At 62.7% G+C, this 53,561-nt stretch carries 45 protein-coding genes; 19 read left to right on the forward strand and 26 right to left on the reverse strand.

Going from position 1 to position 53,561, the window contains the following annotated elements; translation table 11 throughout:
• Positions 1–111: 111 nt before the first annotated feature.
• A complete protein-coding gene (locus tag ACFE70_RS15460; RefSeq protein WP_375418670.1) occupies positions 112–1,530 on the reverse strand; it encodes a DUF5723 family protein in 1,419 nt (472 codons plus the stop codon).
• Between the two features lie 310 nt (positions 1,531–1,840).
• Here ACFE70_RS15460 and meaB point away from each other — a divergent pair, with 310 nt between their 5' ends.
• On the forward strand, positions 1,841–2,818 hold the full coding sequence (gene meaB, locus ACFE70_RS15465; protein WP_375418671.1) for a methylmalonyl Co-A mutase-associated GTPase MeaB: 978 nt from the start codon (positions 1,841–1,843) through the stop codon (positions 2,816–2,818).
• A gap of 58 nt (positions 2,819–2,876) precedes the next feature.
• The gene (locus ACFE70_RS15470; protein WP_375418672.1) at positions 2,877–3,848 is read left to right on the forward strand and encodes a ketopantoate reductase family protein; all 972 of its coding nucleotides are present in this window, start codon (positions 2,877–2,879) and stop codon (positions 3,846–3,848) included.
• Here the strand turns inward: ACFE70_RS15470 and ACFE70_RS15475 are convergent.
• From ACFE70_RS15475 to folB, 8 genes are all read right to left on the reverse strand, one after another.
• The gene (locus ACFE70_RS15475) at positions 3,845–6,514 is read right to left on the reverse strand and encodes a DUF5916 domain-containing protein (RefSeq protein ID WP_375418673.1); all 2,670 of its coding nucleotides are present in this window, start codon (positions 6,512–6,514) and stop codon (positions 3,845–3,847) included. The genes ACFE70_RS15470 and ACFE70_RS15475 overlap by 4 nt on opposite strands.
• A 251-nt stretch (positions 6,515–6,765) precedes the next feature.
• The gene (locus ACFE70_RS15480; RefSeq protein WP_375418674.1) at positions 6,766–7,494 is read right to left on the reverse strand and encodes a hypothetical protein; all 729 of its coding nucleotides are present in this window, start codon (positions 7,492–7,494) and stop codon (positions 6,766–6,768) included.
• Positions 7,495–7,604: 110 nt separating this feature from the next.
• Positions 7,605–8,396: a DUF4097 domain-containing protein gene (locus ACFE70_RS15485; RefSeq protein WP_375418675.1), complete on the reverse strand. Its 792-nt coding sequence runs from the start codon at positions 8,394–8,396 to the stop codon at positions 7,605–7,607.
• A gap of 15 nt (positions 8,397–8,411) precedes the next feature.
• Positions 8,412–9,344 carry a HEAT repeat domain-containing protein gene (locus ACFE70_RS15490; RefSeq protein ID WP_375418676.1) on the reverse strand — a complete coding sequence of 311 codons (933 nt, stop codon included), beginning with the start codon at positions 9,342–9,344 and terminating at the stop codon, positions 8,412–8,414.
• A gap of 163 nt (positions 9,345–9,507) precedes the next feature.
• The gene (locus ACFE70_RS15495) at positions 9,508–10,062 is read right to left on the reverse strand and encodes an RNA polymerase sigma factor (protein WP_375418677.1); all 555 of its coding nucleotides are present in this window, start codon (positions 10,060–10,062) and stop codon (positions 9,508–9,510) included.
• Between the two features lie 237 nt (positions 10,063–10,299).
• Complete coding sequence (locus ACFE70_RS15500) at positions 10,300–12,972, reverse strand: M56 family metallopeptidase (RefSeq protein WP_375418678.1); 2,673 nt, start codon at positions 12,970–12,972, stop codon at positions 10,300–10,302.
• A complete protein-coding gene (locus ACFE70_RS15505) occupies positions 12,959–13,414 on the reverse strand; it encodes a BlaI/MecI/CopY family transcriptional regulator (RefSeq protein ID WP_375418679.1) in 456 nt (151 codons plus the stop codon). Before ACFE70_RS15505 ends, ACFE70_RS15500 begins: the two co-directional genes overlap by 14 nt.
• Before the next feature lie 169 nt (positions 13,415–13,583).
• On the reverse strand, positions 13,584–13,949 hold the full coding sequence (folB, locus tag ACFE70_RS15510) for a dihydroneopterin aldolase (RefSeq protein WP_375418680.1): 366 nt from the start codon (positions 13,947–13,949) through the stop codon (positions 13,584–13,586).
• A 151-nt stretch (positions 13,950–14,100) separates the two neighbouring features.
• Between folB and ACFE70_RS15515 the strand changes: the two genes are divergently transcribed.
• Positions 14,101–15,027, forward strand: a complete 927-nt coding sequence (locus tag ACFE70_RS15515; protein WP_375418681.1) for an alpha/beta fold hydrolase — start codon at positions 14,101–14,103, stop codon at positions 15,025–15,027.
• Positions 15,028–15,157: 130 nt separating this feature from the next.
• On the opposite strand, the gene ACFE70_RS15520 is transcribed toward ACFE70_RS15515, so the two are convergent.
• Together ACFE70_RS15520 and ACFE70_RS15525 are read right to left on the reverse strand one after the other, a co-directional pair.
• The gene (locus ACFE70_RS15520) at positions 15,158–16,225 is read right to left on the reverse strand and encodes a DivIVA domain-containing protein (RefSeq protein ID WP_375418682.1); all 1,068 of its coding nucleotides are present in this window, start codon (positions 16,223–16,225) and stop codon (positions 15,158–15,160) included.
• Between the two features lie 128 nt (positions 16,226–16,353).
• The gene (locus ACFE70_RS15525) at positions 16,354–17,292 is read right to left on the reverse strand and encodes a WD40 repeat domain-containing protein (RefSeq protein WP_375418683.1); all 939 of its coding nucleotides are present in this window, start codon (positions 17,290–17,292) and stop codon (positions 16,354–16,356) included.
• Between the two features lie 119 nt (positions 17,293–17,411).
• On the opposite strand from ACFE70_RS15525, the gene ACFE70_RS15530 reads away from it, so the two are divergent.
• Complete coding sequence (locus ACFE70_RS15530) at positions 17,412–18,128, forward strand: 4'-phosphopantetheinyl transferase family protein (protein WP_375418684.1); 717 nt, start codon at positions 17,412–17,414, stop codon at positions 18,126–18,128.
• Positions 18,125–18,712 (forward strand): redoxin domain-containing protein, encoded by a 588-nt coding sequence (locus ACFE70_RS15535; protein ID WP_375418685.1) that lies wholly within the window; start codon positions 18,125–18,127, stop codon positions 18,710–18,712. The genes ACFE70_RS15530 and ACFE70_RS15535 overlap by 4 nt, the downstream gene beginning before the upstream one ends.
• 205 nt (positions 18,713–18,917) lie before the next feature.
• On the opposite strand, the gene ACFE70_RS15540 is transcribed toward ACFE70_RS15535, so the two are convergent.
• The 3 genes from ACFE70_RS15540 to ACFE70_RS15550 form a co-directional block, all read right to left on the reverse strand.
• The gene (locus ACFE70_RS15540; protein WP_375418686.1) at positions 18,918–19,787 is read right to left on the reverse strand and encodes a transglutaminase-like domain-containing protein; all 870 of its coding nucleotides are present in this window, start codon (positions 19,785–19,787) and stop codon (positions 18,918–18,920) included.
• 82 nt (positions 19,788–19,869) lie between these two features.
• Complete coding sequence (gene poxB / locus ACFE70_RS15545; RefSeq protein ID WP_375418687.1) at positions 19,870–21,597, reverse strand: ubiquinone-dependent pyruvate dehydrogenase; 1,728 nt, start codon at positions 21,595–21,597, stop codon at positions 19,870–19,872.
• Between the two features lie 158 nt (positions 21,598–21,755).
• Positions 21,756–22,568, reverse strand: coding sequence for an endonuclease domain-containing protein (locus ACFE70_RS15550; protein WP_375418688.1), 813 nt, complete (start codon positions 22,566–22,568; stop codon positions 21,756–21,758).
• A 266-nt stretch (positions 22,569–22,834) separates the two neighbouring features.
• Here ACFE70_RS15550 and ACFE70_RS15555 point away from each other — a divergent pair, with 266 nt between their 5' ends.
• The 4 genes from ACFE70_RS15555 to ACFE70_RS15570 are packed head-to-tail and all read left to right on the forward strand — an operon-like array spanning position 22,835 to position 29,457.
• Positions 22,835–24,298, forward strand: a complete 1,464-nt coding sequence (locus ACFE70_RS15555; protein ID WP_375418689.1) for a DUF3375 family protein — start codon at positions 22,835–22,837, stop codon at positions 24,296–24,298.
• A 42-nt stretch (positions 24,299–24,340) separates the two neighbouring features.
• On the forward strand, positions 24,341–24,934 hold the full coding sequence (locus ACFE70_RS15560; RefSeq protein WP_375418690.1) for a DUF4194 domain-containing protein: 594 nt from the start codon (positions 24,341–24,343) through the stop codon (positions 24,932–24,934).
• On the forward strand, positions 24,918–28,346 hold the full coding sequence (locus ACFE70_RS15565) for an ATP-binding protein (protein WP_375418691.1): 3,429 nt from the start codon (positions 24,918–24,920) through the stop codon (positions 28,344–28,346). The genes ACFE70_RS15560 and ACFE70_RS15565 overlap by 17 nt, the downstream gene beginning before the upstream one ends.
• Positions 28,339–29,457, forward strand: a complete 1,119-nt coding sequence (locus ACFE70_RS15570; RefSeq protein WP_375418692.1) for a Wadjet anti-phage system protein JetD domain-containing protein — start codon at positions 28,339–28,341, stop codon at positions 29,455–29,457. Before ACFE70_RS15565 ends, ACFE70_RS15570 begins: the two co-directional genes overlap by 8 nt.
• A gap of 174 nt (positions 29,458–29,631) precedes the next feature.
• On the opposite strand, the gene ACFE70_RS15575 is transcribed toward ACFE70_RS15570, so the two are convergent.
• The 8 genes from ACFE70_RS15575 to ACFE70_RS15610 form a co-directional block, all read right to left on the reverse strand.
• A complete protein-coding gene (locus tag ACFE70_RS15575) occupies positions 29,632–30,354 on the reverse strand; it encodes a hypothetical protein (RefSeq protein WP_375418693.1) in 723 nt (240 codons plus the stop codon).
• Positions 30,338–30,757 (reverse strand): GntR family transcriptional regulator, encoded by a 420-nt coding sequence (locus tag ACFE70_RS15580; RefSeq protein ID WP_375418694.1) that lies wholly within the window; start codon positions 30,755–30,757, stop codon positions 30,338–30,340. The genes ACFE70_RS15575 and ACFE70_RS15580 overlap by 17 nt, the downstream gene beginning before the upstream one ends.
• Positions 30,758–30,852: 95 nt before the next feature.
• Positions 30,853–31,650: a hypothetical protein gene (locus ACFE70_RS15585; protein ID WP_375418695.1), complete on the reverse strand. Its 798-nt coding sequence runs from the start codon at positions 31,648–31,650 to the stop codon at positions 30,853–30,855.
• Positions 31,625–32,488, reverse strand: a complete 864-nt coding sequence (locus ACFE70_RS15590) for an ATP-binding cassette domain-containing protein (RefSeq protein WP_375418696.1) — start codon at positions 32,486–32,488, stop codon at positions 31,625–31,627. The genes ACFE70_RS15585 and ACFE70_RS15590 overlap by 26 nt, the downstream gene beginning before the upstream one ends.
• 137 nt (positions 32,489–32,625) lie before the next feature.
• Positions 32,626–35,214, reverse strand: coding sequence for a PA14 domain-containing protein (locus tag ACFE70_RS15595; RefSeq protein ID WP_375418697.1), 2,589 nt, complete (start codon positions 35,212–35,214; stop codon positions 32,626–32,628).
• Positions 35,215–35,310: 96 nt separating this feature from the next.
• Entirely contained in the window at positions 35,311–37,164 is a 1,854-nt protein-coding gene (locus ACFE70_RS15600) for a DUF1800 family protein (RefSeq protein WP_375418698.1), read from the reverse strand.
• Positions 37,165–37,807: 643 nt separating this feature from the next.
• Positions 37,808–37,990: a hypothetical protein gene (locus tag ACFE70_RS15605; RefSeq protein ID WP_375418699.1), complete on the reverse strand. Its 183-nt coding sequence runs from the start codon at positions 37,988–37,990 to the stop codon at positions 37,808–37,810.
• 163 nt (positions 37,991–38,153) lie between these two features.
• Positions 38,154–38,555 carry an AAA family ATPase gene (locus tag ACFE70_RS15610; RefSeq protein ID WP_375418700.1) on the reverse strand — a complete coding sequence of 134 codons (402 nt, stop codon included), beginning with the start codon at positions 38,553–38,555 and terminating at the stop codon, positions 38,154–38,156.
• Between the two features lie 230 nt (positions 38,556–38,785).
• Between ACFE70_RS15610 and ACFE70_RS15615 the strand changes: the two genes are divergently transcribed.
• Both ACFE70_RS15615 and ACFE70_RS15620 read left to right on the forward strand, forming a co-directional pair.
• On the forward strand, positions 38,786–39,088 hold the full coding sequence (locus ACFE70_RS15615) for a hypothetical protein (RefSeq protein WP_375418701.1): 303 nt from the start codon (positions 38,786–38,788) through the stop codon (positions 39,086–39,088).
• The gene (locus tag ACFE70_RS15620) at positions 39,075–39,590 is read left to right on the forward strand and encodes a hypothetical protein (protein WP_375418702.1); all 516 of its coding nucleotides are present in this window, start codon (positions 39,075–39,077) and stop codon (positions 39,588–39,590) included. Before ACFE70_RS15615 ends, ACFE70_RS15620 begins: the two co-directional genes overlap by 14 nt.
• A 26-nt stretch (positions 39,591–39,616) precedes the next feature.
• Here ACFE70_RS15620 and ACFE70_RS15625 read toward each other — a convergent pair whose 3' ends face one another.
• Both ACFE70_RS15625 and ACFE70_RS15630 read right to left on the reverse strand, forming a co-directional pair.
• Positions 39,617–39,814: a hypothetical protein gene (locus tag ACFE70_RS15625; protein ID WP_375418703.1), complete on the reverse strand. Its 198-nt coding sequence runs from the start codon at positions 39,812–39,814 to the stop codon at positions 39,617–39,619.
• Between the two features lie 647 nt (positions 39,815–40,461).
• Positions 40,462–42,108 carry an acyl-CoA carboxylase subunit beta gene (locus ACFE70_RS15630; protein ID WP_375418704.1) on the reverse strand — a complete coding sequence of 549 codons (1,647 nt, stop codon included), beginning with the start codon at positions 42,106–42,108 and terminating at the stop codon, positions 40,462–40,464.
• Between the two features lie 215 nt (positions 42,109–42,323).
• On the opposite strand from ACFE70_RS15630, the gene ACFE70_RS15635 reads away from it, so the two are divergent.
• A complete protein-coding gene (locus ACFE70_RS15635; RefSeq protein WP_375418705.1) occupies positions 42,324–43,040 on the forward strand; it encodes a hypothetical protein in 717 nt (238 codons plus the stop codon).
• A 114-nt stretch (positions 43,041–43,154) separates the two neighbouring features.
• Here the strand turns inward: ACFE70_RS15635 and ACFE70_RS15640 are convergent, their stop codons facing one another.
• Together ACFE70_RS15640 and ACFE70_RS15645 are read right to left on the reverse strand one after the other, a co-directional pair.
• Positions 43,155–44,273 (reverse strand): MlaD family protein, encoded by a 1,119-nt coding sequence (locus tag ACFE70_RS15640; RefSeq protein ID WP_375418706.1) that lies wholly within the window; start codon positions 44,271–44,273, stop codon positions 43,155–43,157.
• 40 nt (positions 44,274–44,313) lie between these two features.
• Positions 44,314–45,195, reverse strand: a complete 882-nt coding sequence (locus ACFE70_RS15645) for an N-acetylmuramoyl-L-alanine amidase (protein ID WP_375418707.1) — start codon at positions 45,193–45,195, stop codon at positions 44,314–44,316.
• A 96-nt stretch (positions 45,196–45,291) separates the two neighbouring features.
• On the opposite strand from ACFE70_RS15645, the gene ACFE70_RS15650 reads away from it, so the two are divergent.
• From ACFE70_RS15650 to trmD, 7 genes are all read left to right on the forward strand, one after another.
• Positions 45,292–48,306 (forward strand): putative LPS assembly protein LptD, encoded by a 3,015-nt coding sequence (locus ACFE70_RS15650; RefSeq protein WP_375418708.1) that lies wholly within the window; start codon positions 45,292–45,294, stop codon positions 48,304–48,306.
• A gap of 141 nt (positions 48,307–48,447) precedes the next feature.
• The gene (gene panB / locus ACFE70_RS15655; protein ID WP_375418709.1) at positions 48,448–49,263 is read left to right on the forward strand and encodes a 3-methyl-2-oxobutanoate hydroxymethyltransferase; all 816 of its coding nucleotides are present in this window, start codon (positions 48,448–48,450) and stop codon (positions 49,261–49,263) included.
• Between the two features lie 106 nt (positions 49,264–49,369).
• Entirely contained in the window at positions 49,370–50,077 is a 708-nt protein-coding gene (locus ACFE70_RS15660; protein WP_375418710.1) for an RluA family pseudouridine synthase, read from the forward strand.
• A gap of 296 nt (positions 50,078–50,373) precedes the next feature.
• Positions 50,374–51,153, forward strand: coding sequence for an acyl-CoA desaturase (locus ACFE70_RS15665; protein ID WP_375418711.1), 780 nt, complete (start codon positions 50,374–50,376; stop codon positions 51,151–51,153).
• 184 nt (positions 51,154–51,337) lie between these two features.
• Positions 51,338–51,907 carry a 30S ribosomal protein S16 gene (locus tag ACFE70_RS15670; RefSeq protein WP_375418712.1) on the forward strand — a complete coding sequence of 190 codons (570 nt, stop codon included), beginning with the start codon at positions 51,338–51,340 and terminating at the stop codon, positions 51,905–51,907.
• Between the two features lie 153 nt (positions 51,908–52,060).
• Positions 52,061–52,645 carry a ribosome maturation factor RimM gene (gene rimM / locus ACFE70_RS15675; RefSeq protein WP_375418713.1) on the forward strand — a complete coding sequence of 195 codons (585 nt, stop codon included), beginning with the start codon at positions 52,061–52,063 and terminating at the stop codon, positions 52,643–52,645.
• Positions 52,646–52,718: 73 nt separating this feature from the next.
• Positions 52,719–53,420: a tRNA (guanosine(37)-N1)-methyltransferase TrmD gene (gene trmD / locus ACFE70_RS15680; protein WP_375418714.1), complete on the forward strand. Its 702-nt coding sequence runs from the start codon at positions 52,719–52,721 to the stop codon at positions 53,418–53,420.
• The last annotated feature ends 141 nt before the right edge of the window (positions 53,421–53,561 follow it).

The following is a 53,561-nucleotide window of genomic DNA, read 5'->3' on the forward strand; positions in this document are numbered from 1 at the left end:
TTCTCTGCGCCCGCCTCTGGACGCTGTATCTCAATTGAGAACACCCCCTAGGGCTGTACGCGAGATGCTTCGCTGCGCTCTGCATGACCGGGTTTTATCAAGCCTAGTGGTTTACAGCCTGCCAATCTTAAACCGCAGAAACCCGAACGCCACCGACGCATACGGCGACTTCTCGCTGAAATAGCCGGTCACGTCGCGGGTGCTCACGCCGGCCTCGTACACGGGCGTGACTAAGGTGAGGCCCAGGGGCAGGCTGGCGCCGTAGCCGGCACCACCGCTCACGCCGGAACTCAGCCGCAGCCAGCGCACGGGCTTGTAATCCAGGCCCGCGCCCACGAAAGTTGATTCCAGATTGCCGGCCTCGTCGTTGAGCGGCGCCGTCACGTCGAGGCCAACTTCGAAAACGTCGCTCACCCGCACCCCAGTGCCCAGGCGCAGCTTGGTGGGCAGCCGCACCCGGCGCTCCGAGCCCGGCTCGTAGGTGAAGAGGCCGCCGTCTTTGTTGGCGAAAAGCTCGCGCAGCTGCTCCTCCACGTCGTAGTCGCTCATGCCCGCCGTGGCCAGGCGCTGCAAAGGCTGGTCGTTGGCCGTGAGCAGGTTGCCATCCCAGCGCATCCGGCCCAAATCGGTGACCGACACGCCCAGGCGCACGAATCGGCCAATTTCGGCGGCCAGCCCCAGGTCGAAACCGTGGCCGTGGCCTACGGTCTGGAAGTTGCCGCCGTCGCGACGGTTGAAACCACCGCTGCTGGCCGCCGCGCCGTAGTCCACATCAAATACCGGCGCCAGCGCCGAGTAGCCTTGAAACTCGCCGTCGCGCACCCGCACGTCGGCCACGCCCAGGCCCTGAATGTAGCGGTAGCCTACCCCCACCGACAGGTTAAAAGTCTGAAAATCAATAATCCGGTTGCCATAAGCCACGTTAAATTCGTTCGTCAAAGCCAGCTGCATCACGCTGCCATCCAGCACCGCTGACAGGACTGGCGGCGGCGCGCTACCGCCCAGGTATTGCCCCGTCACGGGGTCGTAGTACTGCCGGATAATGGCCGCCTCGCGCCCGTTGATGAGAATGTCGGCCGCGTTCTGGTTCAGGGACAAGTGGCCGGCCAGCCGCTGCCGGTTGCCCACGGCTAGCCCGCCTAGCCCGGCCGGCAGCCGCACCGAGAGGGCCAGCGTGGTCAAATCGGCGTTTAGGTTCAGGGCGTTGTCGCCGCTGAAGCCGCCGAGCAGCTCCACTTTGGCGGCCGGCGTCAGCGGCTCGTCGTTGTTGATAATGCGCTTGAACAGCGACTTGCTCAGCGACTGCGACGCCGCGCCAATGCCAAACTCGCCCACCGTGAAGGCCACCCGCGACTCGCTGGCCCGGCCCAGGTTGGCGGGGTTGATGCCCAAGGCCTGGTAGTCGAGCGCGAAGGTGTTGACCACGCCGCCCCGGCCGGTGGCGGTGAAGTTGCTCAGCTCGTTTTGGGCACGAGCGGCAATGGGCAGACCCAGCAGGGTTGCCAGCAGCAGGGGGGGTAGGGATTTCATGGGATTGTGAAATTGCAGAGAGGCAACAATTCAGAAAGGCTGTCACTCAGAGAAGCAATCATCCAGAACGTCATGCTGAGCTTGCGAAGCATCTCGCCAGGGAAAGTAATCCAATCGTTGGCAAAGCTGATTACTGCCGCGAGCGAGATGCTTCGCAAGCTCAGCATGACGTTCTATTTATGGGGTTTGGCTGACGTTCGGCTTAGCCACCTTTTAGCGCGCTGCCTGACCGCTTGCGTATTTCCGTAAGAAATTTAAGCCGCTAACGGCTCGCAGCCCGCTGGCCTCACAAATCCCTACCCCCCTGCCCGTGCCCCAACGCTTCCCCGCCGACCACTACGCCCAGGGCCTGCTGGCCGGCAACCGCGTCCTGCTGAGCCAGGCCATTACGCTGGTAGAGAGCACCTTGCCCACCGACCAGGCGCTGGCGCAAGACGTGCTGGCGCGGGTGCTACCCGCCACCGGCGGGGCGCTGCGCGTGGGCATCACGGGCGTGCCGGGGGTAGGAAAAAGTACATTTATTGAGGCGCTGGGCCTGTTTTTGGTCGAGAAGCTGGGCCAGAAGCTGGCCGTGCTGGCCGTGGACCCCAGCTCGCCGCGCAGCGGCGGCAGCATCCTGGGCGACAAAACCCGGATGCCGCAGCTCGCGGCCCACGCGCGGGCCTTCATCCGCCCTTCGCCGGCCGGCAGTAGCCTCGGCGGCGTGGCGCGCGCCACCCGCGAAGCCTTGCTGCTCTGCGAGGCGGCTGGCCACGACGTCATTTTCGTCGAAACCGTGGGCGTGGGCCAGAGCGAGACCACCGTGCACGGCCTGGTCGATTTTTTCCTTTTACTGATGCTGGCCGGCGCCGGCGACGAGCTGCAGGGCCTCAAGCGCGGCATCATGGAAATGGCCGACGCCCTGCTCATCACCAAAGCCGATGGCGCTAACGCGATGCCCGCCGCCCGCGCCCGCCAGGAGTACCAGAACGCGCTGCATCTGTTTCCGCCCGCCGCCTCGGGCTGGGCTGTGCCGGTGCGCACCTGCTCGGCCCTGAGCGGCACTGGCCTTGACGAAGTGTGGGAAATGCTGGAAGAATACCGGCAGCAAACGCAGCAGAATGGCTTTTTCAAGCGCCGCCGCCAGCAGCAGCAGCTTCAGTGGCTGCACCAGAGCATCCGCCAAGCATTGGAAGCCCGGTTTTATGAATCGAAAGCGGTGCGGGCGCGGCTGCCGGACCTGGAGGCGCGGGTGGCGGCCGGGCAGCTCACACCGGCCGCGGCGGCACAGGCGCTGCTAGATTCATAGCTCGAAACGCCGTTTCGCCGGCCGCTTTACTCATAAAACTTTAGCTCGAAAAACGACAATGCCTCAGCTAGCTATAGTCGGACTTGGGGGGGTAGGCGGCTATTTTGGCTTTAAGCTGGCCCAGAAATACGCTGGCTCTGCCGCGGCCAGCATCACCTTTGTGGCCCGTGGAGAAACTCACGCCCTGGTCCAGGCCAACGGGCTGACCCTGCTCTCGCCTGAGCACCCCGTTAGCGTAACCCACCCAGCTAAGCTTGTGGAAACGGTTTCGGAGCTGGAAGACGCGCAGATAGTAATTATCTGCGTTAAAGAATACGACCTGGAAAGCGTTTGTACGCAGCTAAAAACAAAGATTCAAGACCACATTGTTATCCTACCCCTGATGAATGGGGTGGATATATATGACCGAATCAGGCGGATTATTCCGAATGGCATTGTGCTGCCGGCCTGCGTTTACGTGGCCTCTCATATCAAGGAGAAAGCGGTGGTGGAACACCAAGGCAATCCGGGCCGAATCATCGTTGGCAACGACCCGCAACGGCCGGATTACACCCCCCACGAACTGGTCAGCCTGCTGGCGGACGCCGAAATTTCAGTAGAATATCAGGCGGATGCCTCGCCGGCCATCTGGACGAAATACATCTTCATTGCCAGCTTTGGCCTGGTTTCCGCCCGGTATAATAAATCAATCGGCCAGGTCCACGACGAGCCGCTGCTGCACGAGCGAGCCCAGCTTATTATGCGGGAGATAGCCGCCATCGCCCGCAGAAAAGGAGTTGCGCTCCCGGCCAACATCATCGAGCAGACCTTCCAGAAAGCGGCGTCCTTCCCGTTTCACACGCCCACTTCCTTGCAGCTTGATGTGCAATCAGGCAAGACGAATACCGAGTTGGAGCTGTTTGCGGGTGCTATTCTGAACTATGGCAAAAACGTAGGGGTGCCGGTGGAGGAAACCCGTAAGATTTATAGTGAAATAAGAGAGTTGCCGGCTGCTAGCTTGCGCCAGGCGCGCAAGCCTGCCCGCCCCTAATTCCCTACCCCCCGCTTGGGTCGCAAAGTCAGGTAATCCAGGTAATACAGCACCTTGATGGACAAGTTGTTATTGTGCAGCGTGTTGATGGTGCCGTTCAGGTTGCTGAAGTAAAGCGGCGTGGCTTCTTCGCCCTGCAAGAAGGACTGCGCGGCATCCTTCCACACCACGCTCACCTGCGAGCCGGGCGCAAACCACCAGCTGAACACGGCGTCGATGTTGAAGGCGTTGTAGGTGTTGTCGCGGTTGCGCTGATACTCGACGGGCGTTTCCTGGCCATCGGGCGCGAGGCGGCTGAAGTCGCGGTAGTGCACGTTGCTCACGTAATGCCGGCCCCGGATGGTGAACGACATGCGGTTGGTGAAGGTGTAGGCCGCGCTGAGCGTGTTAGTGACGGTATTGATGCGGCGCCGGCCCAGCAGCGCGTCGCCGTCGCGCTCGCCGTAGCGCTCGCCGTCCAGGTCGCGGTAGCCGAAAGCGGTCAGCAGCCGCATGTCTTCGGCCAGCACCTTGCCGTCGCCGTCGTGGAAGGAGAGGCCATCGTTGACGTAGCCAATGTTGTTGCGGCTGCTGCTGTAGCTGACCTCGTAGCGGAAGTTGAGCTGATTGTTGACGCGCCAGCGCGGACTCAGGGCCAGCTCGTAGAGGCGGCGGCCGGTGCGGCCAGTGGCCTTGTCGTCGGCCACGGCCCGCACCCAGGCGCTCACGTCCAGGGCCAGGGGCTTGCGGTAGTCGGTGCTGAGGTAGGGGCCGCCGCCCCACGAGGGCGGGATGCGCACGAAGTAGCGGCCCAGCGGCCGGCGGCGCGGCTCGAAAAAGTCGTGGCGGGCCGCGAGCGGGCCGTTCATGCCGAAGCCGAAGCTGATAAATTTCTTGGTGGCCGCGTTCAGGTTAAAGAACAGGCCGTTGTCGGCGTAGCGCGCGGGCTTGTAGAGGTAGCTGTTGTAGTAGCCGCCGTTGACGCTGAGGCGGTTGAGCTTCCAGAACGGCTTGTAGATGCCGTAGCCCAGGTTCACGGATTGGCTGATATTGTTGTTGGAAAACAGCAGCCCCAAATCGTTGGGGTCGTAGGTGTCCGACTCGATGCCGTGGTCCACGCTCCAGGTAAAGTTGCCCGAAATCTTGCCGTAGCTGAGGAAGTACTTGTAGCCGTCGCGGTTGCTGATGTCCGCATCCGAGCCAAACGCCTGGCCCCGCCGCCGCGAGTAAAAGCCGCGCACGTCGAGGGCGTACTTGTTCTTTTTGTCGGCCAGGCGCAGCAGGCCGCCGGTCACGTTGGCATCGTAGGTGCTGCCCTGGCGCAGCACGTTGGTGTTGATAAGCGAGATGTAGGAGTTGTTTTTCAGGCTCTGGTCGAGCACGAAGATGTTGTAGTTGGTGCGCGGCTGGGTCAGAATTTGACGCTTCTCGCCACTGCCCTCGTTGCGCACGACGGCGAAAATGTCGTTGCTGATGGCGTTGAAGACGCCCACGCCCAGGCCCTTGCTGGTGCGGCCCGATACTTTGGTGGCGTTGAGCAGGCGCGTCACGCCGGGGTTTTCGACCAGCTTCTCGTTTTCGTTCAGGCTCACCTGGTCATAGCCCATCGGCTGGCCCCCTACCCGCCGCGAATAAAACAGGTCACCTTTGTTGAACAGCTCGGTGCCTTCGGTGAAGAACTGGCGGTTCTCGTTGAATTTCACTTCAAACGGCGAGAGGTTGAGCACCTGATTGTCGCTCTGCACCTGCCCGAAATCGGGCACCAGGGTCGCGTCGAGCGTAAAGCTCTCGTTGATGCCCCACTTGATGTCGGCGCCGCCGTTGAAGCTGGTGCTGGTCGTGCTGCGGTCCTGGGCTTCCTGGGTGGGGCCGTGGTTGAGGTAGGCCGAGACGTAGGGCGTGAGCGAGAGGCGCAGCGGCGGCTTGATGCCGCGGATGCCGGTCAGCTCGCCCCACTGGTTCACGAAGCCGTCCACGGTCGGGACGACCGGGTTCCAGAAAAATACCTGGCGGGTGCTGCGCCGCTGCCGCCCGAAGTTCAGCCCCCAAAGCTGCTCCTCGACGCTGCTGAAGCGGATGGCGGAGTACGGAATTCGCAGCTCCGCCAGCCAGTCGGTGCCGCGCAGGGCCGTGCGCGAGTCCCAGACCGCGTTCCAGTTGCCATCCTCGCCGCCGGCCGGCGAGTAGCGCGCATCGACCTGCACGCCGCCCGGCGTCACGATGAAGCTGTAACCGTTGAGCTTGTCGTGGTAGGTATCGAAAAACACCCCGAACCAGTCGGAGTTGCCGATGTCGTCGCGCTGGCTCAGCTCGCGCAAAATCGAGTCCTGGGCCACGTCGTGCAGGTGCGCGCCGATGTAGATGGCCGCATCGTCGTAGAGCACGCGCACCTCGGTGCGATGCTTTTCCACCTGGCCGGGCCGCGGCTCCTGCTCCACAAAGGGCTCGGTGACGGGCGCCGACTGCCACACGGCCTCATCGAGCAGCCCGTCGAGCTTAGGTGCCTCACCCTGAATGCGCACAGCCTGGAGCTGGCGCCGCACCACCGGTCCGGCCGCGGCAGGGGGGGTAGGGCCGGCTGCGACGGGAGCTGGCGTCGGCGTCTGAGCGTGCAGCGGACTGCCGCCCAGCCAACCACTGAGCCAACTCAGCAGCAGCCATACACGAAGGGTAGCGATACGGGCCATACAGCAGAAAAGGGAGGGGTAGGAAAATGGTAGCGGCTGCAAGGATGCAGTTATGGGCCGGCACGTTGTCCGGCCGGCTGGTTTTTTAGTCCTGAGCTAAAAAGAACGTCATGCTGAGCCCCGCGAAGCATCTCGCGTGCAGCAGTAATCAAGCTGAAACAACGATTGAATTAGTTACCCACGCGAGATGCTTCGCGGGGCTCAGCATGACGTTCTTTTTAATTTGATTACCTTACTACTCTTAAACTTTCTCAGGGCTGCTGGCGGAAATACACGTTGCCGCTAATGCTCTCCAGCCGCACGGCCGGGCCGCCGCCCCCGCGCCAGGTGCCGCGCACCTCGTAGCCCACGATGGGCCGCTCGCGGCGGTTGAGCAAGGCCACGGCCGGGTCGGCGTACACCTCGCCGCTGATGGTTTTCAGGGCCAGGTCGGCTTGCTGGGCGGGTGGCCAGCTCAGGTCCACGTCGCCGCTGATGGACTTGGCCTGAATGGCGCCGCGCAACCCCATCAGGCTGATGCTGCCGCTGATGGTGCTGATGCGCAGCTCGGTGCCGGGCGGCACGGCCACCTCATAATCAATGGCCACGCAGATGCCGTGGCGGCGCTGGCCGGCGGCACGGCCGTCGTCGTTGGTCCAGCTCTCGCCCCAATAGCTGCCCTGGCCGTCGGGGCAGTCGCCGGGCGGGGTAGTGCGCAGCTTCTCCCGGTCGATATCGGCCTTCACCAGCAGCTCGTCGCCCGTGCGGCTGACGTCGAGCACGAAGGCCTCGTTGAGCTTGTTCTGATTGATGCTGACCGTAGCCTTAAAGCTCATTGCGCCCGGCTGGCCGGCCCGCACCCGAATGTGGTCGGCGGGGCGCAGGTTCAGGAACACGCGCTGGCCGGCGGCCAGCTTTTCCTGGCGCTCAATGACTTGCTGGGCCGCGAGGGGGTAGGCGGCGAGGAGAACGAGGAGAAAGTGAAGGAAGAGGCGTTTCATGGCGGTGAGGGGGGTAGGGTGCGGGGCTCGCCCCCGCCCGGCGTTTGGGCGATGAATTTGAAAATGCTAACTAAGCGGCGCGCACGACGGGCGGGGACAAGCCCCGCGCCCTACTTCGCCTTGCGCACGAAAATGTCGCCGCTGACGCTCTTGAGGGCGAAGGAAGTGCCGCCGCCGTTGGTGCGGCCGTCCACGGTCTGGCCGCCGCCCACGCGGCGCAAATCATCGTCGTCCTGCCGGCCCAGGCTCAGGTCGAAGTCGGTGTAGATTTCGCCCGACACCGTGCGCATCGAGAAGCTGGCTTTGGTGGCGGCGGGCAGGGTCACGTCCACGTCGCCGCTCACCGTCGAGATGGCGCTGGCCTCGGTGGGCGCGTTCTGGAATTTGACGATGATGTCGCCGCTGATGGTGTGGGCCACTACCGGCCCGCTCACGTTGAGCAGGCGCATGTCGCCCGACTTGAGGCTGACTTCCAGCCGCCCGGCCACGTCGCGCACAGTCACGTCGCCCGAGCCCAGCCAGCTGGCCTGGTTGAAAACGACGGCCGTCTGGCGCGGCACCCGCACGGTGTAGCGGGCCTCATTGCGCGAGGCCCGCACCACGCGCAGGGTGTTGTCGCTTTCCTGGCTCACGTTCAGCCCGAGGCGGGTGTTGTCCTGGGCCGAGCTGTAGACCGGGCGCAGGCCCTGGGCCTGGGCCGGCGGCGCCTCGTAGCCGCCCGTGCCCTGAATGAGCAGCTCGTCGCCGTCGTAGCCTTCCACCGTCACGTCGCTGCCAGCCATATCGAGCACGACTTTGCGATTTTGACGGGAAGCGAACTTGGTTTTAAAATCCTGGGCCTGAAGGGCGGGAGAGGCGGCCAGCAGCAGGGCGGCCAGCGGCAGCAACAAGAAGTTTTTCATAACAAGCTAAGGGAATTAAATCAGCTGACCGACCCCGTTGGCGGCTTGCTGGCGCACGGCCGGCAGCGCGCCGGGCTGCTGCGAAAGCTGCTCCAACTGCGGCAGGGCGCGCTTTTCGCGCAGGGCCACCAGCATCTCAATCAGGGTTATCTGGACGTTAGGGTCAGTTTGCAGGGGTAGGGCCTCGACCAGCGCCGGGCCCACGCGCGGGTCGGCGCGCAGCCGGAACAGGGCCTCGCAGGCGGCCAGGCGCACGTTGGGGTTGGGGTCGGCGTCGAGCGTGTGAATCAGGGCCTGCACGGCCGGGTCGCCGGGCGCCAGCTGGGCCGGCACTTCGTTCACCAGCCGCAGGCGGTCGGTGGCCGTGGCCGGGCGGATGGCCGCCGCCGTGAGCTGCGAAGCCAGCTGCGCCGTGGCCGGCGCCGGCGCGGCGGCCAGCGGCGCAGTAGCGGGCGGCCCGTTCCAGCGCAGCAGCAAACCCAGCGCCGCGCCCACCGCCACCAGCCCCACGCTGGCCGCAATGCGCAGCCACTGCTGCGTGAGTTGGCGCGAAGTGTCGGCGGCCGTTTCAGGGGCCGCGGTTTCGGCCGGGACCAGCGGCTGGCCGCCTTTGGCCCCGCGTAGGGGGGTAGGGAATGAACGAGCCGCGTCGGCTGCCAGCCCATTGAGCTGACCGTTGGCGGCCAGGGCGGCTTTTTCGCGGGCCAGCATCGCCAGGAAGTTTTCGCGCAGGGCCAGCGGCGGCACCTCGGCGGGCAGCGCGTCGAGGCCGTGCAGCAGGGTGCGCAGCTGGGTTAGCTCAGCCTGGCAGGCTGGGCAGGCGGCCAGGTGCGCCGCTACCCGCGCCGCTTCAGCGGGCAGCAGGGTGCCGTCGGCGTACTCGGCCAGGCAGGGCTGGGAGGCCGCGCAATCGGGGTTAAAAGAATGATTTTCAGCGGGGGTAGTCATAGCGGATAAGTACGGTTGTGCTGGGGTAATACATGCACTATTGTCATGCTGAGCCCCGCGATGCATCTTGGCTGCGTAGGAGTCCGAATCGTTCAATTATTCTAATTAGTGACGGGCAAGATGCTTCGCGGGGCTCAGCATGACGTTCTTTTCTTACATTATTTCATTGGAAATACAACTGCCTTAACGCTTCCAGCGCCCGGCAGGCCTTGACCCTGGCGGCGCCGGCCGAGCAGCCCAGCAGCGCCCCGATTTCCTGGTAGTCGAAGCCCTGGAAGCGGTGCAAAACCAGGATTTCGCGCTGGGCTTCGGGCAGCAGGCTCAGGGCTTCGTGCAGGCCCTGGGTTTGGTCGTGGGCGGCGCGCTGGGCCTGGGCGGCGCGGCCGTGGGCGGCGGTGCGCTCCACGGTGTCGAGGTCCTGGGCCGGCGGGCGCTGGCGCTGCCAGTGGTCGGCGTGCACGTGCCGGGCCAGCTGATAGACCCAGGCCCGAAACGGCTGGCCGGGCTGGTAGCTGGCCCGGTATTTCAGCACGCGCTCAAACACGTTCTGGGTCAGGTCCTGAGCCACTTCGCGGCTGCCGGCGCTGCCTTGCAGGCGGCACAGAAACCCGAACAGCGGCCCGTGGTAGCGCTCGAACAAGGGCGTGAGCTGGTCCAGCTCGTCGGCCCGCACCCGGCTCATGAGGTCCTCATCACTTGGTTGAACGTCCGCGGTCATCAGGCGGGGAAAGGTGAAGGGTGATGAGGAAGTCGGTGGTGCAGCGAGTACTGCGAGCCGGGCGGTTCGTTACAGCGCTCCTCGAAATTATTTTTCTAACCCACCGGCCAGAGCAGCAAAACGGGCCGGCTACACCAGTGGCAACCGGCCCGCTTGAGCCGCTTTATTTAAAACGGAGGGGGTAGGAAATAGCACCGCCGGGCAAGGCTGAACCCTCACGCGGCCACCTGTTTCCGCTCAGTCGTCGCTCACCACGATGTTGATGTTTTGCCCCGACCGGCCGCTCAACCCCAGCAGGGGGCGGTATTTGGCGGCCAGCGCGGGCGGCTGCTGGCGGCCATTCACGATGAGCACTCCAGCATTCCAGCTCAGCGAAAAGCTTTGGGCATCGGGCTCAATCACGCCGTCGCGGCGCAGCTCGGCCCGAATGCGGTCCGTATTCAGCCGGGCCGGCGCGGGCGGCATCGGCGGCATCGGTGGCATCGGTGGTGTTGCCGGCATAGGCGGCGTGGGCGGCATTGCTGGCATCGGCGGCATCGGCGGCATCGGCGGCACCTGGTCCCGCAGATTTCGGTTGCGGCTGGTGCGGCTCCCGCTATCATTGCTGATGCTCGTATTGCTTGCGCCATTGCGCATGATGTTGTACGAGCTGGTGGCCGTTAGCGCCCGGCCGCTCTGGGCCTCGTAGAGGCGGACGTACTTGTCATGAACGGCGGCGGACTGCCGGCGCCCATTGACGGTCATCTCCTTCTTGCTGAGGCTAAACTGAAAGTTTTCCGGGTCGCTGACAAGGCCGTCGCGGCGCATTTCGGCGACCAGTAAATCGCCTGGTCCGGCGTTTTGGGCGGGGCGGGCTGTCAGGCCGTCCGTCAACTCCTGGCCAATTTCATTCTTAATCAGGTTTCGCCGCGCGTCGCGCTGCGCCTGCTGCAAGTCGCGCCGAATTTGCTGGCGCTCCACGGACAGCTCCTGAAGTCGCCGCTGGAGCAGCCGTCGCTGGTCGGCAGCAGCAGTGCCATTTTTATCGGTTAGCTTTTTCAACTGCGCCCGTGTGGCGGCTTCCTCCCGCAACAGCCTGATGCGGAGCAAATCAAGCTCATCAGCGACAGCAGCGGCGCTGGCCTGGGCGCGCCCATCGGCTTCGGCCACCGCGGCGGCCTGCGCCGCCAGCGAAGTCTGGGCCGTTGCCAGGGCGTCGCTGGATAAGCTTTCGGCGTCGACGCTGCTCACGGTATCGCCGGCCAGGGCTTGCTGGGCTATGCGCAGCGCCATTTCTCCCATGCGAAGGGAGCGAGCCTCGCCGGTGGCATCGGTTGGCGCGGCGGGCGGCGTGGTGCTGGCAACCGGCCGATGGACCGGGCTGTTCTGCCGGGCCAGGGCGGCGCGGTAGGCGGGCAACGCGGCGGCGGGCACTTTCTGGCCATCGGCATACACTTCGCGGACGTTGCCGGCCTCGTCCTGCACCACCACGGTCAGGCCCCGGATGTCGGTCAGGCGGGTGCGGCCCGCTTTGCGGAGCAGGCGGGCATTTTCGGCGGCACTCACGAATACAGTATCACCGGCCGAAGGGGAGTAGGCGGCAGCTTCCGCCGGCAGTTGGCCGCTGAGGTCAGCAGCCGTTTCGGGGTCAGCAGCCGGCAGGGCCGTTTGGTCAGGCTCGATTTCCGTTTGGCTGACTTCAGGCCGTGAGGCGGCAGCTGCGTTAGCCGCTGGCCCGCCAAGCAAGCGCACCGGCGAGGCATTGAGCGAGGCCACCGTGCCCAGCCCCAGCACCACGCTGCCCGCCAGCACCACGCAGGCGGCCCCTACCCCCTCCAGAAACGTGGGCACTTCGGCACGGGGCCGCACCAGTCGCCGCACCCGCCCCAGCAGCGAGCCCGCCGGGCCGGCCGCCGCCAGCGCCAGCTGCGGCGCGGTGCGCTCCGGGGCCAGACTCAGGGCCGCCAGGGTGGCCAGGGCGCGGGCCAGCACCACGGGGTCGCCGCACAGCTCGGTGGCCAGGTCGTCGCAGCAGTTTTCGCGCTCGGTGCGCAGGCTGGCCGAGAGAAACCACACGGCCGGGTGGTAGAAAAACAGGATTTCGGCCACCGATTGCAGCAAATTCAGCAGGTAGTCGTGGCGGCGCACGTGGGCCAGCTCATGCGCCAGAATGGCTTCCAGCTCCTGATTGGAGAGGCCAGTAGCGGCACTCAGCGGCAGCAAGACCACGGGCCGCAGCCAGCCCACCACCAGCGGGCCCGGCACCAGGGCCGAGGCCAGCAGCCGTACCCGCCGCGTCAGGCCGGCGCGGGCAGCCAGCGCGTCAAGGCGGGCCTGCCAGCTCGCGGGCAGCGCCGCCACGCGGTAGCTTTTCAGGCGCTGCACGTAGGCCAGGCTGCCCAGAAAGCGCAGCGTCATGGCCAGCATCCCCAGGAGCCAGGCCAGCACCAGCAGGGGCAGATGTTGCTCGAAATAAGCGCGGCCGGCCGCCAGCCAGTTCCCTACCCCCCCCGCTGCCGCCGACAAGCCTCGCACCGCCGGCGCGGCGGGTTGCGCCCCGGCCGGCTCCGGCCTACTAGCCGTTTCGGCGCCGCGCGCTGCAACTGAAGCGGCGGTTGTAGTTGCCGTAGCGTCGTAGGCGGCGGTAGTCTCGTCAAATGCCCCGGTCGGCCGTTCAACGGCCGCCGGGCCGGCCGTGGCGGCCTGGTAGTAGTAGCCGAACGTGCCGCCGGCCAGTGCCAGCAGCAGCCCCAGCGCCGCCGCCGAGACGCGGTAGCGCACGGCCGCCGCGTGGCGGTGCAGCAGCATGAGCAGCAGCGAGGCGCCTAGGGCCAGCACCGCGCCCTGCCAGAGCGAGTGCAGCAAGGTCCAGCCCAGCGCCCGCACGAGGGCAGGCGACGCAAATTCCACGAGTTGATTAGGCGCGCTCATTGTCGGAGGGGGGGGTAGGGGTGGAAGAATTGGAAGCGTTTTTAGCGGCCAGCGGGCGGTGCTGGTCCTGCTCGATTTCGGTGAGCAAAGTCCGAATCTGGGCCAGCTCCTCGCGCGAGGTGGGGCGGCCCCCCAGCGCCTGCAAGACCAGCTTCAGGGCTGAGCCGCCGAAGGCCGAATCGACGAACTTATCCAGCAGCAGGCCCTGGGTTTCGCGCTCGCGCACGGCCGCCGCGAACACGTGGGTGCGGCTGGTGTCGTCGCGGCTCACCAAGCCTTTTTCGTGCATGAGCTGCAGGAGCTTGAGCGTGGTGGTGTAGCCCACCTCGCGCCGCTGGCTGAGCTGCTCGTTGATGAAGCGGACCGTGCTGGCGCCGTGCTGCCAGAGCACGTGCAGGATTTCCAACTCCGATTCCGTAGGTTTGGGCAAGGGCTTGGGCATGAGGAGGATGGCGGAAAGTTCAGTACGAAATATTTCGTAAGACAAAGATGCTACGAAGTTGTTCGTAGACAAAAATTATCAGTACGAAATTATTCGTATTACGAGACAATAGGCTGAAGGTCAGGCAAAATATTTTTCTGGCGGCATTCCCTACCCCCTCTTTCTTCAGCTATCCCTTCCGGCCCTTGCGGCTGAGCGTGACCCGCGCCCGCTGACAGATGCCGCCGAGCGGCGGGTTAAATTTCGAGACGTTGATTTTCACCTTCCGCACGTGCGGAAACTCAGCCATGATGCGGTCGAGCACCCGGTGCGCCACGTGCTCCAGCAGGCGGGCCGGGGCGCGCATCTCTTCGGCCACGAGGCGGTAGAGCACCTCATAGTTCACGGTCTGCTGGAGCTTGTCGGAGGCGCCGGCAGCCAGCAGGTTGGTTTTGATGTATAAATCGACGCCGTACTTATTGCCCATTTTCTGCTCCTCATCATAGTAGCCGTGAAAGGCAAAAAATTCGAGGCCTTCGAGCGCTATCTGGTCCATGAGCGGGGCGGGTTGCGTAAGGGGCGAAGGTAGCCGGAAGTAGCGTGGACTCTGCGAGTCCGCGCGGGCGCCGCCTAGCTGCTCCACGCGCGGACTCGCAGAGTCCACGCTACATTCCCTACCCCCTCCTATTCCCCAACTTCCTCAAAACGTGGAATTAAACTACCTCCGCCGCGGCACCGGCCCGCCCCTGCTGCTCGTCCACGGCATCGGCGGCAGCGCCCATTCCTGGGACCCGATTATCGACGCGCTGGCTGCCGGGCGCGACGTGTACGCCGTCGATTTGCCCGGCCACGGCCAGTCGCCTGCCCTGAGCGGCCCCCAAACCATCGGCGCGTTTGCCGACGCGCTGACCAGCTTTCTGACCGAGCAGGACTTGCTGGGCACCGACGCCGTGGGCAGCTCGATGGGCGCCCGGCTGGTGCTGGAGCTGGCCCGGCGCGGCGGCGTGCTCGGCGCGGTGGTATCGCTCGACCCCGGCGGGTTCTGGCAGGGCTGGGAAGTGCCGTTTTTCTACCATTCGGTGCGGCTTTCGGTCAAGCTGGTGCGGGCGCTGGAGCCGGCGCTGCCCGTGCTGGCCGGCTCGGCGGTGGGGCGCACGGCGCTGCTGCCGCAGTTTTCGGCCCGGCCCTGGGCCGTTGCTTCGCCGGTGGCCATCGGCGAGCTGAAGACGCTGGCCAACACGCCCGTGCTGAACGAGCTGCTCGATAACCTCGCCCACGGCGAGGTGCAGCAGGGCGCCCCCCAAGGCAGCATCACCGCGCCGCTGGTTATTGGCTGGGGCCGGCAAGACCGCGTGTGCCTGCCCCGTCAGGCCGAGCGGGCGCGGGCGAAATTTCCTGATGCGCGCCTGTACTGGTTTGAAAACTGCGGCCACTTCCCGCAGTGGGACCAGCCCGCCGAGGCCACGCGCCTGATTCTGGCCGCCCTCAGCCGCCACGATTTCGCCGACGCGGCCATCGCGCAACGCGCCGCGCCAATCCCTACCCCCTCTTCCTCCCCGAAGGCCGTAATTGCGGCCGCTGCGGTGGCACTGCTGGCCGGCGGCCTTTGGCTACTGGCGAGGCGAAAAAGGTGATGGCAGCCGGCTCAGCAAATTGCTCGAAAGCTAAAAAGGCCCGCGGATAGCGGGCCTTTTTAGGTGAATACAGGAAGGTGAAGAAGCCGGCAAAGAAGCGCTGGCTGCCCGGGTCCGTGGTTGAATCCGGTTAAATCTCGTCAAAAAATGACCCGCCGCTGGCCGGTACCGCCGCTGCCTTCTCCATACCGGGGTGGGTCATGGGCGAGGGCTGCTGAATCTCGGGGTGGCTGGGGCCGATGGGGGGGTAGTCGGGCGCCATCGGCTCGACGCTCGGGCCGCTGGGCGAGGGCACCTGCGAGGGGGCGGGCTGGTCGATGCGCGGGGCAGGGCTAACGCCGGGGTTTTCGGCCGGCGCCCCTGGCCGCTCGATGTCGGGGCCGGGCGTTTGGGCGGGCGCGCCGGGGTCGGGGGCGAAGGGCTCGTAGGGGTCGGGCTGCTGGCCGGGCTTGGGGTTGTAGAAGCCGGGCTGGGCCGCTGGGGCCAGCCGCCCGGCGGGTTCGGCCCCGGCGAGGGGGGTAGGGAAAGTGGCGGCAGCGGCGCCGGCCACGGCAGCGGCGGGCGAGACAGCGGAAATAGGGGAGACTTGCATGGGCGGTTCGGGTTCGGGGGCCGCTTCCTGCGGCCGCTCCACCTTTACGCTCGCGGCCTTGGAAAGGATGGCGGCGGCGCTGGCTTTGGTGCGGGCCTGAGCTTTTTCGGCTTTTTCGAGGGCACCGCTGGCCAGGTGGTGCAGGTCGTGCACGAGGCCGTCGAGCTGGCTTTCCAGACGCTGGCTTTCCTGGGCCAGGCTGCTGACTTCGCGCTGCATGTCGGCCACGGTTTTTTCGGCCTGCTGGTAGGCGTCGTCCACCACCTTGCGGGCCGTCTGGCGGGCCTCGTCCAGCAGTTGCCCGGCCTGCAGCTGGGCCTCGCGCACCCGCAGGTCGGCGTCGCGCTGGGCCTGCTCGGTCATGGACTGGCTCGTGTCCTCGGCCGTTTTGAGGGTGCGGTAGAGGCTGGACTCGACTTCGCGCATCTTTTGCACGTCGTTTTGGGCGTGCTCCAGCTTGAGGCGCAGCTCGCGGTTTTCGTCGCCCAGCCGCTCCCACTGCTGCGAAATCAGGTTCAGGAAAGCCTGCACCTCGTCTCTGTCGATGCCCCGGAAGGTTTTCTGCTCAAACGTTTTCTGCCGGATATCGAGGGCGGTGATTTTCATAAAGTCAGTTAGCAGTGAACAGTTAGCAGTGAACAGTTAGCAGTGAGCAATTACCGACAAACACCTGACAGCAGAACAGTATAAAACAAGGACTGAGCCAGCACAACAACATTGCTCACTATTCACTGCTAACTGTTCACTGTTAATTGCCAAACGCCCAGGCTGCGGTCGTCGCTGCACGAAACTAGCCGGTTTTCGGGCCCCGGCCAAACCAGGCGGTTCACCGACGTGCCGTGGCCGGCGGCGCGGGCCCGGTCCAGCACCCGCAACAGCGTTAGCGAAGCGGCGGCCCAGAGCTTGATGCTTTTGTCGAGCGAGCACGAAGCTAGGTAGCGGCCATCAGGGCTGAAGGCCAGGTGGTTGACGGTGTAGAGGTGCGGAATAATGTCGGCGGTGAGGGCATAGCCGGCGGCCACGTCGTAGCGGCGCAGGTGAGCATCGCGGCCACTGGCGAGCAGGGTTTGGCCGGTGGGGTCGTAGGCCAGGGTGAAAACCGAGTTCGTGGCCTCGGTGAGGCTGGTTTTCAGGTGTAAGGAATCCAAGTCCAGGATGCGCACCAGCCCGTCGGAGGCGCCCACGGCCAACTCGCCGCGCGCCTCGTGCAGGGCCAGCGTGCGCAAGGATTTCGGGCTGACGCGCACGAGCTTTTCGAGCCGGAAGTCGTCGGCCCGCAGTACGGCCAGCGTGCCGTCGCCGAGCGCGGCATACAGACGCTGCCGGCTTTCGGAATACAGCAGCTCGAAGATGGCTACCGGGGGCAGGGCCGTGGCGTAGGCCAGCTTTTTCGCGCTTAACTCTATGGCCTGCACACCCTGAAAGTTGTGGCCCAGCACGAGCAGGTCGCGGCCGGCCAAGTGGCGCAGCGCATACACCGAGTTTTCGACTTTAGCCACCAGCTCGCCGTCTTTTTCCGGCCGCGCCGCGTCCCAGGCCACGACCAGGCCATCGGCGCCGGACGAGAACACCGCGTCGGCGCCGGCCGCGCCGGTCAGGGCGTACACGGCGTCGCGGTGCCCGGTCAGGGCCGCTATTTTATGCACTGCGGGGCGAAGAATCTCGGAAGCCATAGCGCCGGCGAAGGTAGAGTAGCGCGGACTTTAATAGTCCGCGAGTCGGGTCGTTCGGGCGCGGACTACAACCTTAAGGTCAGCGTAGCTAAAGTCGGCACCAGTCTACCTTCGCCCTCATGCCGCTGCACTCCATCCAGCTTTTGCCTTCCGGAGCCTGTCTGGGCCTCTGGCACCTGCAAGAAGCGCCCGCCGACCTCTGGCCGCAGCTGCCCAACCCGGTGCCTTACCGCCCGCTGCTGCCCGCCACCACCGACCTCACCCGGCAGGCGCAGTGGCTGGCCGGCCGGGTGCTGGTGCACGAGCTGCTGGCCGGGCTCCAGGCAGCGGGCGCCGCCGCATTCCCTACCCCCCTCTGGCTGACCAATGACCCCAACGGCCGGCCGCAGCTGGTGGGCTGGCCCCAGGCGGCCGTATCGCTGTCGCACTCCGGCGCGTGGGTGGCCGCGCTACTGGCCCCCGGCGGGCGGGTGGGCATTGATGTGGAGCTAGTGCGCGATAAGGCCCGGCGCCTAGCCGGGCGGTTTTTGTCGGACGCCGAGCTGGTAGCCGCGCAGAAAAGCGCCGACCCGGCCGTTTTCAGCCTGCTCTGGAGCGTCAAGGAAACGCTCTACAAACTGGCCGGTCAGCGGGGCCTTATCTTTCGGGAAGACATTCTAATTGACCTTTCCTACCCCCATTTTCCGGCGCTAACCACCGGCGAACTTCCTGCTACCCTGTGCCAAGCGAACGACCAAACGCGGCACCGGGTTTGCTATGCGGAGCCGGCGCCCGGCTACGTGCTCACCTACTGCTACGAACTGAATTTCTCAGCCCCTACCCCCCTATCCCTGTGAACACAAGCTCTACTTTCCTTCGCCGCTCTGCGCTGCTGGCTGCTTGCACCTTGCTGCTGGGTGTGGCTGTCCCGGCCCGCGCCCAAAGCGGCACTTCCGTCACGGATTTCACCCTGAAAACGGCCGCCAACGCCGCCGTGGCCCTCAAGAGCTACGCCGGCAGCAAGGCCGTGGTGGTGGTGTTCGTTAATCCGGCCTGCCCTTTCACCCGTCTCTACCAGGGCCGGCTGGCGGCGCTAAGCGGCAGCTATGGCAGCCGGGGCGTGCAGTTTCTGTTCATCAACGTGCCCATCAACCTCGACGCCAGCGCGTCGGCCGACGGTCCCATCGACCTGCCTACCCTCACCGACGACAGCCAGCAGGCCAGCGGCCAGCTTGGCGTGAGCAAAACCACCGAAGCCGTGGTGCTCGTGCCCGAAGGCGGCCGGTTCGTGGTGCGCTACCAGGGCGCCATCGATGACAATCCGCAAGTGGCGGGCAGCGTGCAGCAGCGCTACTTGCAGCAGGCCCTCGATAATGTGCTGGCCGGGCGCCCCACCGGCATTGAGGGCAAGCGCGCGGCGGGCTGCCTGATTAAGCGGTAAGCCGGCCGGTCAGCCCCAGCGGAGCGGCATGTTGGTAGAAAAACAACGCAAAAACAACCAGAGCCCCAGCGGGGCGACACCTGACGTCCGCAAACGTGGGTGTCGCCCCGCTGGGGCTCTAATCATTTCTATAATCGGGCTGCTATCAACGTGCCGCCCCGCTGGGGCCCACCAGCCGGCTCTCAAACCATTGTAGACTGCGTTCTTACTCCTCGTTTTCCTCGGCCGGGGCGGGCTTACTCGCCTCCAGAATCTCCAGCAGCGTAGCGATTTCGGTGGCTTTGGCGGGCTCCTGTAGCTTCTCGAAGCTGAACTGCAAATTCCGCAGGGTGCGGCGCACAATGTCGATGTGCGAGCAGGGCTCGAAGAATACTTCATTGGGCGTCAGGTTGAGCTGGCTGACGTAGTGCTCAATATCGGTGCGCGAGAGCACGAGCCCGCGGTTGTAGCAGTTGATGTAGAACGGCTCCAGGCCTGGCACCGTGGGCCGGAAGGTGAGCACGAACAGGTTGGGCAGGTTCACGCCGTAGACCGGCAGGTAGAGGCGCTGGGCCACGAGCAGGTAGATGACGCAGAGCGTGAGCGGGTTGCCGCGCTTGGTTTCGAGCACTCGCTCCAGCATGGAGTTGGCTGGCGAGTGGAAGTTCTGGGTGTTGGCGGCCAGCTTGTGGGTGCGAAACAGAACGTAATTGAGCACCTGCACCTGGTCGGCGGGGTGCATGGCCGGGCGCATGGCGGTCCAGGCCTCGAAGCGCAGCTGCTCGATGGCGCGGTTCAGGGCTTGCAGGTCAGCATCGGGATACTGGTAGCTGTTAATCAGCCACATGCCTTCGAGCAAATCCTGCCCGCCGCCGTCGCGCCACACGCGCAGGCGCTGCTGCAAGCCCTCGAACTGCAAGTGATGAATCAAGTCTTCCAGCCGCTGCTGCTGCTGCGGGTCGAGGCTTTCTTCCCAGGATTCTTCTAAAAACGGAATGATGCTCTCGCCGAGGTTCTGAATTTCGTCCTGCACGTGGGGCGCGATTTCCGGGTCGTCGAGCAGCGAGATGAGGGCTTTGATTTCTTTGTTGGTCATTGCGGGCGAAGGGCGGAAAGGCAAAGAAACCGCCGCCGCGCGGTTTTTTGGCGCGGCGGCGGCAGTTTTTGCAACATGCCAATCAATGAAACAAGTTCGTCTTAGCCAGCTCGACCAGCTCGGTGCCGCGCCCGTTCATCACGGCTTTCAGCGCATATAGGCTAAAGCCCAGCGCCTGCCCGGCCTCGATGTGGGGCGGCATACTCAGCTCCTGCCGCTTCACGATGGCATCAATCACGACCGGCCCGTCGTAGGCCAGGGCCTCGGCGATGGTGCCGGCGAGTTGGCCGGGGTCGCTCACGCTCAGGCCCTTGACGCCGGCGGCTTCGGCCAGGGCGGCGAAGTCGGGGTTGTCGAGCCCGGTGCCGTATTCGAGGGTGCCGGCGGCCAACATCTCCAGCTCCACGAAGCCGTAGGCGCTGTTGTTGAAAATGACGACCTTGACATTGGGCTTCAGCTGGCGCAGGGTCAGCAGCTCGCTCAGCAGCATAGCAAAGCCGCCGTCGCCGCACATCGCAATCACCTGCCGGTCGGGGTAGGCCAGCTGCGCGCCGATGCCCTGCGAAAGCGCATTGGCCATGCTGCCGTGCCAGAACGAGCCGAGCAGGCGCCGCTGCCCGTTCATCTTCAAATAGCGGGCGGCCCAGATGGTGGGCGTGCCCACATCGCAGGTGAAGATGGCGTCTTCGGCGGCCAGCTCGTTGAGCAGGCGCGCCACGTGCTGCGGGTGCAGGCTGGTGTCGCCGGGCTCGCCGGTCGCCAGTTCAGCCAGGGTTTCATCGTCGTCGCGGTGCCGCGCCAGCGCCTCGTCGAGGTGGGCGCGGTCGGTGCGCGGTGTGAGGTGGGGCAGCAGCAGTTGCAGTGTGGCGGCCACGTCGCCGGCCAGGCCCACTTCGACGCGGGTGCGGCGGCCGATAACTTCGGGCCGGATGTCAACCTGCACCACGCGGGCGTCTTCGGGATAGAACTGCCGGTAGGGCAGGTCGGCGCCCAGCATCAGGATGGCATCGGCATCCATCATGGCGTGGTAGGCGGCGGGCAGGCCCAGCAGGCCGGTCAGGCCTACATCGTAGGGGTTATTAGGCTCCACGACATCCTTGCCGCGCAACGCGTGCACGACCGGCGCGTGCAGCGCCGCCGCCACGGCCAGCAGCTCGGCGTGGGCATTGGCGCAGCCGATACCGGCCAGGATGGTCACCTTCCTGGACTCGTTGAGCAGGCGGGCGGCGTCGATGACGTCCTTCTCGGCCGGGCGCAGCGTGCCGGGCCGGCGCAGAGTGGGTAGGCGCGGCTCCGGTGCCTCGGCCTTGAGGTTCGAGATGTCGCCCGGCAGCACAATAACGGCCACGCCCTGCTGCCCCAGCGCCGCCTGAATGGCGCCCTCCACGATGCGCACGGCCTGGTCGGGCGTCGAAATCAGCTCGCAGTAGTGGCTGCACTCGCGGAAGATGCGCTCCGGGTGCGTCTCCTGAAAGTAGCCGGTGCCAATCTCGATGCTCGGAATCTGCGCCGCGATGGCCAGCACCGGCACCCGCGAGCGGTGGCAATCAAACAAGCCATTGAGCAGGTGGGTGTTGCCCGGCCCGCACGAGCCGGCGCATACCGCCAGGTCGCCCGTTAGCTGGGCTTCAGCGCCGGCCGCGAAGGCGCCCGCCTCTTCGTGGCGCACCTGCACGAACTCGATGCCCTCGCGGCGGCGGATGGCGTCAGTAATGCCGTTGAGCGAATCGCCCACGAGGCCGAAAACGCGGCGCACACCGGCCGCTTGCAGGGTATCAACGATGATGTCGGAAACAGATTTTTGGGCCATGATAAAGGTTTTTACTTTGCATACGCAGAACCGGCCCGGCGCGCTGCGGTTGAGCTGGCGCAGATTCAGAGTTAAAAGTGAAGAGTTAAAAGGACCGCCTGCCTTTTAACTCTTCACTTTTAACTTTTAACTAACTCTTAATCCCAGTTCCCTACCCCCTACAATTCAAACAACGGCAGCTGCGGCCCCGCCGTCACGTAGCGCACCACGTTCTCCCTGGCGTAATGCAGGCCGCCGAGCCGGTCAATCTTTTGCTTGACCAGGCTCATGGTTTGCGGCAACTCTTCGGTGATGTTGCGGGTCGTGAAGCGCAGCACGTCCCAGTTAGCGCCGGCCGCAATGTCGTTGTTGCGGGCCTTGTCGTAGCGTACGGCTTCAGGCGGCATATGGTAGGTGTCGCCGTCGCACTCGACGTCGATGTTGCCCTTAGCGCAAATAAAGGCGAAGTCGCAGAAGTAGTTGCGGCCGTTGGCGGGCAGCAGGTATTGCCGCTCGGCGGGCAGGTTCTGGCGCTTCAGCTCCCGCCAGAGCACGTCTTCCAGCGGGCTGTCGTGGAACAAGTCATTGATTTCATCGGCTTCGCTCAGCTTGGCCCAGGTCGTGGGCACGAACAGCAGCCGCCGGCCCCGGTAGCTGACCACGGGCCGCGCCAGTTCCTGCAAGGGCCCGAAGCTGATTTTGTAGTACGTCTGCTCCGAGCGGCTGCTGGCCGTCTCCTGCGGGAACAGCTCACGCCGACTCACCACGGCCACGTCCGTGATGCGGGCGTAGTAGCGCACGCTGTAGCGCAGTTCTTTGAAGGCGCTGGGAAAATAAAACGCGATGATTTGCGCCTGCCGCTCTCGTAAATTCACCGGCAGGCGGGTGCTGGTCGGGATGCGGTACCAGTGCTGGGTCTGGGCCAGCAGGAAATCGGCCGGCTCCTTGACCAGCACGACTAGCACATCGGAGACGGGGTAGGACGCGGGCATAGGCAGGCAAACTTACGGCGGGGCAGGCGCCGACAAGTCAGCTGCTAACACTTCAGGAGAATGCTAAGCTTATTTAAAAAATAAATTATTGTTGTGTTTGCACGGTACAATTATTTACTTTACTCGCTTGAATTTCCTACCCCCCTCACTGACGCAAATGCTGGCAGGAGCGAACTGAAAATCCGCATACCCTGGAGACAAGTTGCTGCCCGCCATAGCCAGTCAATAAATTACTCTAAATCACTGAGCAGTAATACAGCTATAGCATGTCCTACCCCCTCTACCGCAGTCTGTTCAGTGCCGACCGGGCGCCGGCAGCCGTCCGGGTATTGCGCAGCCGCAGCGCCCCGTTGGTGCTGTGCTTTTTGCAGGAGATGTTTAAAGCGGGAAGTTATACTCCGGTGCTGGCGAATGACAAGCTCACCAGCCAGCTTGCTGACTTCCTGGAAACGCAGGGCTTGACTGGCCAGGAAGAGGAAGGCGACCTTTCGGGGCTGGGCATCTCTTTTGAGGACCAAGCCCCGAGACTACTGAAGCATTGGGTGCGCGAGGGCTACCTGACGCTCTACACCGATGAGCAGGGTACCGACCAGCACACGCTCACGCCCGAGCTGGAAAGTGTGCTGGATTGGGTGCATTCGCTGCTACAAAAGCCGTCCTTCGTGGGCACGGAATCGCGGTTTCTGGACATTTTGCACAAGCTGCGTGAGCTAGTGCAGAACTCGGCCGATGACTGGCAGGCCAAGCTGGCCGAGCTGGAAAAGCAGCGCAGCGCGCTGAACAGCCAGATTCGGGAGCTGAAGCTAACCCGGACCGTGCGCAGCTACGACGACTATGAAATTGAGGAGCGCTACCAGAACGTGAGCGGCGTGGCCCGGAGCCTGCTGCGCGATTTCCGGGAAGTTGAGGGCAACTTTCGCGATATCACCCAACGTATCTACCAGCAGCAATCGGAAGCGGGCCGCACCAAAGGCAACCTGCTGAGCCTAGCCCTCGATGCGCTCGACGAGCTGCGCCTGACGGCGCAGGGCCGCAGCTTCGAGGCATTTTATCGGCACCTGAACGACCCGCCGCAAAAAGCCGAGCTGGATGCCCTTATTCAACAAGTGTTTGAGTTGCTGACCGAGCGCGGCCTGGAAACCGGCGATGGGTTTCTGCGCAAAATTCGGTTTTACCTGCACGGCGAGGGCCGGAAGGTGAACGATTCGTTCTACGCGCTGGCCCGGAAGCTGGAAAAAATTCTGTCCGAGAAAAACCTGCGCGAGCGGCGCAAGTCGCTGACGCTCATCCATGAGATTCGGGCGCTGGCTTTTGAGGTGATGGACAACCCACCCCAGGACGCGGCTTTTCTGGAATTGGAAGGCCGGGCGGACTACCTGACCACGGAAATTCAGGTTGAGCTAAAGGAGCGCGAAAGTGCCATCGTGCCGCGCCTGCTGGCCGTCGCGCAGCCCGAAGAAGCCGACCTGAGCCTGTTGGTCAACCCTCACGTTGTGGATAAAGCCCAACTGACCGCTAATATTAACACGCTGCTACGCGGCCAGAGCCAGGTGACGCTGCGGCAGGTCGTGGCGGCTTACGCCCTCAAGCAGGGCGTTGCGGAACTGCTGGGCTATGGCACCATCGCGGCCAACTCGCCCAAGCACCTTGTTAACCGGGAGCACAACGAGTATTTCGACCTCGGCGATGGGCGCCTGTGCGAATTTCCGGAATTAATTTTTTGCCGCTAACACTACAGCTAACTCGCAGCTCTATTGCTAACTCCTACCCCCATGTTCAGGCCCAAACCCTACGCCTCAGTCCTTGTCCGATTGCTGCAAAGCCCCGCCCTTTACCAAGACGACGACCGCCAGCACTGGCAGCAGCTGGAGGAGCACGAGGCCGCCATCCGGGCCCACTTCGCGGAGCTGGGCGTGGCACTCGACCTGAACCGCGCCGACGGCTACGCCCGCCTCACGCAGCCCGAGCCGGCCGAGGACGACCACTCTCCCCCTCTGCGCCTGCTGCGCAAGCTACCCCTCAGCTACGAGCAGAGCCTGCTGGGCGTAGTGCTGCGCGAATGGCTGGAAGAGCACGAAAGCAGCGCCCACGCGGCCAGCCCGCGGCTGTATGCGACCCGCGAGCAGCTCCGGGAGCGGGTTGAGCTGTTTTTTCGGCAGCCCCACAACCACAAGGCGCTGCTGGGCAAGCTCGACGGGCTGATTGAGCGCCTGACCGAGCACGGTCTGCTCAAGATTACTCGCAAAGACGACCTCAACCCCGACCAGACGCGCTACGAGGTCAAGCCGCTGCTCAAGGCCAAAATCAGCCTCGAAAAATTAGAGGAGTTTAAAGAAAAGCTGCGCCGCCATGCTGAGTCTGTTTGATGCCGCCGTCCCGGCGGGCTACCGGCTCAAGGCCCTGGAAGTGTTCAACTGGGGCACGTTTCACGAGGGCAGCGCGGGCAAGGACATCTGGCGCCTGGTGCCCGACGGGCAGAATACGCTGCTGACCGGCAGCAACGGCTCGGGCAAAACCACGCTCGTCGATGGCCTGCTCGCCTTGCTCGTTAATCCGACGAAGCGGTTTTTCAACCAGTCGTCGGGGGCCGAAAGCCGGACGGGGCGCGGCGAGGAATCCTACGTGGAAGGCCACTACAGCCGCACGCAGGACGAGGAAAAGCAGAACACCAAACCCGAAAAGCTGCGTCCCGACAAAGCGCAGACGTACTCGATTTTGCTCGGCGTATTTACTAATTCCCAATCCCTACCCCTTACCCTGGTGCAGGTGCGCTGGTTTAGCGGGTCGGGGTTGCAGCGCCGGTTTCTGGTCGCGAAGGCCGAGCTGAACATCGCCGAGCACATTCGTTTCGGCACCAACACGCAGTGGGTGAACAGCTTGAAGCAGCAGTTCGCCAAGGGCGTGGTCGAAGACTTTCCCACGTTCGCGCAGTATGCGGCCTGCTTCCAGCGGCTGTTTGGGATGCGCGACAAGGCGCTGACGCTGTTCAATCAGACCGTGGGCATGAAGGTCATCGGCGACCTCGACGCCTTCATTCGGACCAATATGCTGGAAGAGAGCACGGCCGAGGAGGAGTTTGCGAAGCTGATGGGCAACTACCAGACGCTGCTGGTCTCGTACCGGGCGCTGGAAAAAGCCAAAACGCAGCTTGCCCTGCTCCAGCCCGTGTACGACCTCAGCCATGAGTACGCGGCCATCCAACGCTCCTTAAGCCAGACCCGTGAGCACCAACGGCTCCTCGAACCGTGGTTTGCCCGGCAGCAAGTGCAACTCTGGACCGATGAGACCGGCCGCCTGGACCGGGAGCTGGACCGGCTAAGCGGCCTGCTGAGTCAGCAGGAGGAAGAACTGGCTACGGCCGACGAGCAGCGCGTCCGCCTGACCGGGCAGATTGAAAATGATGCAATTGGCCGGGAAATCAAGGAATTGGAGCGCGCCACCCGCGACCTGGAAAAGAGCAAATCGGCCAAGGAGCAGGACTTGAAACGGTATAATCACCTGGCCCGGCAGCTGGAGCTGGTAGCCGACCCCGACGCGGGTGTTTTCGAGGCCAACATCACCCACGCCCTGACGGCCCAGCGAGCAGTTGGGCAACTCAAGCAGCAGCTTGATGAGCAGAAATACGCGGCCCGCACAGAGCGCGACGCTAAAAAAGCGTCTTTCGACCAGCTAGCAGCCGAAGTGGCGCAGCTACAGAGTGGCACGGGCAAGGTGACGGGCCGGGTTGCCGATATCCGGCAGGAGATTCTGGCGGTGGTAGGGGCTACTGAAACGGATATCCCGTTCGTGGCCGAAGTAATGCAGGTGAGAGCCGAGGAAAAGGCGGTGTGGAACACCGCGCTTGAAAAGCTCCTGCACAGCTTTGGGCAGGACTTGCTGGTGCCCGAACATCTGCACGCGGCCGTGCGGGCTTATGTGCATAACGAGCGCGACCTGCGCGGCAAAATCGTGTTTCACAGGGTAGAGCGTAAAACGACTCGCCCGATTTTCTCGGATGCGCGCCTGGTAGCGGCCAAGCTAGATTTCAATCCGAAGAGTCCCTACGCCGATTGGCTGGAAAGCTTCGTAGCCAGGCACTACAATTACGTCTGCACTGATGATATGGCCGCCTTCGAGCGGGCGGAAAAAGCATTGCTGCCCTCGGGCCTGAAGCGTAGCAAAACCCGCCACGAGCGCGACGACACGCCTGCGCACCGCCACATTCTGGGCTGGGACAACCGCGAGCTGCTGCGCCAGTGTCAGCGCCGTGGCTTGGAGCTGGACGGGGCCATCAAGAAGGCGGAGAGCAGCTTGCACCGCCTCACGGAAGAGTTGAAGAAGGCTGAATCACGCGAAAAGGCAGTAGCTTCTTTCTTGGAATTCAAACAGTTCCCTAAGCTGGACTGGCAATCTGACGCGCACAAAATAAGCCAGCTAATCAAACAGAAGGACGAGCTGGAAAATGAGAATGCGTCGCTTAAAACCTTGAAAGAGCAATTAGCAGTTCTCAAACACAACATCAGCCAACTGACCAAAGCTAAAGAGGGCACCCGCGACGACTTTAAGGACACCGAGAAAAACCTTAAAGCACTAGCAATTGAGAAACAAGGGCAGCAAGAGTTGCTCAAGAGCTTTGCTGCGACCGACCTGGCCAACGAGTCGGCTGGCTTGGCGGCGCTGGTAGCGCCGCTGCGCGACACGCTGACCTACGCGCAGTTTTTCATGCAGAAGCAGCAGCTGGAAAAAACGGTGCACCAGCAGCTGGCCGACTTCAACCACGACCGGGAAGCGCGGGAAAAAGCCATCCGCGAAGCTATGCGCAGCTTTTTGATGCCGGGGCAGGAAGTGCTGGGCAAGTTCGCGGACTGGGGCAGCGACGCCGGCGACCTGCGCAATGAAATCGACCAGCTACGCGAGTACACGGACCGCTACGAACAAATCAGGAACGAGCAGCTGGCGGAGGTGGAAACCCGGTTCCGCGCCGAGTTCAACCGGGGCGTAACCAAGGCGCTGACCGACTACTGCCACTCGCTGGAGGTGCAGCACGAGACGATTTGCGACACAATAGCGGAGATAAACAAGTCGCTAAAAGACATCGACTTTAACTTAAATCCCGACACGTATATTGAGCTGGTGCGCACCGACTCGCGCAAGGCGCTCATTCGGGAATTTAGGGAAACCAAGCTCGACAGCTGGAAGCCGGACCTCACCCAGCTGGCGCTGGCCGCCGACCCCAGGGAGGCGGAGATGGCGCATTTTGTGAGCCACATTCAGCCCTTCATCACCGAGCTGCAAGCCAAGGAAAATGAGAAGTGGCGGCAGGAAGTAACCGACGTCCGCAACTGGTCGACTTTCCGGGCCCGCGAGTATTACCGCGCCGATAAAACCCTGAAGCAGGTGTACGAGAGTTCGGGCAGTCTGTCGGGTGGTGAAGGAGCGCAGCTGGCGTACACGGTGCTGGGCGCGGCCATTGCCCATCAGTTTGGCATCGGCCGGCGCGACGCGCAGTCGCCGCGCTCGTTTCGGTTTATTGTGATTGACGAGGCGTTTAGCAAGCTCGACGAGGATAAATCGAAGTACTTGCTGCAACTCTGCCGCAACCTGGGGCTACAGCTGATGGTCGTCACGCCGCTCACCTCGCTGCACCTGCTGGAAAAGGACGTGGAGGTAATTCACTGGGTCACCAAAGGCAAGCCCGACCAGCGCAAATCGGTCGTGACAGACATTACTATCCAGCGCTATCAGGAGCGGAAAGAAGTGCTGCTGGCGGAGGCCGAGGCCGAGGCTGAACATGATTAGCCTCGCTGAACTGCAAGCCAAAGCCCGGCGCCGCTACCCCGACGTGCTGCGGGCGCAGCTAGCGGGCGCAGTGGTTTTTCCGTTGCCGATACGGGCCAACAAATCCCTGGACCGCAACCAGGGCATGGACCACATTCTAGCCCAACAGGCCGAGCTAATAGCCTATTCGTGCAATAAAACCGGACGGGGCTATCTGCTTTCCTTTAAACCGAACGCCAAAACCAGGCAGAGCGAAATCAGCCGAATTGCGTTTGAGGCGCAGGCCGATTATTTAGAATTTATTGGCAAAACCGAGGAATTTGCTCAGTTTGCGGGCCACGCCAACCGGACGGCGGCCGTTTTGCCGGAGTTGTTGCCGCTGCTGCGGGAGCTGCCCAGGCTACTGCTGGAACACGCCAGCGTCTGGCCCGACCTGCTGACGGTTTGCGTTCATTTTAAGCAGCATCCTCAGCCCAACCAGTACGTGCGCAACCTGCCGCTCGCGCTGCCGACCAAGTTTATTGAGCGCCATCAGGGCGTGCTGCGGGTGCTGCTCGACCGGCTGATTCCGGCTCATGTGCGAGCTGGCGAGGAGAATTTCTTCCGGCGGTTTCACTTGCATCTGGAGGAGCCCAGCATCAAAATCCGGTTTTTAGACCTCGCGCTGCGGCTGCACCCGGCCGTGTCGCAGTGCAGCGTTTGGGTGAGCGAGTTTGAGCAGCTACAACCAGCGGGGAGCCGCGTTTACATCATCGAGAATCTGACCACGTTTTTGTCGTTTCCACTAGTCGAAGACAGCCTGGCCATCTGGGGCGGCGGCTTCGCGGTGAGCTTACTGGCGGGGGCCGAATGGCTGCATCAGAAGCAGCTGTTCTATTGGGGTGATATTGACGTGCACGGCTTCCAGATTCTAAACCAAATCCGCACGCATTTCCCCGCCACCCAATCTCTACTGATGGACCACGCTACTTTCTCCGCTTATCATCAGGGTGAGCAAGGCGGCAGTTTCACAGCGCACGAGCTTTCCGACCTTACCGATGAAGAGCTTGCTCTTTACCAGTCGATACTGCAAACCAACGCCCGTTTGGAACAGGAAAAACTACCCGCGCAGCATGTAGCAGCTGCCATTTAGCAAACTATCCTGCGTTAAACGATTGTCATAAGCCCTATTCTTATTAACGTTCATCCCTACTCCCTACTCCTGCTGCGAGGGCAGCAGCTCGGCCGGCGCCCCCGGCGGCGGACGAACATCGTTCGTCAACCAACTGGCCCTGACAAGCTCTCCCAAAGCGAAACCGCCTACCCCCTACCGCGGGCTCAATCCGCCCAGCGCGGAGCCGGAAAAGCTGACCTTGGTGCTGTCACCAAACACGTAGTGGGGCCGCTCGATGCGGGTTTCCTGCTCCAGCACGCTGCAGGCCTGCATCATCAAGTCGGCCGCCTGAATGCGGTTATCACTCCCAATCAGCAGCACCGGGTGGCTGCCGGGGCTGGCACCCGCCCCGGCGCGCAGGTAGCCGAGCTGGTTGCCGGCCAGCTCGATGCGCGTGGCGTGGTCCTGGCGCAGCGTGAGGCTGTCCTGGCGGAAGCCCTGCACCCGCACGCTGCCGCCGCGGTTTTCGCGGTCCGTAAGCAGCTTGCCTTCCACCAAATACCGCGCGCTGGCACTCAGCTGCCGAAGCTGCGGACAGGTGATGGTGAGCACGTCGCCGCCGCCCAGGTACTGGCGCCCTTCCGGGAAAGCCAGCGTCACGCGCAGGCGGCGGCCCTGCTGGCTTACTTGCACAAACTCGGCGGCCTGGTCGCTAAGGCGCACGCTGTAGGGGCCGGCCACAATTCTCACCTTCAGGGCGCTGGCGGACAGCACGCTTACTTCAGTGAAGCCGCTGAATTTCAGCGTCGTGGTGTTGCGCAGCGGGTCTTTATAAGTGCCGCGGGCGTACTCGGCGCGCAGGCTCAGATTAAAGGCCGCGAGGGCGCCGAGCAGCAGCGCCAGGGCCGCCGTCAGGAATTTAGTGCTGGTTTTCATGGCCGTTGACGTTGGGGCTGGGGAGGGGGGTAGGGAATGGGGGCTCGGCCCGAAAGTGGGCGTAGCGCAACTGAATCTCTTCCAGATTGATGTCGAGCAGAAAGATGGTTTTGAAAAACTCGGGCAGCTCCTGCTCCAGGAAGCGGGCGCGGCGCAGCTGCTGCACCTGCCGCCCGGCATCGGGCGCCACGAAGAAGCCGATGCCGCGCTTGTTGTAGACGATGCCCTGGTTTTGCAGGTGCTCGTAGGTGCGCATCACCGTGTTGGGGTTCACTTGCAGCTCGCCGGCCAGCTCCCGCACCGAGGGAATTTTTGCGTCCGGCGGCCAGAGCCGGCGCAGAATGTTGTCGCTCACGTAGCCCGCGATTTGCAGGTAAATGGCTTCGTTTTCTCGAAATTCCATGTGGATTAAGTAGTACGACTCAAGTAGTAAGTAGCAGAACAAGGCACTTCCATAAGGGCTGGTCTTGCTACTTGCTATTCCCGTCCTGATACCTTTTACAGCTGCTTTTCCGTGACCCGGAAGTAGGCCGCCAGCCACAGCAGCCCGGCTAGCGCCAGCGGCAGCAGGGCCAGCCAGGCAGCTTGCGTTTCGGGCAGCGTGAGGGTGTAAAAAGCCTCTCCTTCCTTCAAGCCAGCGCCGGTGAAGGGCGGCGTGAAGCGCACATCTCCTCCCAGCAAGCCCTTCAACACCTGAAAGTTGAGCAGCGACAGCACTGCCAATCCCAGGAAAACGGCAAACCCGGTTTTGATAAAGTGCGCTTTCTCGAAGTAAACGGCACCCCACAGGCAGACGGCGTGCAGCAGAAAGAAAAACCAGAACACGCCGTAGAAATCCTGCCGCGCCTTGAACAGGTTCAGCAACTCCGGCGTCTGCCCCGGCGCCGCCGCGACGTGCACCACGAGGGCGGCGGCCAGGTAAAAGAGCGGGATGAACACCAGCAGAAACAACGGTACCGAATACAGCCAGACTACGAGGTACTTTTCCAGGTGCGAGGCCGGCAGCAGCAGCGCTACACTAGCCTGCCGCCGGTCGCCAAACTGGGCGAAGACTGTGCTGGCAAAAATGCTACCCCCACCCAGCAGAAACAAGACAAAGAAGGTGCCCTGATGACTGGGGGCCGGGGCGCTTTTATTGAGGTAGGCGATGAAGCCCAGGATGAGCAGCATTCCGCCCGCGCCCACGGCGGCCGTGAGCAGATAGCCGCGCAGGTGCTCGGCGGTGTGGCGGGCAAAGAGGCGGCTGAAGCGCCCGAAATCGAAAACCTGGTTAGCGGACAGACGCGTGGCTGGCATGGCGGGGCTGGTTTAAGTAGGTGAGAATGGCCGCATCGCCGCTGGTAAGGGCGTTGAAGAGCAGCTCCAAATCGACGCGGCTGTAGGTGCCAGTGGGATTGGGCCGGATGGCCACCGGCCCACGCACCGAGGCGCTGGTGTAGAAGGCATCGGCGGTTTCGGCCGCCGCGCCCGTGGCGAAGGTGAGGCGCTCAGCCAGCTCATCCAGCTCGCGGTTGAGCACGATTTGGCGGTCGTGCACCACGACCACGGTGTCAATCAGGCTCTCCAAGTCGCGCACCTGATGGGTCGAGATTATCAGGCAGCGCTCCTCGCTCAGGGCCGAGGCCACGATTTTGCGAAACTGCACTTTGGAAGGAATATCGAGGCCGTTGGTGGGCTCGTCGAGCACGAGCAGGCTGGTGTTGGCAGCCAGGGCAAAGGCAATCATGAACTTCTTCTGCTGCCCGTGCGAAAACCTGGTGAGCTTCTGCCCCAGCGGCACTTCCAGTTCCCGCAGATACTCGTAGAGCTGCTCGGCGCTGAAGCGGGGGTAGAAACCGGCGGTGTGCACCACGAACTGCTCGGCTGTCAGGGCCGGCACGTGCACTTCTTCGGGCAGAAAAAACAGGTCTTCCAGGGTAACCGGCAAGCGCAGGGATGCCGGGCGCTCATCTACCAGGCAGGAGCCAGCCCACGGAAATGCCAGCCCCACGATGTTCTTGAGCAGCGTGGTTTTGCCCGCCCCGTTCTTGCCGAGCAGGCCGTAGATGTGGCCCCGGTCCAGGTCGAGGCTCAGGTTTTGAAAGAGCGGGACCCGCCGGGAATACCCAAAATCGAGGTTTCGGATGCGAACCATTGCGTTTATTGTTTTAGTGTACTAATAAACTAATACATCACAAACATACAGGACTTTTTTGAAATCGCAATAACTCCTGGCTTCGGGAAACAAAAAAGCCGCTCGTGAGCGGCTTTTTTGTTTCCCCTACCCCCCTCCTATCGGCTGACCTGCACTCGCACGGTGCGCACGGTGCGGCCCTGCTCAATTCGGCAGAAATAGCTGCCGGCCGGCAGGTTAGCCGCATCCAGGTGCACGGCCTGCGGGCCCTGCATGGCGCCCTGAGCCAGCACCCTGACTTCCCGGCCCGACAAGTCGCAGAGCACTACCCGGCCCGGCGCGCCAGTGCCCTCGAAGCTCAGCGTAGCCACGTTGCGCACCGGGTTGGGATAGACGCTCAGCCCGGCTATGGCTGGGCGGGCAACCTGATTATCGGCCGCCCGGACCGCCACCATCTGCGCAACCGCCGCTCTGCTGCTGGCCGCCGCCGCGCTAAAGAGCTGACTCTGGGGCACTAGCTCGCGGTCTTGGGAGGCGCTGGACCATTCCAGCCGGGCCTTGGCCATGCCGCCGTTTTCGTAATATTCGACCCGGATATCTGCTTTCTGGCCGGCCTGGAGCCAGGCCGTGCCGGGCCCCGAACTCACCACTGGCCAGGAATCGGCCCAGGCATCAATAATTAGCTGGCCATTAATCCAGAGGCGGCGGCCGTCGTCGGCATTGAAGTGGAAGGTGTACTCCTCGGAGTGGCGCGGCAGCATCTGCCCGGTCCAGCGCACCGAAAACTGGTTGGCGCTCACGCCCGGCGCGGGGGAGCCCAGCCGCCAGTCAAAGTCAATAACGGGGTCGATGCGGGTGAGCTGCAAGGTCTCGAAGCTCAGGCCGTTGTAGTACGCCGCCGTCAGGCCGTCGCCCGCGCCCGCGTCGAGCATCGACTCGGCCGGGGCTTGGGCGAAGAGCTGGCTGCGGGGCACCACCTGGCGGGGCTGCGCGGCACTAGCCCATTCGAGGCGGGCGCTGGCCAGGCCGGCATCATCGAAGTATTCCAGCCGGATGTTCACCTTTTGCCCGGCCGTCAGCCGCACCTTGCCCGCGTACTCGCGGTCCCAGTCGTTAACCCAGGCGTTAATGATCAGCTCGTCGTTCACCCACAGGCGGCGGCCGTTGTCAGAGTTGACGTAGAACGTGTACTCCCCAGTGTACAAGGGCAGGATTTGACCGGTCCAGCGCACTGAGAATTGGTTGGAACTCACGTCCGGCGCGGGCGGCGCAGTGCCCCAGTTGAAGTCGATGGTCGCGTCGAGGCGCGTGTGGCGCAGGGTGTCAAAGTTCAGCCCCTCGTAGTAGACGCCGGTCAGGCCCTGGCCGGTACCCACCACGGGCGCCGCCGGGGTGTGGGTGCTGAGGCTTGGCTTGATAACGGGCAGGTAGGGAAAGCCGCCGGGCGTATTCTGCGACGGAAACAGGTCCTGAAGCGTGGCCGGTGATACCTGAAACCAGTCCTGCAAGATGCTGGTGTAGAGGGTGCGGAAGTCGTACTGCATCGGCACCGAGCCCGTAGTGCTGCTAGCCACGTCGGGGCTCCGGCCGTGAATGACGGGGTTGATGTTGGTGCCGAAGAGCAGCACGGGCGCCGCCTCGCCGTGGTCGGTGCCCAGCGAGTCGCTGGAGGCAATGCGGCGGCCAAACTCCGAGACGGTCATGCCCACCACCCGGTCCTCGATGCCCAGCAGGCTCAAATCGTCCTGGAAGCCGGCCAGCGCCTCCGAAAGCTGCTTGAGCAGCAGGGCGTGGCTGCCGCTGGTGTGGTCGTAGGACTCCACCTGGTTGGCGTGGGTGTCGAAGCCGTAGGCGTGGCACACGTAGACGCGGGTGCGCAGCCCGCCGCCCACGAGCTGGGCCACCACCTTGAGCTGCTCGGCCAGAAAGTTATTGCTGGGGTACTTGGTGGACAGGCTGCGGGCCTTGGTCGTGGCGTTTTTTATCGTGGACGAGTAGGCGTTGAGCGAGGCCACCACCTGCCGCAGGTAGCCCACCTCGCGGCCCATCGGCGTGGCGGGCAGCGCGCCGCTCGGGCCGTCGGCCAGCTGGCGCAGGTCGTCGAGGTCGCGCACCGAGATGCTGGTATTGACTACCGTGCTCTGGCACAGATTGGAGGCCATGCCGCCCAGCGTGATGGCCAGCGGGTCGGGCATGTCGGCGTTGGGGTAGGCCTCCGGGAAGTTGGGGTACTCCGTGCTCAGGTAGCGCCCCAGCCAGCCGGTGCGGAAGAGCTGGTTGGAGTCGAGGCCCGAGAACATGATGTTGGTGGCCTGAAAGTGGGAGCCGTCGGGCACGGCGCTGTGCACGCCCTGCACGATGCCGAGCTTGCCGTCTTTATACAGGTCCCGCACGCCCGTCATGGCCGGGTGTAGGCCGGTCTCGGCGGTGAGGGCCAGCACTTTGCTTTCCGGAATCATGACGTTGGCGCGCACCCGCATCAGCTCCGAATACTTATCGCGCGGAATAATCGTGTTCAGGCCATCGTTGCCGCCCTGCAAATAAATCAGCACCAGCACCCGGTCGGTGGGCTGGGCCGCGCCCGTGACGGCGGCCAGCTCCGGCGTGGTGGGGTGGGCCTGGGCTGGCATCCGCCCGATAACCAGGGGTAGGGATGCGGCGGCCGAGGTTTGAATAAAGTGTCTTCTGTGCATAATAGGGGGTAGGGTGCGGGGCTGGCCCCCGCCCAGCGCGGGAACGACCTCCATCGGGTTAGTAGTCAATCGGTCTAGACCCCGGGCGGGGGCAAGCCCTACCGGGTCCGACCCCGCGCCCTGCATCGGGCGGAACCAACTCATTTAGAACTAGTAAAGCTGATATTCGACCTCATCGGTGATGACTGTGACGAGCCGGATAAGCTGGCCCAGCAGGGCCTGGCGCCGGGTCGTGTTGCTGGGCGCGGCCAGGTACTCGTTCCACTGAATGGTCCATTCCAGGTCGGGCAGGTTGTCGAGCAGGGCTTCCTTGAAGAGCCGCCGGCGTTCGGGCGCGGGCTCGGCGGGCAGCAGCAGCCGGGCGTAGGCATCCACGAGCAGGTTCACGTTGGCGGCCGTGGCGGGGGGTAGGCGGCGCGTCAGGGCCAGCAAATCGATGCTGACCGAGCCGCCGTTCCAGTGGTAGGCCTGGTCCTGAAACAGGTGGCGGCGCGCATCCTGGCGCAGGGGCAGGGTGGTGAACGTGGCCCACAGCTCATTATACTGCGGCGCCTGGTAGTAGGCGGGCCAGCCCGCCACCACCGGCGGCGAGAGCAGGTCCTGGCCGGTGTCCTTCATTTGATTGTAGATGACGCCCAGAATGCGGTAGCGCGGCGTGGGCTGGTGGACGGGCGGAAAAACCGCCTCCAGCTGCCGGAACAGCCCCAGGTGGTAGTCGGCCGGGCTTTTCACCAGGCAGCCCCGGCTGGCCACGTCGTAGAAGTGGGCGCTGCCGAGCAGGGCGCGCAGCACGGGCGCCACTTCGTAGTTGCTGGCCCGCAGCAGCTCGGCCAGCGGCCGGATAACCTGGTACTCGGTCGCCTCGTCAATGTTATAATACACAAACCAGCGGTAGAGCTTGCGGCACAAGAACAGCGCGACGGCGGGCTGCTCGAAAATCATGGCAATCAGGTTTTTGTATTCCTGCGCGCCATTCGGGGCGATGCGCCGGTTTTGGAAGGCGGCTGAGAACTGCTTGGTGGTCTGGTCGTGCCGCTCGGGGCGGAACACGCCGCTGGACTGGTCGGCCGGGTCATAGCTGCGGTTCGAGGCCTCCCAGCCGGTGAGCACGCGGGCGGCGGCCTTCACGTCGTCCTCGGTGTAGGTGGTGTAGTTGCCGGCGCCCGCCAGCGGCCCTTTGCCCAGCGTAAACAGCTCCATCAGCTCGCGGGCATAGTTTTCGTTGGGGGCGCTGGCCACGTTCTGGGCCCCGCTCAAATACCAGAGCATGGCCTCGTCGATGGTCATCTGCTCGGTCAGGGTGCGAAAGTTGCCCAGGGCGCCGGCGCGCAGCTTGCGCAGGCGGTTGTAGCTCTGGTGGGCGTTGGCGATGTCGTCGGTCACGAAGTGGTTGTGCCAGAACAAGGTCATGCGCTCGGTCACCGAGACGCCGGGGCCCAGCAGCAGGCCGGTCCACCACATTTGCAGCGAGTAAGTCCGGTGCACGTTAGTTTGCCAGGAAAAAGAATCGTGAATCCACGTCCCGCCCACCCAGCTGCCCTGGCCCTGCTCCGAGGTCAGCGGCCCGAAGGGGGTAGGCGCGGGCGCCAGCAGCTGGTCGAGCACCGCGCTTAGCGAGCTGCCCGCAGCCCCGTCGATTTCGGCCCGCGTGGGCCCAAACAGGCAGCGGCGCAGCAGGTGCGCGGCCGGCGCCGGGCCCCACGCGCCGGTGTAGGGCGCCAGGCCACTCATCGCGTTGGCCGCCGCGGGCCGCGGCTGGCTTTCAGCCGCCAGCGCCTGCAACTGCGGCGTCAGCGCGGCATTCAGGCCTTTGGCACCTTGGCGCGCTGCGCCGGCTTTGCGGCGGGGCATGGCGGCCGGCAGCCGGAACGGCGGCACCGGGTCGCCGGATGAGTTAGCGGGCGGGTTGACGGCCGGGAGGGGGGTAGGCGGTTCTTCCAGGAAGGCGGCCGGCGGGGCCGTGAGCACTGCGGTGTGTTTGCGTAAAAACTCTCTGCGGTTCATAGAGTAGCTTAAAAGGAGAAAAAGAGCAGGTCAGAAAGCTTAACCGGCGGCCCGCCCAGCCCTGGTGGCCTACTATCGGCAGTGGCTGCTGCGGTGGCTGACCCGGCCCGTGGCCCACACTGTCAGCCGGCCCAAAACCGGAGTACAATGGTCGGCCAGCGCGGGGAAGAGAGCTGGTCAATACCGTGTTTCAACAGGGTCTGGTGGGGCCTGTGGCAGGCCGCGATTTTTGCAGGAAAACACTTGCTGAACAGCTGTGAATAATGCTGTTCGAAATAGAATGAGTAGGGGTTAAGTCAGCAAATTAAAGCATAAATCAATAAGGAACCCAACGCAATCTTGGCTTTGTCATAATTTTACACCTTTAACCCGACTCGTCGGCCCCAAAATGAGAATGCTTCTATTCCGGGATAAGCTGCGCTCTCAGCCCTGAAAGCCAGGTCAGGCCAAGGGGAGAAGCGCGTTCTCGGGAAGCAAATAATTTGGCTGCCACCTGCCGTTTTCATTCAGCAGCAAGCCGCCCCAGCAGGCAGCCCAATGGCTCCCCCGCTGGGGCGGCTTGTCGTTCGGCGGGCAGACAGATTGCACACGAGCCGCCACCATTCCCTACCCCCCTACTCCTATCACAACCCGCTTCAGTGCGCTACTTCTCCGCCGTCGGCGCGGGTGGCATCTCCGCGGCTGGCACGGCCACAATCTGCCCGCCGCGGGCAATAATGACGGGGCTGTTCTTGTAGGCTTTGAAGGCCAGCATAGCTTTGTAGGCGGCGATGAGCCCTAGCTGAAATTTGGCGTTAATGAGGTCGCCTTGCTCTTTCTTAGACATGATACAATGAAGTTAAGCGTTCCCAAACAGCTTCTTCTTCCACCGTCAGAGCGTCATCTGCGCTCTTAGCTATTGTTCTTGCCGGCACGGCAGAAGTATCCGCGAACACCCAGCTATCCACCGCACCGCAATAGGCGCCAAAAAACTGTCGCAGCCCGCCTTCCTAGCGCCGCCGAATCACCGGCTCGGGGATGTGGTGCCCGCCTTCGCGCACTCTGGCCCGCACCCGCTCAACGGCCAGGTCTGGCGAACTGAGCCAGAAGAAAAATAAGCTCACAAAATAGCCCTGAGCTTGCGCCTGCTGAACAATCGGCAGATAAATGCGCGTCGCCAGCGTCGTTTCTAGCGCGAAGCTCTCCCCTGCTGCCAGCAGCTCGTGCACCCGCCCCAGCATCAGCCGCCCCGCCTGGATGCTCACCGTCTCGGGCCGAAACGGCGAGAGCCCGCGCGCAATCTCATCGGCATTGACGACCTCGCGGCAGCCAAGCAGGTCGGGCAGCAGGGCGTAGGCGGCCGTGGTTTTGCCCGCGCCGTCGCAGCCGGCCAGCAGGTAGAGGGTTTTCATAATCTGAAACGGCTAACTAGTGCTCACTTAATAACCGGCCTGGGCCACACCATGTATATTTGTGCAAGCTCGCTAACGTGAGGGCGAAAACAACGAAGCAAAAGGTTGGTCCGTCGCCTATCTCATCTCGTATGGGTGTTGCCAGCAGTGGCACGGGAACGGAAGAATCTTTTGCTTCTTTGTTGCTGGCTGTATTTCGTTCGAGCCACCCGTTGTTTTGCTCCTTACTTATGGACACGCTAGCCATTTCCGTTACCCAGCAAGCCGGTGGCCTAACGTTTAGCCTCTCGCCGCTGGTGCGCCGTCAGTTGCACGAGCTGTTTCCCGACGTCAACATCCTGCCCAGCATTTTTATAGCCCATACCGCGCAACAGCAAGCCGCGGGCCTGCTTGAGCGCTTGGCCAAGCACATCGTGCCGGCCCTGACTGGTTTATCCGAACGGCAATTGGCTCATTTCCATCAGATTGCTTTTATCGACACCAACGCGGGCAGTTTTCTAGGCGAATACGCTCCGCAGAATGCCGCAGCCTAAGCGCCAAAACCTATACTTGGGCAAGGCGGGGCAGTTCGCGGCGATGGCGGAATGCCTGATGCGCGGCTTCAACGTGGCCATTCCCGAAGTTGATGTGGGCGATGACCTCTTCGTCGTGAATGACCAAAGTGGTAACTACCGCCGCATTCAGGTAAAAACCGTCACGGCCACCCGGCGAAGCACTACTTACTCAGCCCAATTTCAGGTGCCGCTACCGCAGTTACAGCAGGTGTTCGTACCCGATTTGGTGTATGTTTTTGCCTCTCGCTTTCCCACTGGCTGGGGACCGTTCCTGGTCATTCCGCGCGACACTTTATTAGCCCTGCACCAGCTCAAAGGCTTGGGCACCATTGTTAATTCCAAAACGGGAGCACCGCGGGTACAGTTCTATGTCAGCTTCGCCGATGATGGCTCAGTAAGCTGCGCGCAACAATCACTAAGCCGGTTTATCAATCAATTTGAAGGCCTGCCCGACCTTGTCCCGTCCGATGACTTAGTGTAGGACTTGTGGGCGAAGCTCCTGAAGACTTAGCTGGCACGGGTCTTTCCCGCCGCTATCCGCCCCGCTTGAACGCGCGCCGCTTCGGGCCAAGATGGCGAGAGCCCGCGCGCAATCTCGTCGGCATTGACGAACTCGCGGCAGCCAAGCAGGCCGGGCAGCAGGGCGTAGGCAGCCGTGATTTTGCCCGCGCCGCTGCAGCCAGCCAGCAGGTAGAGGGTTTTCATTTAATTTGTTCTAACGCCATAACCCTATCGTATTCCAATGGTCGCCAATTATCAAACCAATGAATAATATTTAAGAACTGAGTCGCAATGGCTTCATTAACAAGTTGAATGAACTGTTGAGGAATCCAAGCAAACAAGACTCAGCCATCTCCACTCGCTATTCTCTTCTCATACTGGGCTCTATAAAACCAAGTATCTATTGGAGGAAAATCGTTGGTATCCACAAAACCGTCAGATTCAACGGCGGCAGCTCCATCAGGAATATTGCAATCGTATTCGATTACTAGTATTCGATCATCGGTTCGCGTCTCATAGGTCGTGGAAATCAATGATTTGTGAGCTAACTGATTCGCAAACAAATCGGTGAAAAAACTATTAGTAGGAAAATCTGCCCTATACGGGTCGGCTGTGGCTGACTAATCTACCAATAAGCCATCAGCACCTTCTGGATTCAGAGCGTACTCATTGAGTCTATATACGAAGACAGCACTTCCATCTTGAATTGGGTTGATTGTTCGCAGGATAGCAGCGTTGCTCTTTCCTACGAACTGCATCTGCTGCTTGCAATAGGCCTGCGTAAGTCGTAGATTAAACAAAAACTGCTTTTTATTAATAGCTACCATAGCTTTAATTATTAAACCTCGGCCTCACACCTGAATAACGCCCACATTGTACGCCCGCTCAATCGGCGCGTGATTCGCCGCCGCGATGCCTTCGGAAATGACTTTCCGCGTTTCCAGCGGGTCAATCACAGCATCGACCCACAACCTCGCAGCGGCGTAATACGGGGATAATTGCTCCTCGTAGCGGGCCTTGATGCGGTCGAGCAGCTCCTTTTCGGCTTCGGGGGTGATGACTTCGCCTTTGGCTTTGAGGCTGGCGACCTGGATTTGGAGCAGGGTGTTGGCGGCGGCGGCCCCGCTCATCACGGCGAGCTGGGCGGTGGGCCAGGCCACGATGAGGCGCGGGTCGTAGGCTTTGCCGCACATGGCGTAGTTGCCGGCGCCGTAGGAGTTGCCGATGATGACCGTAAACTTCGGGACCACGCTGTTGCTCATGGCGTTGACCATCTTGGCGCCGTCCTTGATGATACCACCTTGCTCGGAGGCGCTGCCCACCATGAAGCCCGATACGTCGTGCAGAAACACCAGCGGGATGCGCTTTTGGTTGCAGTTCATGATGAAGCGGGCGGCCTTGTCGGCCGAGTCGGAGTAGATGACGCCGCCCATCTGCATCCCGGTTTTCTTGCTCTTGACAATCTTGCGCTGATTGGCCACGATGCCCACGGCCCAACCATCAATGCGCGCGAGCCCGCAAATCAGGGTCTGCCCGTAGAGGTCCTTGTAGGGCTCAAACTCCGAGTTATCGACCAGCCGGTTTATCAGTTCCATCGTGTCGTAGGGCTTGGCGCGGTCGGCGGGCAGCAGGCCGTAGATATCGGCTTCGGGCAGCGCGGGGGGGGTAGGGGCCACGCGGCTGAAGCCGGCCGTACTCCGGGCGCCGAGCTTGTCGAAGATGTTGCGGATGTGCGTCAGGCACTCCTCGTCGGTGTCGAACTTGTAGTCCGTCACGCCCGACACTTCCGAGTGCATACTGGCGCCGCCGAGTGCCTCATTGTCAATAGTCTCACCGATAGCGGATTTCACCAAATAGGAGCCAGCCAGGAACACCGAGCCGGTGCCATTCACAATCATGGCCTCGTCGCTCATAATGGGCAAATACGCGCCGCCAGCCACGCACGGGCCCATAATGGCCGAAATCTGCACGATGCCCATGCTCGACATCACGGCGTTGTTGCGGAAGATGCGGCCAAAGTGCTCTTTGTCCGGGAAAATCTCGTCCTGCATGGGCAAATACACGCCGGCCGAATCAACCAGATAAATAATGGGCAGCCGGTTCTCAATGCTGATTTCTTGGGCTCGCAGGTTCTTCTTGGCTGTGATGGGAAACCAGGCGCCGGCCTTCACCGTGGCGTCGTTGGCGACCACCACCACTTGCCTACCCCGCACGTAGCCCATGACCACGACCACGCCGCCGCCGGGGCAGCCGCCCTCATCCTGGTACATGCCCTCGCCCGCAAAGGCGCCGATTTCGACCTGCGCCGCGCCCTTATCCAGCAGGAACTCAATCCGCTCCCGCGCCGTGAGCTTGCCCTTGGCCTTGTGCGCCTCGATGCGCTTGGTCCCGCCGCCGAGCGCCACTTTTTGCAAGCGCTGCCGCAGCTGAAATGTGAGCTGCTTGAGCTGGTCTTCGTTTTTGTTGAACTCCAGATTTTGCGGGGTGGTGGGCGACACGGCGGGGTGGGATGAGGTGGAAAGCGGGGGGTAGGAAAACGGCGAAATTCGTCCCTTGGGCGAGTTTCAAAGGTACGCTTTGGGCCGAAGTCCGCAGCAGCTGGCTGGCGGCTGCGCAAGCACGGCTCTATTGAAACGCTCCTGCGTCTGCCACTATAGCACGCTTCTTGCCCCCCGTGCTCTTTCACTCCCACTTGTCTACTGCTCAGCGCCCTATGAAGTCTCTCTCTACTCTTTCCCTACGGGTTCTAGCCGCTTGTCTGCTGTTGAGCCCCCTGCTGCTGAGTGTAGGCTGCGAAAAGCCCCGGCCCGAGCCCGAGGCCGTGCCCCTGCCGGCCGAGTTGAAGTCTTATACGCTTTTCCAGCCTGGCACGCATTGGATTTACCAGGACTCGGCCTCCCAGCAACTCGATAGCGTCTGGGTGGTGTCGGCTGAGGTGAGCGTGCTGCGCGTGGTGCCGAGAGGGGAAGAATATCCAGTTATAAAACATGAGCGCCTCCACCTCCGCACGCGCTCCAGCCAAAGCGGAGTGGACCAAGTTTACACTGTCAATCGAAACTGTGGCTTCCCCTTTCGGGAGGACGTTACAGAAAAGGCTTACCCCTGCTGGGCCATCATGCGCGGGCAATTCTTGCCCAATAGCACGGCCGACGAGGGTAGTGCGCTCGTATTTCCCTATACTATTCCCCGCGACTACGCCCGCCCCGACTACCTCAACGGCACGCAGCCCTACTGGCACAGCGCGCCGCTCACCATCGGCAAAGACACGTACCCCGACGTGATAGAGGTAAAAATTCTGATAGACGCCTCTGAGGACGGCTGGCCTGCCCACTACTACTGGGCGCCGGGCAAAGGCATCGTGCGTCAGCGGGTGAAGGTGGGGGGCGTACCCCACACCCGCACGCTCGTGCGCAGCCACATTGTGCAGTAGTATCGTGGTATCACTGAGTAGTAATAAAAAGGCGCACTTATGGAAATATTTCCACAAGTGCGCCTTTTTCACTTACATCCTCTACTAAAACTTTAGGCGACAATTCCCTACCCCCTACTTCGGGGCCAGGGCCGGCGCGGCGGTGTTGTCCACGGTCTTGGTTTCGGTGGTGGTGGTGCCGTCGGGCTTGCGGGTGGTTTCGACTTTGTTTTTCTTTTTGCCCCCGCCGCCGAACAGCGAGAAGTGCACGTAGTCCTTCGGATTAGCTTGCAAATCAGCTATCAGCGAATTAGCCGAGGCCGCCGACTTGTTGATGTTGGTGTAGAGCGAGTCGTCGTTGAGCAGCTTGCCCAGCGAGCCTTTGGTGCCATTCATCGACTCGTTGAGGCTGGCCACGGCCGTCTGAGCTTCGGCCAGCGTGCTGTTGAGGCGGCGCACGGCCGGGCCCACGGGCGCATCTTTCAGCGAATCCGAAAGCTGCGCGAAGTTGACGGTGATGCGGTCGAGCTTGCTGGTCGTCTTGTTCAGGGCCGACGACATCTGGGCCAGGTTGCGGGTAATCTGGTTGATGTTGCGCTGGTTGCTCTCAATGAGCTTCTGCAGCGCCTCGGTGCTGGCACGGGCGCCGAGCAGCGTGCCCTGAATGTTGGTTTGAGCATCCTTATTCAAAAACCCGTTCACCCGTACCAGCGTCGAGTCGAGGCTGCTGAGCACGGGCAGGGCGCGGGCTTGCAGCGCCGTAGCCAGGCCGGCAATGCCGGAGGCGGACACCGTTTTTAGTTCCTCGCCGCCGGCAAACGTGCGGGTGTTGGGCCGCAGAGTCAGGGTAATGGTTTTGGAGCCCAGCAGCGAGCCGCCCAGGCTGGCGACGGTCGAGTCGCCCACCACGAGGCCCTTGTCCAGCTCCAGGGCGGCGCGCACCACGTTGCTTTTCTCGGGCTGCAACTCCAGGGCTTTGACCTGCCCAACCTTGATGCCGTTAAGAATAACTGGTGCCCCCACGTTGAGGCCTTCCACGTCGGGATAAACGGCGTAGTAGGTTTTATTGCTCGAGAGCAGATTGCTGCCACGCAGGAAGTTGAAGCCCACCGCCAAGGCCACCAGGGCCACGATGGCCAGCAGGGCTACTTTTATTTCTTTGCTCACAATGAAAGCGCTAGTGCGCTGGTTAAGGGTGGTTTCGGCCAGACCAGGGGGTAGGAAATGTGACGCCGCCCAGTCTTTCAAGCCCACAAACGAAATCGGCGGGCGGATGTTTGACCGCGCCCGGCGGCTATTCTACGGACGCGCCTTCCAGCTCGCGCTTGTACTCGCGAAAGGCGCGGAGAATGCCGCTGGCCATCACGGTCTGGCCGGCTTTATTATTCAAAAACCGCTCCTCGGTGGGGTTGGTCAGAAAGCCGACCTCGATGAGCACCGATGGCATAGTGGAGCGCCAAAGTACAATAAAGCCGGCCTGCTTGACGCCGCGCGAGGGCCGGCCCACAGCCGTGCGAAACTGCCGGTCGATGCGCTGAGCCAGGCGCAGCGAGTTGGTGACGTAGGCGCTCTGAAACAGCGAAAACATGATGTGGCTCTGGGGCGAGCGGGGGTCGAAGCCGCCGTAGCGGGCGCGGTAGTTGTCGCCTTCCTGCAAGATGACGCTGTTCTCGCGCTTGGCTACGTTCAGGTTGGCGTCGGTTTTGTGCGGGCCCATCGTCCAGACCTCCGTGCCGTGCGAGCTGGGGCCGGCCGCGTTGCAGTGCACCGACACGAACAGGTCGGCGTGGTTGCGGTTGGCGATTTCGGCCCGCTCATCCAGCGGAATGAACACGTCGGTTTTGCGGGTGTAGAGCACGCGCACGTCGGGCATCTCGGCCTCAATCTGCCGGCCCAGCGCCAGAATAATTTTCAGGGCCACGGCCGACTCGCGGGCGCCGGCCTGCCCGGCGCAGCCGCGGTCTTTGCCGCCGTGGCCGGCGTCGAGCACGATGGTGCGCAGGCGGTAGCGCGGGGCGGCGGGGCGGGGCGGGGTGGCGGGCGCCAGCTCCGTTTTGGTTGTTTTGCCTTCGGCGATGCAACGCCCGGCGGCTTTTTCAACTCCTCCCCGAAAGCCGGCCAGCGGGCTAAGAGCGCAGAGCCAACCGTTAACGGCTAAGCAAGCAATAATTCGCACGGGATTCGTTTCCTGACTGGAACTGAAAGAAGGGGCAGCGACCTGCTACCTTTGTTAGAGGTGTCAAAAGTACTTCAAATTAACCGCTACCTTCCGTTGGCTGCTCCTCACGGGTCTTTGTTGCGGGCCCGGCCCTACCCCCGCCGGCGCGGCCAAGGGGCCGGGCCGGGCGGTTTCCTACCCCTGCTTTTGCTGCTGATGCTGCTCAGCGCGCCCGCCGCCTGGGCCCAGCAGCGGCCCGGCAGCCCGGCCACGCCGCCGGTGCGCAACATTCCCGCCGACCGCGCCGAGCCCGTGGCGCCCGCCCCGGCCGGCGTCGTGGACCCCGGCCGGCCGCAGGTGCCGGGCTCGCTGCGCAAGCCCGCGCCCGCTTCGGGCAGCAACCCCGCCCCAACGGATAACGCCCCGGACCCGCTGGTGCAAGCCATCGATTCGAGCGCCACCGGCGACTCGCTGCGGCTGGCGGCGCAGCGCAAGGGGCAGATTGAGACCACCGTCAAGTACGCGGCCAAGGATTCAATTCAGTTCGACGTAACCCAGAAGGTGGCCCGCCTCTACAACAAAGCCAACGTGGACTACGGCCCGATGGAGTTGAAAGCGGCGCTGATAACGGTGGATTACGGCCGCAACCAGGTGTATGCTAACGGCCGACGCGACTCGCTCAGCAACAAGCTGGAAGGCCGGCCCGTGTTCAAGGACGCGGAAGGCACCTATACGGCGGGCAACATCGCCTACAACTTCAAAACCCGGAAAGGCAAAATCAGCGAAATCGTGACCCAGCAGGGCGAGGGCTACGTGCACGCCGACGTGGTGAAGCGCCAGCCCAACAACGACTTCTTCGGGCAGCACGGCTACTACACGACCTGCAACCTGGAGCACCCGCACTTCTACATTCAAACCAACAAAATGAAGGTGGTGCCGGGCAAAAAGGTAATTACCGGGCCCTTCAACCTCGTCATCGGCGACGTGCCGCTGCCCATCGGCCTGCCGTTCGGCTACTTCCCTACCCCCCTCGGCAGCCGCGGGTCGGGCGTGATTATTCCCACCTTCGGGCAGGCCCAGGACCGGGGCTATTTCCTGACCGGCGGCGGCTACTACTGGGCGCCCAACGACTACCTGGGTTTGCGCGTGACCGGCGACATCTACGCCGGCAATGGCCAGGGCTTTGGCGGCTGGGGCGGCCGGGCCGAGCTGTCGTACCGCAAGCGCTACACCTACGACGGCCTGTTCAGCTTCGAGTATAGCCGCCGGCCACTCAATCCACTGTTACCCACGGTGGGGGTTTCAACCGGCCCTGACCGTCAGCAGGTGTCCGCATCCAACACGTTCTGGGTGCGCTGGAGCCACGCGCCAGTGCCCAAGCCGGGGGGCGGGCGCTTTTCGGCCAGTGTGCAGGCGGGCAGCACGTTTTATAATACCATCAACCGCCTCGACCCGCGCCAGCGCCTGCAACCGGCCTTCAGCTCCAGCGTCACCTACGCCAAGCAGCTGCGCAACCTGCCCATCAACTACGCCGTCAAGCTCAGCCAGAGCCAGAACGTCCAGACGGGTGTGCAAGACTTTACCTTGCCCGATATCACCATCGGCGTGGCCCGGCAGTACCCGTATGAGCTGCTCGGCATCGAGCCCGGCGCCAACAAGCTCGGGCTGGGCGCTATCTACGAGCAGGTTGCGGTCAGCTACAACCTCACGGCCCAGAACCTGGTGAGCAACAACGTGCCGGCCACCACCTTTGGCGACGTGCCGCTGCTCGGCGGCGCCAGCACGGCCCGCGTCATCCCGCTGAATCTCAACAACCTCGGCTCCTTGCTGCGCAACTCGCGCAACGGCATTCAGCACCAGTTCGGCATCTCGCTGGGCTCGTATAATGTGTCGCACTTTAATTTTCAGCCCACCATTAACTACGGTGAGACCTGGTATTTCCAGAAGCTAAACTACGTAGCCGTGCCAGCAGCGCAGGCCGTGCGCATCGACACGACGGCGGGCTTCAACCGGGTCTATACCTATTCGGCGGGCCTAAACCTGGGCACCACATTTTATGGATTGGTGCGCTTTTCGGGCAAAAATCGTTACATCGATGCCATCCGCCACAAGGTCACGCCTAACCTGAGCTACAGCTACTCGCCCGATTTCAGCCGCGGCGCGGCCTACCAGAACCTAAACCTGGGCCAAACCCAGAATGACCAGGTTGGCGTCGGCCTGCAGGATGCCAACGGCAACTTCCTCGACCCGCGCACCTTTTCGCGCTACCAGGGCTTTCTCTACGGCACGCCGGGCGGGCAGCAGGTTAGCAACCTGGGCTTTTCGCTGCAAAACTCGATTGAGATGAAGGTGCGCGACAAAAACGACTCGACCGGCACGGCGCCGTTCAAAAAAGTCGATTTGCTGCGCAACTTCGACTTCGCCACCGGCTACAATTTGGCCGCCGACTCGTTCAACCTGGCCCCGTTGAGCTTCAACCTCGGCACCCAGATTGCCCAGAAACTCACCGTGGTGGTCAACGGCTCGTTCAGCTTCTACCAGCGCGACAGCACCGGCCGCTTTATTGACCGCTACTTGTTTCAGCAAAGCAGTTGGAAAGACATCCGGCTGGCCCGCCTTACCAACGCCTCGCTGAGCCTCAACTACCAGTTTAACCCCGCCGCCGGCAAGCGCCGCTCCACCATCCCGCGCACGGTAGCGCCCACCAACGACCCCACCCTAGGCACCGTAGGCGGGCCGAGCCTCTACGCCGACTACATCGACTTCGAGATTCCCTGGGAGCTGGCCCTTTCCTTCAACGCCTCCTACAGCACCGACTCGCGCCCGCGCATCACGCGGCGCGAGGGCCTGCCGCCCCTACCCCTACTTTCGGGCTCCTCGCTGCAAGCCACCGGCTCGGTGAAGCTGACCGAGAATCTGCGCTTTAATATCAACAGTGGCTACGACTTCCGCAGCGCGGAAGTCACCTACACCACCGTTGGTTTCTTCCGCGACCTGCACTGCTGGCAGATTGCCGGTTCCTGGAATCCATTTGGCATTACGCGGGGCTATAGCTTTACCATTTCGGCCAAAAGCAGCTTGTTGCAGGACTTGAAGCTGGAGCGCAATCGCTCGATTCTCAATCGGTAGCTGTGCCTCGTCTTCCTACCCCCTCTTCCCCAAGCAAGGGGGGTAGGGAAACGAGACGCGCCCGCGGGCCTGAGCCGGCGGCCATGCTACATTTGCCGCCTTGGGCAGGCAGTGCCGCCCCAATTCCCTACCCCCCTCTGCATGTCGCAGCACAAAGAAGTCAAGCTCGTCACCACGCATCAGCTGTTGGCCATGAAGCAGCGGGGCGAGAAAATCTCCATGCTCACGGCGTATGACTTCTCGATGGCCAGCATCCTCGACGGCGCCGGCGTGGACGTGCTGCTCGTTGGCGATTCGGCCTCCAACGTCATGGCCGGCCACGAAACCACGCTGCCCATCACGTTGGACCAGATGATATATCACGCCCAGAGCGTGGTGCGGGCCGTGAAGCGGGCGCTGGTGGTGGTCGATATGCCCTTTGGCTCTTATCAGGGCAACTCCCGCGAGGCGCTGCGCTCGGCCATCCGCATTATGAAGGAAAGCGGCGCTCACTCCGTGAAGCTGGAAGGCGGCGCCGAGATTGGCGAGAGCATCTCGCGCATTCTCACGGCCGGCATCCCGGTGATGGGTCACCTGGGCCTCACCCCGCAGAGCATCTACAAGTTCGGCACCTACACCGTGCGCGCCAAGGAAGACGCCGAAGCCCAAAAGCTGCTGGAGGACGCCCAGAAGCTGCAAGACCTGGGCTGCTTTGCCTTGGTGCTCGAAAAAATTCCCGCCGCGCTGGCCCTTCGCGTGAGCGAGCAGCTCAGCATCCCCACCATCGGCATCGGCGCCGGGCCGGGCGTCGATGGGCAGGTGCTCGTCATTCACGATTTGCTCGGCATCACCAAGGAGTTCAAGCCGCGCTTTCTGCGCCGCTACGCCGAGCTGCACGAGGTGATGACCGACGCCGTGCAGCGCTACGTGGCCGACGTCAAGAGCCGCGACTTCCCCAGCGCGGCCGAAGGCTATTAAAATCAGTGAGCAGTGAAGTGAGCAGTTATCAGTGCGCATTTTATCGATGACACTCATATAATTACAAACTGATAACTGTTAATTGATAACTGTTAATTGTCACGAAGTGAACCGTCCGAATATCTGGTCTGAGGGAAGAGAGATACTCTTCGAAGACAACCACTTGCTCGTCATTAACAAGCCCGCCGGCCTGCTCGTGCAGGGCGATGCCACCGGCGATGAGCCCCTCTCGGCCAAGGCCGCCGAGTACCTGCGCTTCAAGTATAAAAAGCCCGGCGAAGCCTTCGTGGGCGTGGCCCACCGCATTGATAGGCCCGTGAGTGGCGTGGTGGTGCTGGCCAAAACCAGCAAGGCCCTGGTGCGCCTCAACGAGATGTTTCGGGACAATCTAATGCGCAAAACCTACCTCGCCCTGACCGGCAAGCCGCCGGTGCCCGAAACCGGCACCCTGGTGCACTGGCTGGTGAAAGACCCCGTGCGCAATACCACCAAGGCCTACCCCACCCGCCACCCGCAAGGCCTGCGCGCCGAGTTGAGCTATGCGCTGCGGGGCCCTGCCGCCAACCGCTACCTGCTCGAAGTAAACCCCGTCACGGGCCGGCCCCACCAGATTCGGGTGCAGCTGGCTACCGGGCTGGGCACACCCATCGTGGGCGACGTGCGCTACGGCTTCCTGGCCCCGCTGCCCGACGTGAGCATTGCCCTGCACGCCCGGCAGCTGGAGCTGCAGCACCCCGTCACGAAAGAGCAGCTGACCTTCCTGGCGCCTTTGCCCGACGCTCAGCACTGGGACGCGGCGCGGGAAATGCTGTAGTAGAAACCGGAAGCCGATAGAACGTCATGCTGAACGCAGTGAAGCATCTCGCTCGGGTAGTAATCTAAATCATAGAACAACGATTGAATTGCTTATCCTAGCAAGATGCTTCACTGCGTTCAGCATGACGTTCTATCGGCTTCCGGTTTCTACTCACTTCACTATCGCCGTGTGCAACATTATGGCCTTTGCCGGCCCTGGGAGGCTCGTGGCTGTAATTTTGTGTTTCCGAATCGAACCAACGAACTCCCCTTCGGCTTTCACGGGTGCGGTCAGCCTTCGTTTTTCTTTTGAATATGCCTATTCTCTTCTTTTTCATCGGTCACTACTACCTGTCGCTGTTCACGCAGACCTTCTATCTGCACCGCTACGCGGCGCACAAGATGTTCACGATGAGCAAGTTTTGGGAAAAGTTTTTTTTCCTGTTCACGTATATCTGTCAGGGCAGCAGCTTCCTTTCGCCGCGGGCCTACGCTCTGTTGCACCGGATGCACCACGCCTACTCTGACACGGAGCTGGACCCGCACTCACCGCACTTCTCCAACAACGCCTTCGACATGATGTGGAAGACGAAGACGATTTATAACAATGTCGTGAGCAACAACCACGAGGGCGCCCGCCGCTTCGAGGGCGACACGCCGGAGTGGAACTGGCTGGAGAACTTTGGTGGCTCGGTTGTTTCGCGCCTGGGCTGGGGCACGGCCTACGTGCTGTTCTACATTAACTTCGCCACGGCCTGGTGGCAGTATCTGCTGCTGCCGATTCACTTCCTGATGGGCCCAATTCACGGTGCCATCGTTAACTGGGGTGGCCATAAGTACGGCTACCAGAACTTCGACAACAAAGACAAGTCGAAGAACACGCTGGCGCTGGACTTTCTGGCCTTCGGCGAGTTGTTTCAGAACAACCACCACAAGCTACCCCTGCGCGTCAACTTCGGCGTGAAGTGGTGGGAGTTTGACCCGACCTACGTCGCCATCTGGGGCCTCGACAAGGTGGGCATCATCAAGGTGAAGCGCAAGACGATGAATCTGAACAAGATTGCCAAGCCCAAACGAGTAGCAGAAGCGGCCTAAGCGCAGACCATTCCCTACCCCCTCTTTTTTCTGAAAGCCTCCGCCCCTCCCGGCGGAGGCTTTTTTGCTTTTTAGGAAAAATAAGTTTTCTTTTTAAGAAATTACTTTTTAAATAAAGGCTACCTTTGCACTCCCAATTTTTCAATCCAGACGCACGAGCTGCGTCGCACAACCCCCAAGGTTTATGGCAGTTAAGATTCGCCTCGCCCGCCGCGGCCGCAAAAAGGCCGCTACCTACGACATCGTAGTCGCTGACGCCCGCGCCCCGCGCGATGGCCGCTTCATTGAGAAGCTCGGCACCTACAACCCCAATATCAATCCTGCCAGCATCAACTTCGACGCCGACCGGGCTTTCTACTGGATGATGACCGGCGCGCAGCCCACTGACACGGTGCGCGCTATGCTCTCCTACCGCGGCGTGCTCTACCGCCGCCACCTGCAGCTTGGTGTTGACAAAGGCGCCATCACGCAGGACGTGGCCGATGAGCGCTTCAACGCCTGGAAAGAAGAGAAGGACGCCAAAATCGAGACCAAGCGCACCGGCCTGACCGACGCCAAAGCCGATGCCCGCACCGCTCAGCTCGCCGCCGAAACCAAGGTAAAAGAGGCCCGCGCCGAAGCCCTGCGCCAGAAGCAGGCCGCCGCCCTCGCCGCCCTGCAGCCCGCTCCGGCGCCCACCGCTGAAACCACGGCCGACGACAGTGCCACCGCTACCACGGAAACCGCTGAGACGGCTGCCGAAGGCGCCGCGTAAACTGCTTCGGCAGCCGCTCCGTCGAGAGCTTGGAAGTGAGCCCGCCGTCGCGTGGGCCGCTTCCAAGCTCTCACTTTGTTTGCGGCCATCCCTCCCTACCCCCCTTGTCTTTGTCGAAGCCAGCCGCCGCCGGTCGCTTTAATCTTCTAACTCATGCTGACGATTGACGAGTGCTTTGAGCTAGGCTACCTGCTCAAGCCCCACGGGCTGCGCGGTGCCATCGTGGCCAATTTCGACGTGGACGAGCCGGCGGCGTATCACAAGCTGAAAACCGTTTTTCTGGCCGCGCCAGCGGCTCCCGCCAAGCTCCTGGAGTACGGCGTGGAGCGGGTGCAGCCACAGGCCGGCAAGCGGGTGCTGCTCACGTTGCGCGGCATCGCCCGGATTGAGGACGCCGAGCCGCTGCGCGGCAGCAAGCTTTACCTACCCCTGACGGAACTGCCCGAGCTGGACGAGGACCAGTTCTATTTCCACGATGTTATTGGCTTTACCGTAGTGGATAAGGAGTTGGGCGAGCTGGGCACGGTCGAGAACTTCTACGAACTGCCCCAGCAGGACGTGCTGGCCATGCGCTATCAGGGCCAGGAAGTGCTGATTCCGGTGGTCGATGAGTTGGTGAGCCACGCCGATATGGAAGCGCGCAAAATCTTTGTCAACCTGCCCGAGGGCCTGCTCGACGTGTACTTGAAGCCGACTTCGCGCGAAAAAGATGAGGCCGACGAGTTTAACGAGCCCTAAGCACACTTACCCGTCAGGTAAGGCCCACGGACCCCCAAATAATCCGTTCCATCCGTTAAAATCCGTTGAATCTGTGGTCCGTATCGACATTCTTACTTGCCTGCCGGAGCTGCTGGTCAGCCCATTCGCGCATTCCATCGTGAAGCGGGCACAGGACAAGGGATTGGTCGAAATCCACGTCCATCAGCTGCGCGACAAGGCCATCAACAAGCACGGGCAGATTGACGACGCCGTGTTCGGCGGCGGTGCGGGCATGGTCTTGCGTCCCGAGCCCATTGCCGCCTGGCTCGATGAGCTGCAAGCCCAGCGGAGCTACGACGCCGTCATCTACCTCACGCCCGACGGCCAGACCCTGCGCCAGCCGCTGGCCAACCGGCTTTCGCTGCTCAGCAACCTGCTGTTGCTCTGCGGCCACTACAAAGGCATCGATGAGCGCATCCGGCAGACGTATATCACCCACGAAATCAGCGTCGGCGACTACGTACTGAGCGGCGGCGAGCTGGGCGCGGCCGTGCTGGTCGATGCCGTAGTGCGGCTGCTGCCCGGTGTGCTTGGCAACGAGGAATCAGCCCTTTCCGACTCGTTTCAGGATGAGTTGCTGGCGCCGCCCATTTACACCCGGCCCGCCGAGTGGCGCGGACGGGCCGTGCCGGAAATCTTGCTCTCCGGCAACACGCCCCGGATTGAGGAGTGGCGCCACGAGCAGGCGTTAGCCCGCACCCGTGCGCGGCGACCCGACTTGCTGGGCGAAGAGGGGGTAGGGAATTGCGCATAAATGCGGCAAGCCAGGGCCGGCCGGCAAGTTATTCCATCTCCCTACCCCCCTCTTCAAGCCAGCAAGTCCCTTAGCTCTACCTCGTTTCCTGGGGTGGTCTAGTAAAAACGGACAGTACGCTAAGGTAGGTTTTGCAAGAGG

The organism is uncultured Hymenobacter sp., from assembly GCF_964243305.1.
In the GTDB taxonomy this organism is placed as follows: domain Bacteria; phylum Bacteroidota; class Bacteroidia; order Cytophagales; family Hymenobacteraceae; genus Hymenobacter.

Coding starts and splice junctions, on each gene's coding strand:
- ACFE70_RS15460 (WP_375418670.1), bottom strand. CDS start 1,530: ATGAAATCCCTACCCCCCCTGCTGCTGGCAACCCTGCTGGGTCTGCCC.
- ACFE70_RS15470 (WP_375418672.1), top strand. CDS start 2,877: ATGCCTCAGCTAGCTATAGTCGGACTTGGGGGGGTAGGCGGCTATTTT.
- ACFE70_RS15475 (WP_375418673.1), bottom strand. CDS start 6,514: ATGGCCCGTATCGCTACCCTTCGTGTATGGCTGCTGCTGAGTTGGCTC.
- ACFE70_RS15480 (WP_375418674.1), bottom strand. CDS start 7,494: ATGAAACGCCTCTTCCTTCACTTTCTCCTCGTTCTCCTCGCCGCCTAC.
- ACFE70_RS15485 (WP_375418675.1), bottom strand. CDS start 8,396: ATGAAAAACTTCTTGTTGCTGCCGCTGGCCGCCCTGCTGCTGGCCGCC.
- ACFE70_RS15490 (WP_375418676.1), bottom strand. CDS start 9,344: ATGACTACCCCCGCTGAAAATCATTCTTTTAACCCCGATTGCGCGGCC.
- ACFE70_RS15495 (WP_375418677.1), bottom strand. CDS start 10,062: ATGACCGCGGACGTTCAACCAAGTGATGAGGACCTCATGAGCCGGGTG.
- ACFE70_RS15500 (WP_375418678.1), bottom strand. CDS start 12,972: ATGAGCGCGCCTAATCAACTCGTGGAATTTGCGTCGCCTGCCCTCGTG.
- ACFE70_RS15505 (WP_375418679.1), bottom strand. CDS start 13,414: ATGCCCAAGCCCTTGCCCAAACCTACGGAATCGGAGTTGGAAATCCTG.
- folB (WP_375418680.1), bottom strand. CDS start 13,949: ATGGACCAGATAGCGCTCGAAGGCCTCGAATTTTTTGCCTTTCACGGC.
- ACFE70_RS15520 (WP_375418682.1), bottom strand. CDS start 16,225: ATGAAAATCACCGCCCTCGATATCCGGCAGAAAACGTTTGAGCAGAAA.
- ACFE70_RS15525 (WP_375418683.1), bottom strand. CDS start 17,292: ATGGCTTCCGAGATTCTTCGCCCCGCAGTGCATAAAATAGCGGCCCTG.
- ACFE70_RS15530 (WP_375418684.1), top strand. CDS start 17,412: ATGCCGCTGCACTCCATCCAGCTTTTGCCTTCCGGAGCCTGTCTGGGC.
- ACFE70_RS15540 (WP_375418686.1), bottom strand. CDS start 19,787: ATGACCAACAAAGAAATCAAAGCCCTCATCTCGCTGCTCGACGACCCG.
- poxB (WP_375418687.1), bottom strand. CDS start 21,597: ATGGCCCAAAAATCTGTTTCCGACATCATCGTTGATACCCTGCAAGCG.
- ACFE70_RS15550 (WP_375418688.1), bottom strand. CDS start 22,568: ATGCCCGCGTCCTACCCCGTCTCCGATGTGCTAGTCGTGCTGGTCAAG.
- ACFE70_RS15555 (WP_375418689.1), top strand. CDS start 22,835: ATGTCCTACCCCCTCTACCGCAGTCTGTTCAGTGCCGACCGGGCGCCG.
- ACFE70_RS15560 (WP_375418690.1), top strand. CDS start 24,341: ATGTTCAGGCCCAAACCCTACGCCTCAGTCCTTGTCCGATTGCTGCAA.
- ACFE70_RS15565 (WP_375418691.1), top strand. CDS start 24,918: ATGCTGAGTCTGTTTGATGCCGCCGTCCCGGCGGGCTACCGGCTCAAG.
- ACFE70_RS15570 (WP_375418692.1), top strand. CDS start 28,339: ATGATTAGCCTCGCTGAACTGCAAGCCAAAGCCCGGCGCCGCTACCCC.
- ACFE70_RS15575 (WP_375418693.1), bottom strand. CDS start 30,354: ATGAAAACCAGCACTAAATTCCTGACGGCGGCCCTGGCGCTGCTGCTC.
- ACFE70_RS15580 (WP_375418694.1), bottom strand. CDS start 30,757: ATGGAATTTCGAGAAAACGAAGCCATTTACCTGCAAATCGCGGGCTAC.
- ACFE70_RS15585 (WP_375418695.1), bottom strand. CDS start 31,650: ATGCCAGCCACGCGTCTGTCCGCTAACCAGGTTTTCGATTTCGGGCGC.
- ACFE70_RS15590 (WP_375418696.1), bottom strand. CDS start 32,488: ATGGTTCGCATCCGAAACCTCGATTTTGGGTATTCCCGGCGGGTCCCG.
- ACFE70_RS15595 (WP_375418697.1), bottom strand. CDS start 35,214: ATGGAGGTCGTTCCCGCGCTGGGCGGGGGCCAGCCCCGCACCCTACCC.
- ACFE70_RS15600 (WP_375418698.1), bottom strand. CDS start 37,164: ATGAACCGCAGAGAGTTTTTACGCAAACACACCGCAGTGCTCACGGCC.
- ACFE70_RS15605 (WP_375418699.1), bottom strand. CDS start 37,990: ATGTCTAAGAAAGAGCAAGGCGACCTCATTAACGCCAAATTTCAGCTA.
- ACFE70_RS15610 (WP_375418700.1), bottom strand. CDS start 38,555: ATGAAAACCCTCTACCTGCTGGCCGGCTGCGACGGCGCGGGCAAAACC.
- ACFE70_RS15615 (WP_375418701.1), top strand. CDS start 38,786: ATGGACACGCTAGCCATTTCCGTTACCCAGCAAGCCGGTGGCCTAACG.
- ACFE70_RS15620 (WP_375418702.1), top strand. CDS start 39,075: ATGCCGCAGCCTAAGCGCCAAAACCTATACTTGGGCAAGGCGGGGCAG.
- ACFE70_RS15625 (WP_375418703.1), bottom strand. CDS start 39,814: ATGAAAACCCTCTACCTGCTGGCTGGCTGCAGCGGCGCGGGCAAAATC.
- ACFE70_RS15635 (WP_375418705.1), top strand. CDS start 42,324: ATGAAGTCTCTCTCTACTCTTTCCCTACGGGTTCTAGCCGCTTGTCTG.
- panB (WP_375418709.1), top strand. CDS start 48,448: ATGTCGCAGCACAAAGAAGTCAAGCTCGTCACCACGCATCAGCTGTTG.
- ACFE70_RS15665 (WP_375418711.1), top strand. CDS start 50,374: ATGCCTATTCTCTTCTTTTTCATCGGTCACTACTACCTGTCGCTGTTC.
- ACFE70_RS15670 (WP_375418712.1), top strand. CDS start 51,338: ATGGCAGTTAAGATTCGCCTCGCCCGCCGCGGCCGCAAAAAGGCCGCT.
- rimM (WP_375418713.1), top strand. CDS start 52,061: ATGCTGACGATTGACGAGTGCTTTGAGCTAGGCTACCTGCTCAAGCCC.